General features: G+C 60.8%; 58 protein-coding genes (2 of these 58 running past the window's edge). 30 read left to right on the top strand and 28 right to left on the bottom strand.

Annotated elements, in window-relative coordinates:
- From nusB to M2497_RS28130, 6 genes are all read left to right on the top strand, one after another.
- A protein-coding gene (gene nusB / locus M2497_RS28155) for a transcription antitermination factor NusB (RefSeq protein WP_010206836.1) crosses the window boundary here: on the top strand, window positions 1–271 show its 3' portion. Its footprint begins 230 nt before the window's first position; 271 of the gene's 501 nt are visible here — the last part of the coding sequence; its start codon lies beyond the left edge, outside the window; its stop codon occupies window positions 269–271.
- Window positions 272–289: 18 nt separating this feature from the next.
- Entirely contained in the window at window positions 290–1,255 is a 966-nt protein-coding gene (gene thiL / locus M2497_RS28150) for a thiamine-phosphate kinase (protein WP_248484888.1), read from the top strand.
- 66 nt (window positions 1,256–1,321) lie between these two features.
- The gene (locus M2497_RS28145; protein ID WP_248484886.1) at window positions 1,322–2,041 is read left to right on the top strand and encodes a transporter substrate-binding domain-containing protein; all 720 of its coding nucleotides are present in this window, start codon (window positions 1,322–1,324) and stop codon (window positions 2,039–2,041) included.
- 129 nt (window positions 2,042–2,170) lie between these two features.
- The gene (ribA, locus tag M2497_RS28140; protein ID WP_016978544.1) at window positions 2,171–2,788 is read left to right on the top strand and encodes a GTP cyclohydrolase II; all 618 of its coding nucleotides are present in this window, start codon (window positions 2,171–2,173) and stop codon (window positions 2,786–2,788) included.
- Entirely contained in the window at window positions 2,785–3,204 is a 420-nt protein-coding gene (locus M2497_RS28135; RefSeq protein ID WP_071493707.1) for a nuclear FMR1 interacting 1 family protein, read from the top strand. Before ribA ends, M2497_RS28135 begins: the two co-directional genes overlap by 4 nt.
- Window positions 3,201–3,983 carry a cobalamin-binding protein gene (locus M2497_RS28130; RefSeq protein ID WP_248484883.1) on the top strand — a complete coding sequence of 261 codons (783 nt, stop codon included), beginning with the start codon at window positions 3,201–3,203 and terminating at the stop codon, window positions 3,981–3,983. Before M2497_RS28135 ends, M2497_RS28130 begins: the two co-directional genes overlap by 4 nt.
- Here M2497_RS28130 and M2497_RS28125 read toward each other — a convergent pair.
- The 6 genes from M2497_RS28125 to M2497_RS28100 all read right to left on the bottom strand — a co-directional run bounded on the left by M2497_RS28125 (window position 3,980) and on the right by M2497_RS28100 (window position 10,264).
- Window positions 3,980–5,869 carry a TonB-dependent receptor gene (locus M2497_RS28125; RefSeq protein WP_248484881.1) on the bottom strand — a complete coding sequence of 630 codons (1,890 nt, stop codon included), beginning with the start codon at window positions 5,867–5,869 and terminating at the stop codon, window positions 3,980–3,982. The two genes, M2497_RS28130 and M2497_RS28125, sit on opposite strands and share 4 nt — an antisense overlap.
- Window positions 5,870–6,009: 140 nt before the next feature.
- A complete protein-coding gene (gene dxs / locus M2497_RS28120; RefSeq protein ID WP_248484879.1) occupies window positions 6,010–7,908 on the bottom strand; it encodes a 1-deoxy-D-xylulose-5-phosphate synthase in 1,899 nt (632 codons plus the stop codon).
- 110 nt (window positions 7,909–8,018) lie between these two features.
- Window positions 8,019–8,906, bottom strand: a complete 888-nt coding sequence (ispA, locus tag M2497_RS28115; protein ID WP_248484877.1) for a (2E,6E)-farnesyl diphosphate synthase — start codon at window positions 8,904–8,906, stop codon at window positions 8,019–8,021.
- The gene (locus tag M2497_RS28110) at window positions 8,903–9,145 is read right to left on the bottom strand and encodes an exodeoxyribonuclease VII small subunit (RefSeq protein WP_248484875.1); all 243 of its coding nucleotides are present in this window, start codon (window positions 9,143–9,145) and stop codon (window positions 8,903–8,905) included. Before M2497_RS28110 ends, ispA begins: the two co-directional genes overlap by 4 nt.
- Before the next feature lie 158 nt (window positions 9,146–9,303).
- Window positions 9,304–9,681: a MerR family transcriptional regulator gene (locus M2497_RS28105; RefSeq protein ID WP_058424596.1), complete on the bottom strand. Its 378-nt coding sequence runs from the start codon at window positions 9,679–9,681 to the stop codon at window positions 9,304–9,306.
- Window positions 9,620–10,264: an NAD(P)H-dependent oxidoreductase gene (locus tag M2497_RS28100; RefSeq protein WP_248484873.1), complete on the bottom strand. Its 645-nt coding sequence runs from the start codon at window positions 10,262–10,264 to the stop codon at window positions 9,620–9,622. The genes M2497_RS28105 and M2497_RS28100 overlap by 62 nt, the downstream gene beginning before the upstream one ends.
- A gap of 186 nt (window positions 10,265–10,450) precedes the next feature.
- On the opposite strand from M2497_RS28100, the gene M2497_RS28095 reads away from it, so the two are divergent.
- Window positions 10,451–11,482: a PDDEXK nuclease domain-containing protein gene (locus M2497_RS28095; protein ID WP_248484870.1), complete on the top strand. Its 1,032-nt coding sequence runs from the start codon at window positions 10,451–10,453 to the stop codon at window positions 11,480–11,482.
- Between the two features lie 111 nt (window positions 11,483–11,593).
- Here the strand turns inward: M2497_RS28095 and M2497_RS28090 are convergent, their stop codons facing one another.
- The 12 genes from M2497_RS28090 to M2497_RS28035 form a co-directional block, all read right to left on the bottom strand.
- On the bottom strand, window positions 11,594–11,932 hold the full coding sequence (locus tag M2497_RS28090; protein WP_248484868.1) for a hypothetical protein: 339 nt from the start codon (window positions 11,930–11,932) through the stop codon (window positions 11,594–11,596).
- A gap of 29 nt (window positions 11,933–11,961) precedes the next feature.
- The gene (locus tag M2497_RS28085) at window positions 11,962–12,528 is read right to left on the bottom strand and encodes a hypothetical protein (RefSeq protein WP_248484866.1); all 567 of its coding nucleotides are present in this window, start codon (window positions 12,526–12,528) and stop codon (window positions 11,962–11,964) included.
- A 149-nt stretch (window positions 12,529–12,677) separates the two neighbouring features.
- The gene (ycaC, locus tag M2497_RS28080) at window positions 12,678–13,310 is read right to left on the bottom strand and encodes an isochorismate family cysteine hydrolase YcaC (RefSeq protein WP_179030165.1); all 633 of its coding nucleotides are present in this window, start codon (window positions 13,308–13,310) and stop codon (window positions 12,678–12,680) included.
- A gap of 500 nt (window positions 13,311–13,810) precedes the next feature.
- Window positions 13,811–14,587 carry a S24 family peptidase gene (locus M2497_RS28075; RefSeq protein WP_248484863.1) on the bottom strand — a complete coding sequence of 259 codons (777 nt, stop codon included), beginning with the start codon at window positions 14,585–14,587 and terminating at the stop codon, window positions 13,811–13,813.
- Window positions 14,588–14,801: 214 nt separating this feature from the next.
- Entirely contained in the window at window positions 14,802–15,329 is a 528-nt protein-coding gene (ppa, locus tag M2497_RS28070; RefSeq protein ID WP_003219382.1) for an inorganic diphosphatase, read from the bottom strand.
- 109 nt (window positions 15,330–15,438) lie between these two features.
- Entirely contained in the window at window positions 15,439–16,254 is an 816-nt protein-coding gene (locus M2497_RS28065; protein ID WP_248484861.1) for a M90 family metallopeptidase, read from the bottom strand.
- Between the two features lie 6 nt (window positions 16,255–16,260).
- Window positions 16,261–16,917, bottom strand: coding sequence for a DedA family protein (locus M2497_RS28060; RefSeq protein WP_028618093.1), 657 nt, complete (start codon window positions 16,915–16,917; stop codon window positions 16,261–16,263).
- Window positions 16,918–17,226: 309 nt separating this feature from the next.
- The gene (locus M2497_RS28055; protein WP_017735604.1) at window positions 17,227–17,685 is read right to left on the bottom strand and encodes a GNAT family N-acetyltransferase; all 459 of its coding nucleotides are present in this window, start codon (window positions 17,683–17,685) and stop codon (window positions 17,227–17,229) included.
- Between the two features lie 92 nt (window positions 17,686–17,777).
- Window positions 17,778–18,611: an ethanolamine ammonia-lyase subunit EutC gene (gene eutC / locus M2497_RS28050; RefSeq protein ID WP_248484859.1), complete on the bottom strand. Its 834-nt coding sequence runs from the start codon at window positions 18,609–18,611 to the stop codon at window positions 17,778–17,780.
- Window positions 18,608–20,002: an ethanolamine ammonia-lyase subunit EutB gene (locus M2497_RS28045; protein WP_248484856.1), complete on the bottom strand. Its 1,395-nt coding sequence runs from the start codon at window positions 20,000–20,002 to the stop codon at window positions 18,608–18,610. The genes eutC and M2497_RS28045 overlap by 4 nt, the downstream gene beginning before the upstream one ends.
- A gap of 52 nt (window positions 20,003–20,054) precedes the next feature.
- Window positions 20,055–21,488: an ethanolamine permease gene (gene eat, locus M2497_RS28040; protein ID WP_248484854.1), complete on the bottom strand. Its 1,434-nt coding sequence runs from the start codon at window positions 21,486–21,488 to the stop codon at window positions 20,055–20,057.
- 149 nt (window positions 21,489–21,637) lie between these two features.
- The gene (locus M2497_RS28035; protein WP_058424608.1) at window positions 21,638–23,158 is read right to left on the bottom strand and encodes an aldehyde dehydrogenase family protein; all 1,521 of its coding nucleotides are present in this window, start codon (window positions 23,156–23,158) and stop codon (window positions 21,638–21,640) included.
- A 272-nt stretch (window positions 23,159–23,430) separates the two neighbouring features.
- Between M2497_RS28035 and M2497_RS28030 the strand changes: the two genes are divergently transcribed.
- The 7 genes from M2497_RS28030 to M2497_RS28000 all read left to right on the top strand — a co-directional run bounded on the left by M2497_RS28030 (window position 23,431) and on the right by M2497_RS28000 (window position 31,965).
- Window positions 23,431–25,320, top strand: a complete 1,890-nt coding sequence (locus tag M2497_RS28030; protein ID WP_248484851.1) for a sigma-54-dependent Fis family transcriptional regulator — start codon at window positions 23,431–23,433, stop codon at window positions 25,318–25,320.
- 177 nt (window positions 25,321–25,497) lie between these two features.
- Complete coding sequence (locus M2497_RS28025; protein WP_248484849.1) at window positions 25,498–26,742, top strand: hypothetical protein; 1,245 nt, start codon at window positions 25,498–25,500, stop codon at window positions 26,740–26,742.
- A gap of 583 nt (window positions 26,743–27,325) precedes the next feature.
- Window positions 27,326–29,182 carry a hypothetical protein gene (locus tag M2497_RS28020; RefSeq protein WP_248484847.1) on the top strand — a complete coding sequence of 619 codons (1,857 nt, stop codon included), beginning with the start codon at window positions 27,326–27,328 and terminating at the stop codon, window positions 29,180–29,182.
- Entirely contained in the window at window positions 29,183–29,578 is a 396-nt protein-coding gene (locus M2497_RS28015) for a hypothetical protein (RefSeq protein ID WP_248484845.1), read from the top strand.
- Between the two features lie 134 nt (window positions 29,579–29,712).
- Window positions 29,713–31,062 (top strand): UDP-N-acetylmuramate:L-alanyl-gamma-D-glutamyl-meso-diaminopimelate ligase, encoded by a 1,350-nt coding sequence (gene mpl, locus M2497_RS28010; protein WP_248484842.1) that lies wholly within the window; start codon window positions 29,713–29,715, stop codon window positions 31,060–31,062.
- Entirely contained in the window at window positions 31,059–31,688 is a 630-nt protein-coding gene (gene ubiX / locus M2497_RS28005) for a flavin prenyltransferase UbiX (protein WP_028618086.1), read from the top strand. Before mpl ends, ubiX begins: the two co-directional genes overlap by 4 nt.
- Entirely contained in the window at window positions 31,681–31,965 is a 285-nt protein-coding gene (locus tag M2497_RS28000) for a YceK/YidQ family lipoprotein (protein WP_248484840.1), read from the top strand. Before ubiX ends, M2497_RS28000 begins: the two co-directional genes overlap by 8 nt.
- A gap of 113 nt (window positions 31,966–32,078) precedes the next feature.
- Here M2497_RS28000 and M2497_RS27995 read toward each other — a convergent pair whose 3' ends face one another.
- The 3 genes from M2497_RS27995 to M2497_RS27985 form a co-directional block, all read right to left on the bottom strand.
- Window positions 32,079–32,720 carry an oxidoreductase gene (locus tag M2497_RS27995; RefSeq protein ID WP_058427782.1) on the bottom strand — a complete coding sequence of 214 codons (642 nt, stop codon included), beginning with the start codon at window positions 32,718–32,720 and terminating at the stop codon, window positions 32,079–32,081.
- A gap of 29 nt (window positions 32,721–32,749) precedes the next feature.
- Entirely contained in the window at window positions 32,750–34,468 is a 1,719-nt protein-coding gene (locus tag M2497_RS27990) for a C13 family peptidase (RefSeq protein WP_248484839.1), read from the bottom strand.
- A 105-nt stretch (window positions 34,469–34,573) separates the two neighbouring features.
- Window positions 34,574–35,029, bottom strand: a complete 456-nt coding sequence (locus tag M2497_RS27985) for a MaoC family dehydratase (protein WP_003194496.1) — start codon at window positions 35,027–35,029, stop codon at window positions 34,574–34,576.
- Window positions 35,030–35,210: 181 nt separating this feature from the next.
- On the opposite strand from M2497_RS27985, the gene M2497_RS27980 reads away from it, so the two are divergent.
- The 3 genes from M2497_RS27980 to M2497_RS27970 are packed head-to-tail and all read left to right on the top strand — an operon-like array spanning window position 35,211 to window position 36,889.
- Window positions 35,211–35,564: a CidA/LrgA family protein gene (locus M2497_RS27980; protein ID WP_058427780.1), complete on the top strand. Its 354-nt coding sequence runs from the start codon at window positions 35,211–35,213 to the stop codon at window positions 35,562–35,564.
- Entirely contained in the window at window positions 35,561–36,277 is a 717-nt protein-coding gene (locus tag M2497_RS27975; RefSeq protein ID WP_071493679.1) for an LrgB family protein, read from the top strand. Before M2497_RS27980 ends, M2497_RS27975 begins: the two co-directional genes overlap by 4 nt.
- A gap of 21 nt (window positions 36,278–36,298) precedes the next feature.
- Window positions 36,299–36,889 (top strand): LON peptidase substrate-binding domain-containing protein, encoded by a 591-nt coding sequence (locus M2497_RS27970; protein ID WP_058427778.1) that lies wholly within the window; start codon window positions 36,299–36,301, stop codon window positions 36,887–36,889.
- Here the strand turns inward: M2497_RS27970 and M2497_RS27965 are convergent.
- Both M2497_RS27965 and M2497_RS27960 read right to left on the bottom strand, forming a co-directional pair.
- Complete coding sequence (locus tag M2497_RS27965) at window positions 36,886–38,202, bottom strand: bifunctional DedA family/phosphatase PAP2 family protein (RefSeq protein WP_248484836.1); 1,317 nt, start codon at window positions 38,200–38,202, stop codon at window positions 36,886–36,888. The genes M2497_RS27970 and M2497_RS27965 overlap by 4 nt on opposite strands.
- Before the next feature lie 16 nt (window positions 38,203–38,218).
- Window positions 38,219–38,902, bottom strand: coding sequence for a DNA-3-methyladenine glycosylase (locus M2497_RS27960; protein ID WP_248488266.1), 684 nt, complete (start codon window positions 38,900–38,902; stop codon window positions 38,219–38,221).
- A 174-nt stretch (window positions 38,903–39,076) separates the two neighbouring features.
- Between M2497_RS27960 and M2497_RS27955 the strand changes: the two genes are divergently transcribed.
- The 13 genes from M2497_RS27955 to M2497_RS27895 all read left to right on the top strand — a co-directional run bounded on the left by M2497_RS27955 (window position 39,077) and on the right by M2497_RS27895 (window position 51,543).
- Complete coding sequence (locus M2497_RS27955; RefSeq protein ID WP_248484834.1) at window positions 39,077–40,342, top strand: glutamate-5-semialdehyde dehydrogenase; 1,266 nt, start codon at window positions 39,077–39,079, stop codon at window positions 40,340–40,342.
- Window positions 40,342–40,986 (top strand): nicotinate-nucleotide adenylyltransferase, encoded by a 645-nt coding sequence (nadD, locus tag M2497_RS27950; RefSeq protein ID WP_122427405.1) that lies wholly within the window; start codon window positions 40,342–40,344, stop codon window positions 40,984–40,986. The genes M2497_RS27955 and nadD overlap by 1 nt, the downstream gene beginning before the upstream one ends.
- A 69-nt stretch (window positions 40,987–41,055) precedes the next feature.
- On the top strand, window positions 41,056–41,550 hold the full coding sequence (rsfS, locus tag M2497_RS27945; protein ID WP_003176298.1) for a ribosome silencing factor: 495 nt from the start codon (window positions 41,056–41,058) through the stop codon (window positions 41,548–41,550).
- 9 nt (window positions 41,551–41,559) lie between these two features.
- Window positions 41,560–42,027, top strand: coding sequence for a 23S rRNA (pseudouridine(1915)-N(3))-methyltransferase RlmH (gene rlmH / locus M2497_RS27940; protein ID WP_003176297.1), 468 nt, complete (start codon window positions 41,560–41,562; stop codon window positions 42,025–42,027).
- Between the two features lie 15 nt (window positions 42,028–42,042).
- On the top strand, window positions 42,043–43,941 hold the full coding sequence (gene mrdA, locus M2497_RS27935; protein WP_248484832.1) for a penicillin-binding protein 2: 1,899 nt from the start codon (window positions 42,043–42,045) through the stop codon (window positions 43,939–43,941).
- A gap of 31 nt (window positions 43,942–43,972) precedes the next feature.
- Window positions 43,973–45,076: a rod shape-determining protein RodA gene (gene rodA, locus M2497_RS27930; protein WP_042570827.1), complete on the top strand. Its 1,104-nt coding sequence runs from the start codon at window positions 43,973–43,975 to the stop codon at window positions 45,074–45,076.
- Between the two features lie 17 nt (window positions 45,077–45,093).
- Complete coding sequence (mltB, locus tag M2497_RS27925; protein WP_248484830.1) at window positions 45,094–46,104, top strand: lytic murein transglycosylase B; 1,011 nt, start codon at window positions 45,094–45,096, stop codon at window positions 46,102–46,104.
- Entirely contained in the window at window positions 46,104–47,102 is a 999-nt protein-coding gene (locus M2497_RS27920; protein ID WP_058427772.1) for a septal ring lytic transglycosylase RlpA family protein, read from the top strand. The genes mltB and M2497_RS27920 overlap by 1 nt, the downstream gene beginning before the upstream one ends.
- Before the next feature lie 180 nt (window positions 47,103–47,282).
- The gene (locus tag M2497_RS27915; RefSeq protein WP_058427771.1) at window positions 47,283–48,440 is read left to right on the top strand and encodes a D-alanyl-D-alanine carboxypeptidase family protein; all 1,158 of its coding nucleotides are present in this window, start codon (window positions 47,283–47,285) and stop codon (window positions 48,438–48,440) included.
- 84 nt (window positions 48,441–48,524) lie between these two features.
- Window positions 48,525–48,800, top strand: coding sequence for a DUF493 domain-containing protein (locus tag M2497_RS27910; RefSeq protein ID WP_015886061.1), 276 nt, complete (start codon window positions 48,525–48,527; stop codon window positions 48,798–48,800).
- Window positions 48,800–49,447, top strand: coding sequence for a lipoyl(octanoyl) transferase LipB (gene lipB / locus M2497_RS27905; protein WP_058427770.1), 648 nt, complete (start codon window positions 48,800–48,802; stop codon window positions 49,445–49,447). The genes M2497_RS27910 and lipB overlap by 1 nt, the downstream gene beginning before the upstream one ends.
- A gap of 26 nt (window positions 49,448–49,473) precedes the next feature.
- Window positions 49,474–50,475 carry a lipoyl synthase gene (gene lipA, locus M2497_RS27900; protein WP_166794335.1) on the top strand — a complete coding sequence of 334 codons (1,002 nt, stop codon included), beginning with the start codon at window positions 49,474–49,476 and terminating at the stop codon, window positions 50,473–50,475.
- Between the two features lie 147 nt (window positions 50,476–50,622).
- Window positions 50,623–51,543: an LD-carboxypeptidase gene (locus M2497_RS27895; RefSeq protein WP_248484828.1), complete on the top strand. Its 921-nt coding sequence runs from the start codon at window positions 50,623–50,625 to the stop codon at window positions 51,541–51,543.
- A gap of 112 nt (window positions 51,544–51,655) precedes the next feature.
- Here M2497_RS27895 and M2497_RS27890 read toward each other — a convergent pair whose 3' ends face one another.
- The 5 genes from M2497_RS27890 to leuS all read right to left on the bottom strand — a co-directional run.
- Window positions 51,656–52,981: a lytic murein transglycosylase gene (locus M2497_RS27890; RefSeq protein WP_248484826.1), complete on the bottom strand. Its 1,326-nt coding sequence runs from the start codon at window positions 52,979–52,981 to the stop codon at window positions 51,656–51,658.
- A gap of 61 nt (window positions 52,982–53,042) precedes the next feature.
- Window positions 53,043–53,207, bottom strand: coding sequence for an alternative ribosome rescue factor ArfA (gene arfA / locus M2497_RS27885; protein ID WP_003176285.1), 165 nt, complete (start codon window positions 53,205–53,207; stop codon window positions 53,043–53,045).
- An 83-nt stretch (window positions 53,208–53,290) separates the two neighbouring features.
- Complete coding sequence (gene holA, locus M2497_RS27880) at window positions 53,291–54,328, bottom strand: DNA polymerase III subunit delta (RefSeq protein WP_248484824.1); 1,038 nt, start codon at window positions 54,326–54,328, stop codon at window positions 53,291–53,293.
- Between the two features lie 39 nt (window positions 54,329–54,367).
- Complete coding sequence (gene lptE, locus M2497_RS27875; RefSeq protein ID WP_071493669.1) at window positions 54,368–54,973, bottom strand: LPS assembly lipoprotein LptE; 606 nt, start codon at window positions 54,971–54,973, stop codon at window positions 54,368–54,370.
- Window positions 54,974–55,061: 88 nt separating this feature from the next.
- Window positions 55,062–55,748: the end of a leucine--tRNA ligase gene (gene leuS / locus M2497_RS27870; RefSeq protein WP_248484822.1), read on the bottom strand. It continues 1,920 nt past the right edge of the window; the window shows 687 of its 2,607 coding nt (coding positions 1,921–2,607); its start codon lies beyond the right edge, outside the window — the gene reads right to left on this strand; the stop codon is at window positions 55,062–55,064.

Below are 55,748 nucleotides of genomic sequence, written 5' to 3'. Positions count from 1 at the left end.
GCACGCGCACCTGACCGAGATCGACACCGCCCTGGCGCCTTGCCTGGACCTGACCATCGAAGAGCTGGACCCGGTTGAGCTGTGCGTGATGCGCCTGTCGGCCTGGGAGCTGCTGTATCGCGTCGACGTGCCGTACCGCGTGGTGATCAACGAAGGTATCGAACTGGCGAAAGTCTACGGTTCGACCGACGGCCACAAGTTCGTCAACGGCGTGCTCGACAAGCTGGCCCCGCGCCTGCGTGAAGCCGAAGTGAAGGCGTACAAGCGCTGAATCGCGCTTGAAATCTGAATGGGCGAGTTTGAGCTGATCCGCGACTACTTCGCCGCCGCGCCCTGTGCGCAGGGCGGCGAAGGTATAGCCCTGGGGATCGGCGATGACTGCGCCTTGCTGGCGCTCCCCGCTGGGGAGCAGTTGGCAATCTCTACGGATACCTTGGTCGCCGGGGTGCATTTTGCCGACCCCTGTGACCCGTTCCTGCTTGGCCAACGCTCGTTGGCCGTGGCGGTGAGCGACCTGGCGGCCATGGGCGCCAACCCCCTCGCATTTACCCTTGCCTTGACCACACCAACCGTCGATGCCGATTGGCTGCAACGCTATGCCCAGGGTTTGAACCTCATGGCGCAACGCTGCGGCGTGGGCCTGGTGGGCGGCGATACCACCCGTGGCCCTCTGAGCCTGACCCTGACGGTGTTTGGTCGTGTACCGGCCGGGCAAGCCTTGACCCGCAGCGGTGCGCAGCCGGGTGACCTGCTGTGTGTCGGCGGCGAATTGGGCAATGCCGCCGGTGCCTTGCCACTGGTATTGGGCCAGCGCAGCGCCGACGCAGCCATCGCCGAGCCGTTGTTGGCTCATTACTGGTCGCCGCAGCCGCAGTTGGCCCTGGGGCTGGTGCTGCGTGGCAAGGCGACGTCTGCGATGGATATTTCCGACGGACTCCTGGCCGATTGCGGGCATATCGCGATGGCGTCAAAGGTCAGCCTGTTGATCGAACGCGAGCGGTTGCCATTGTCCCAGGCGCTGCTGGCGTTTGTTGGCGATGATGCAGCACGCGTGGCGGCCCTGAGTGGGGGGGATGACTACGTGCTGGCGTTCACCCTGCCATCCGCCGAACTGGCGCCGTTGCTGGCCGATGGTTGGCCGATCCATGTGATCGGCCGGGTCGAGGCAGGGCTGGGCGTAACGTTGCTCGATGGCAGCGGGCAGGACATCACGCCGGCCATCCGTGGTTATCAGCATTTTCGCGAGGCGCCCTGAATCGGCGACCTGCGCTACCCTCTATAGCGTTATCAAGGATGCAAGGCCCTGTAGGAGGTCGTCACCATGGATGTGCGCCGCTGGCTGCTGATAATGCTGTGTGCCTTTACGGGCGTGGTCCAGGCGCAGGACGTGCCTGGCAAGATCATGCTGGCCAGTGAGGAGTGGAACGACTACACCAACAAAGACGGCACGGGCCTGGCCTGGGACGTGTTGCGTCAGGTCTTCGAGCCCGCCGGCATCAAATTGCAGACCCGCTCCGTGCCCTACACCCGCTCGGTCGGCCTGGCCCAACGCGGCGAGGTGGATGGCTGGGTCGGCTCCTACCGCGATGAAGCCAAAGGCGTGTTGTACCCCCACTGGAACTTCGATTCCGACCACATCTACGCCCTCGGGCTGGCCAGCACGCCGGCGCCGACGGCGGCTACGCTGGGCAATTACCGCCTGGCCTGGGTGCGTGGCTACAAGTACGAGGAATACTTGCCCAATGTGCACCGTTTCAACCAGGTCGAGCGTCGCGACGGCATTTTGCCGATGCTGCAACACGGCCGTGCGGACTTCTATATAGATGCGTTGACCGAGGCCAAGTACGTGCTCAATCAGGCCGATGACCCGTCGAAGTTCACGCTGACGCCGATTGCCGAACTGCCGTTGTACATCGGGTTTGCCGATAACGAGCGGGGCCGGGGCTTGATGGCGGTCTTTGACCAGCGCATGGCGGCCCTGGTGAAAAGCGGTGAGTTAAAGCCGATATTCGAGCGCTGGAAACAACCCTATCCGTTCTGACCTGCATAGAACCAGGATGAAGGCCAATCGAACCCATTGATCTTTATCAGCGATAATTCAGCTTAAGCGTCTGTAGGAACCTGCTGTTACAATAGCCGCCTCTGTAAAAACTGAAATCAGGAGCACACGGTGCCCGTCGTTTTCGTCGCCGCTTCCAAGCTGCCTACCCCTTTTGCCACGTTCACCATGAACGGCTTCCTCGAAGAAGCCACCGGGCGCGAGCATGTCGTGCTCAGCCTGGGCGATATCGCCGATGGCGCGCCGGTGCTCGGCCGGGTGCACTCCGAATGCCTGACCGGTGATGCGTTGTTCAGCCAGCGTTGCGACTGCGGTTCGCAACTGGAAGCCGCCATGCGCGCGATCGCCCGTGAGGGCCGTGGCGTGCTGCTGTACCTGCGCCAGGAAGGTCGTGGCATTGGCCTGATGAACAAGATCCGCGCCTACGAGTTGCAAGATGGTGGCGCCGATACCGTCGAGGCCAACGAGCGCCTGGGCTTTGCCGCCGACCAGCGTGACTACGCGATCTGCCTGCCGATGCTTGAGCACCTGGGCGTCAAATCCCTGCGCCTGATGACCAACAACCCGCGCAAGGTCAAAGCCTTGACCGAGATGGGCATCACCGTGGCCGAGCGTGTGCCACTGCACACCGGGCACAACCCGCATAACAAACTCTACCTGGCCACCAAGGCCAGCAAGCTCGACCACATGATGGGCAACGAGCACCAGGGCGAGGTCGACCGCGCGTGACCCGAGGCCAGGTGAAACGGCGACTGTCCTTCAATTGGTGGCAGTACCTGGCCCTGGCGCTGCTCCCCCTGTTTGTGCTCAACCTGGTGTTCGGCCAGGCCGAATCCTTGCTCCCGGTGCTGGCCATGCCGTTCTTCATTGCCGGTGTGGCCTCGATGTTCCTCAGCCTGCGCTACTTCAACGGCTATAAACACGCGTTGATCGCCACCTCCAAAGCCCTCGATACCCCCGAAGAACCCGCTGCCTGGATCACCCTGGCGGCCCGTCGGCGCACGGCGTTGCTGGTTGCGGCCGTACCGGCCTGGATCGGCGCGTTGTCGGTCTTCGTCGGGTTGGAAGCGGTGCCGCTGTTCCTGTTGGCGCTGTCCACCGTGGTGCTGTTCTACCTCTACCGCATTCCCCGCCAACTGGGATGATTCGTCACTGGCTGGCAGTGTTGCTGGTATTCAGTGCCCAGGCGCTGGCGGCCGAGCGTGTGGTGAGCCTGGCGCCGTCCCTCTCTGAAATTGTGGTCGAACTGGGCGCAGCCGATGTGCTGGTCGGCGTGCTCGACGGCGGCGAACGCCCGGCAGCGTTGGTGCAAGTGACATCAGTGGGGCAATACGGTCAGTTGGACATGGAGCGCCTGCTCAGCCTCAAGCCCGACCTGATCCTGCTGTGGCCCGGCAGTGTCGGCCCGGCCCAGCGTGAGCAGTTACAGCGCCTGAATATCCCGGTGTACGTCGCCGAACCCCATAGCCTTGAACAGCTCACCACCCAGGTCCAGGCCATTGCCGAGCAATTGGGTCGCGCTGACGCGGGTCGACAGTTGGCCGCGCAGTTGCGCCAACGCCTGGCCGAGCTGCGTCAGCGCTATCAGCGCGCCGAGCCATTGCGCGTGTTTTACCAGGTATGGAATCAGCCGCTGTACACCGTGGGTGGCGGGCAGATCATCAGCGATGCGTTAAGGGTGTGCGGCGCGCGCAATGTGTTTGATGATCTCAAGCTGCCGGCGCCGCAGGTGAGCATCGAGTCGGTGTTGCAGCGTGATCCGGAGATGATTCTGGTGGGCGACCAGGCGCAGAAGGACGCCTGGAAGGTCTGGCCGACGATGGCTGAGCGGGTACGGCTGGTGCCGGATAAAGGCCTGGAGCGGCCCAGCGGGCAGATGCTGGAAGCCGTGGCCCGACTGTGTGAAGTGATCGCGCCCGGCTAGAGGTCCGGCGTCCAGGTCACGCCAAGCATCAGCGCCCGGCCTTCTTCCCGGTAGCCATATTGCTGGCCCTGGTACTGATACAGCGCCCGGCTGTAGGCTTTGTCCAGCAGGTTGTCGAGCTTCATGTTCAGTGTGACTTCATGGTTCAGCGTCCAACTGGCGCGCAGCCCGAGCAATCCATAGCCACCCAACGGTTGCTGGTTCTTCGCATCGTCGTAGCTGCTGCTGACCGCTTGCCAGCTGGCGCCGACGCCGAATTGGTCGAATTGGCGATCCAGGTCCAGGCTCACGGTGCGCCTGGCGCGACGCGCCAACGTACGTCCGGAATCACGGTCTCGTGGATCAATTATTGCCAGCCCCAGGTTGCCTTGCCAGCCGAACAGCTCTTGCTTGAGCGCGGCTTCGAAGCCGTTGATGCGCGCTGAGCTGACGTTTTGCGGGCCGTCGCTGTCGAACACGATCGCATCCTGGATGTCGGTGCGGTACAGCGAAGCTTCCAGACGGCTGGTGTCGCTGAGTTGGCTGCGCCATTGCACTTCGTAGCTTTTCGAGGTTTCGGGCTTCAGGTTCGGGTTGCTGTTCTTGAAGCCGTACTCGTCCGGGTAATACAGGTCATTGAATGTCGGGGCACGGAAGCCCTCGCTGTAGCTCAATAGCAGGTCGTTGTCCGGGTTGACCGGCAAGGTCAGGGTGCCGCTCCAGCTGTTCTGCCCGCCAAACTGCTGGTTCTGGTCACGCCGCAGGCCCAGTTCGGTGGAAAACCCTACGCCATGGAAGCGATGCTGCACAAAGGCCGCACGGTTCCAGCGGCTGTTTTCAGTGAGGGTGGTGGAGCCGTGGAAGCGGTCTTCGTACCAGTCACCGCCGAGAATCAGGCTGTTCTGCTCATTCAGCGTCAGGTCGTTCTGCCAGTTGACCGAGTCGCGGTAAGTGTTGAACACGCTGAAGTCATCACTGAGGGTGTCGCGCTTGGTGTCGCGGTTCTCGCTATGGCCCAGTTCCAGGCGCGATTGCCAGCGCTCGTTGAGCGTGGCGTCGACATAGCCGCTGGCGCTGCTCACGGTGTAATCGGTGTAGGGTTTTTGCCCCGCTGTTTGCCCGGTGGCGACGTCGTAGCGGCCGAAGCTGTTGTCGTATTCCGACTTGCCCCGGTTATCCAACAGGTTGAACCCCACCTCCAGCGCATCGCTGAACGAATGGCTGAGGTTCAGGCTGAGGGACTGGTTGCGGTAGGCATCATGGTCGCCATCGCTGGGGAACGAGGTGTGCGTCGAGTTGATACCGGCGGTTTCATCCAGGCTCGCGCCAAGGTTGAAACGCGTGTACTCATCGCCGCCGGAGAGGCCGAGGCTGCGCTCCCAGGTCTTATTACTGCCAAACCCGAGCTTCAGACGTGGTTGCAGGCCCTGCCCGGCATTGCGCCGGGTGAACACCTGGATCACCCCGCCAATCGCATCGCTGCCGTAGATCACCGAACGTGAGCCGCGCAGTACTTCGACCCGCTCGATCTGGTCGACGTTCAGATATTGCAGGCCGCTGTCGCCGGAGGTGGTATTGGCAATGCGCTGGCCGTCCACCAACACCAGGCTTTGTGCGGATTTGGTGCCACGTATATAGACCCCGGGCAAGCTGCCACGGCCACCGGTGGGCGCTATTTGCATGCCGGGCACACGGCTTAGCAGGTCGGTGAGGCTGGTGGGTTGCAGGCGGTCGATGTCGTCGCGGGTGAACACGGTGTTGGCGGCGCTGCTGTCGTTGCGCGCCTGGACCTGGCGGTTGGCGCTGATGACCACGTTGGGAAGTTTCAGCGCATCGTCGCGGGTGTCGGCGAGTAGTTCCGGGGAGGTCAACAGTAACAGGGACAGGGTGAGGCGAAGGCGTTTCATGGGCTGTCCATAGCATTTGAAGGTGACGCAAATCAAATGTGGGAGGGGGCTTGCCCCCGATGGCGTCGTGTCAGTCAGCATAATTTTGACTGAGCCACCGCTATCAGGGGCAAGCCCCCTCCCACCTTTTGATCCGGTTTCTACAGACCGAGCAACGCCATGCGCTCGCGCACCGATGCCTCAATGCCGGCCTCGTCCAACCCACACTCCGCCAGCATCTGCGCCGGTTTGGCATGTTCGACGTACGCATCCGGCAAGCCCAGGTGCAGCACCGACTTGAGGATATTCTCCCGCGCCAGGAACTCGCTGACCGCCGCACCGGCGCCGCCCATGATGGCGTTTTCTTCAACGGTCACCAGCAGCTCATGGTTGCCGGCAATCTCGCGCACCAGGGCTTCATCCAGGGGTTTGACGAAGCGCATGTCGACCACAGTGGCGTCGATCTTCTCGGCGACTTTCAGTGCTTCGGCCAATTGCACGCCGAACACCAGGAAGGCGGCCTTGCTGCCTTGGCGACGCATGATGCCTTTGCCGATCTCGATAGGCTCAAGGTCCTTTTCGATCACCGCATTCGGGCCATTGCCGCGCGGGTAGCGCACGGCGGCCGGGCCGTTGTACAGGTGGCCAGTGCTGAGCATCTTGCGCAGTTCGTTTTCATCACTCGGCGTCATCACCAGCATGCCGGGGATGCAACGCAGGTAGGACAGGTCGAAGCTGCCGGCGTGGGTCGGACCGTCTTCGCCCACCAGGCCGGCGCGGTCGATGGCGAACAGCACGTCGAGGTTCTGCACCGCCACGTCATGCACCAACTGGTCGTAGCCGCGCTGCAGGAAGGTGGAGTAAATCGCCACCACCGGCTTGGCGCCTTCACAGGCCATGCCGGCCGCGAAAGTCACGGCGTGCTGCTCGGCAATCGCCACGTCGAAGTAGCGCAGCGGGAACCGCTCGCTGAACGCCACCAGGTCGGAGCCTTCCTTCATCGCCGGGGTAATGCCCACCAAGCGCGGATCGGCGGCGGCCATGTCGCACAGCCATTCGCCGAACACACCGGAGTACTTCGGCCCGCTGGCCTTTTTCGGCGCGGCGGCGGGAGCGTCCAGGGGTTCCAGCTTGGTGATGGCGTGATAGCCGATCGGGTCGACTTCCGCCGGGGCGAAGCCTTTGCCTTTCTTGGTGACGATATGCAGGAACTGCGGGCCCTTGAGGTCGCGCATGTTGCGCAGCGTGGCGATCAGGGTCGGCAGATCGTGGCCGTCGATGGGGCCGATGTAGTTCCAGCCCAGTTCTTCGAACAGCGTGCCGGGCACCAGCATGCCCTTGGCATATTCTTCGGTGCGCCGGGCAATTTCCCACGCGCCGGGCAGACGCGAGAGCACCTTCTTGCTGCCTTCACGCATGCTGGCGTAGGTGCGGCTGGAGAGGATCTTGGCCAGGTAGTTCGACAGGCCGCCGACGTTACGCGAGATCGACATGTCATTGTCGTTGAGGATCACCAGCATGTTGGCGTCCACTTCAGGCGCATGGTTCAGCGCTTCGAAGGCCATGCCGGCGGTCAGCGCGCCATCACCGATCACGGCAATTGCCTTGCGGTCGCTGCCTTGCAGGCGGGCGGCAATCGCCATGCCCAGCGCTGCACTGATGGAGGTGCTGGAGTGGCCGACGCCAAAGGTGTCGTACTCGCTCTCGGCGCGGCGCGGAAAAGCGGCAATGCCGTCCTTCTGGCGCAGGGTGCCCATTTGCTCGCGGCGGCCCGTGAGGATTTTATGCGGATACGCCTGATGGCCCACGTCCCACACCAGCCGGTCGTCCGGGGTGTCGAACACGTAATGCAGGGCGATGGTCAGCTCGATGACGCCCAGGCCAGCACCAAAATGCCCACCGGTCTGGCCGACCGTGTAGAGCAATTCCAGGCGCAACTCATCGGCCAGGGTTTCCAGCTCGGCTTCACCGAGTCGACGCAGGCCGGCCGGCGTGACAGCACGGTCGAGCAGGGGCGTGGACGGGCGCTTGCGGGGAATCTCTTGAAACGTCGTGGGCATCAGGCGAATCGTTATAGGTATAGAAGAGGCGGCAGTTTACCTCAAGCATCGCAAACTGCCCACGCAGAGCGCCGAACTTGGCCGATATGCGGCCCTAAAGGCCGCCGTTATCAGTGCCGGCGTTCGACGATATACCGCGCCAAGTCACGCAGTGGCTCGGCCGCCGCGTCGAAAGGTCGCAGGGCATCCAGGGCCTGGTCGCGCAGTTCCAGGGCATAGGCCTTGGCGGCTTCCAGCCCGAGCAGCGCAGGATAAGTCGGTTTGTCCCGAGCGATATCGGCGCCTTGGCGTTTGCCCAGGGTGGCGGTGTCACTTTCGACGTCGAGAATGTCGTCCTGCACTTGGAAGGCCAGGCCGATGGCCCGCGCGTAGGTCTTCAGCGCGGCCAACTGAGCGGCGTCGGCCCGCCCGCTGGCAAGTGCTCCCAGGTGTACGGCGGCTTCGATCAGGGCACCGGTCTTGTGGCGGTGCATGTATTCCAGCGCCTGTTGATCAAGCTTCTGGCCGACCGAGCCGAGGTCGATGGCCTGGCCGCCGACCATGCCGGCCGGGCCTGCCGCCACGGCCAGGGCGGTGACCATGCGCAAACGGATCTCGGCATTCACGCTGCTCAATGCCGGGTCCAGCAGTGCGCTGAACGCCAGGCTTTGCAGGCCGTCACCGGCGAGGATCGCGCAGGCTTCATCGAAGGCTTTGTGGGTGGTGGGCTGACCGCGACGCAGATCGTCGTCGTCCATCGCCGGCAAATCGTCATGCACCAGGGAGTAGGCGTGGATCAACTCCACCGCACAGGCCGCGCCGTTGGCCTGTTCGGCGCTTGCGCCCAAGGCTTCGCAGGCGGCATAGGCCAGCAACGGACGCACGCGCTTGCCGCCATTCATCACGCTGTAGCGCATGGCTTCATAAAGACGCTTGAGTTCGGGGCTTGGCGCAACAAACAAGGGTTCCAACGCCGCATTCACCCGGGCTTGGCTACTGGCCTGATACGCGTCGATCATTCGGGCTGTTCCGCATCGAAAGGTTCTTCGGCCAACTCCCCGTCACGTTCCAGCAACACCTGCACCTTCTGCTCCGCCTGCGCCAGGGCGCTCTGGCAGTCACGGGTCAGGCCGATGCCTTGCTCAAACGCCGTCAGCGAGTCTTCCAGCGACAACTCGCCGTTCTCCAGCCGCTCGACCAGGGATTGCAGGTCGGCGAGGGATTGTTCGAAATCGAGTGCAACTTTTTTGCGGGCCATGGCGGCTATTCCGGTAGACGGTAAACCGGCGGGACACTAGCAGACATGGGGATTCTGGGCAAATGAGCGGGGAAGGGTGTTCAGGTGGTGAGCCGAATAAGCGCCCTATTCGGCTCATCAAATGAGCCGAATACCCATTTTATTCGGCTCACCGCCGGTCAGGATCTTTGCGTCATTGACGAGCACTGTTCTTGTGATGTTTTCAACTGTGCTTCAAATGTCTGCAATCCCACGTGCATTTCCTGTAGCGCGGCAATTTTCAGGGCCAGTTCCTGCTTCTTGTCTGCGATTGCCTGGTCCGCCCGCTCCCAAGGCAATGCATCGCCTATGTGGCCTGCAAGAATCTCCTGCAACTCCTTGAGCTTGAACCCCAATTGCTGCGCGCACTTGATAAACATCAACAGCTCAACGTTTTGCGCCGAATAGACCCGGTATTGGCCCTGACGCTGTGCCGCAGGCAACAGCCCAATCGCCTCATAGTGACGAATCGCCTTGATGGTCGTGCCCGACAACTGTGCGGCTTTGCCGATGTACATGAAAACTCCTTTTTTCCGTTAAAGCGCCGGCCTGTTTCAGCCATTTATCCCGCTGCGCCGCAGTGGAGCCCAGCACCGGCCCGAACAGCAGCGTCTTTGCAGTCTTGACACCACAAAGCCCCAGCGTGGTCTTGCGCATCTGGTGAATGCCCGGCATGCGATAGAACCAACGGTAATACCATGGCGGCGTGTCCAGGGTCACCAGTAAATGTGCCGTTCGGCCGTGGAGCAGTTTGTCAGGAAAAGCCTTGCCGGCTCGGTATTTAAAGGCAAAATCGGGTAGGAAGATTCGGTCGATAAAGCCCTTTATCAACGCCGGGATGCCACCCCACCAGATCGGGAAAACAAATGTCAGGTGAGTGGCCCAGAGGATGTCGGATTGCGCGCTGAGCAGGTCGGGCTCCAGCGGCTGAATCTGGGTGTAACCGTGATGAAGGACGGGTTCGAAAGCCAGGTCGCCCAAGCGTACGACACGTACTTCATGGCCGGCGGTTTTTGCCGCTTGGATGTAGGTATCGGCCAGGGCTGAACAGAAGCTGGTGGCGGAAGGATGGCCAAGGATCACCAGGGTACGCGGGGTCATGGGGAGGTCCTGAACAAGGCGTTCCAGGGTAAGGGCTGCTGTATAGGGGAGAGTCAAGTCAGTAGTCCGCAATGGCCAGCAGGACGTTTCTGTGGTTATTGAAGGGGCCTTCCTGGAACGACCTTCTCCCCTTGTGACCGTCAATGCGCCTGACTAGCCTGCCTCAAAACTCCAGAGTGATATGGCATGAGCGAACCCTGTATCGGCTTGACCGCACCACCAGCGGGCTACAGTGACTGGCTGACCGACCTGAAAGGCCGTATTCATGCGGCGCAACAGCGCGCAACACTGGCAGTGAATCGGGAATTGGTGTTGCTCTATTGGCATATCGGCCGCGACATTTTGACCCGCCAGGCGGAGCAGGGTTGGGGCAGCAAAGTCATAGATCGACTTGCCCAGGATTTGCGTGCGGCCTTTCCCCAAATGAAGGGCTTTTCGCCGCGTAATCTCAAGTACATGCGTGCTTTTGCCGAGGCGTGGCCAGATGCTGAATTTGTGCAAGAGGTGCTTGCACAATTGCCCTGGTATCACCATTTGGCATTACTGGACAAACTCCCCGGCCCCGAACCCCGCCGCTGGTACATAGCCCAGGCGATAGAGAACAACTGGTCGCGTAACTCGCTGGTGATGCACATCGAAAACCGCTTGTTGGAGCGCAGTGGCAAGGCGGTCAGCAACTTCGAGACCCATCTGCCCAAACCGCAATCCGATCTGGCGCGTGAGTCGCTGAAAGACCCTTACCGTTTTGACTTCCTCAGCCTGGCCCTGGACGCGCAGGAGCGCGACATAGAAAACGCCTTGATCAAGCACGTCACCGACTTTTTGTTGGAGCTGGGCGCCGGTTTCGCCTTTGTCGACCAGCAAGTACTGCTGGATGTCGGAGGCGATGAGTTCTTTGTCGATCTGCTGTTCTATCACGTGAAGCTACGCTGCTACGTGGTCATCGAACTGAAAGCCGGCAAGTTCAAACCCGAGCACTTGGGGAAGCTGAGCTTTTATCTGGCTGCGGTCGATGCCCAGCTTAAACATCCGCAAGATGGGCCCACCATCGGCCTGCTGTTGTGCAAGAGCAAGAACGAAGTCGTCGCCGAATATGCGCTGCGCGAAAACAATCGACCGATTGGTGTAGCGGAATATCAACTGGTTGCGTCGTTGCCCGCAGAGCTGCGAACCAGCCTGCCAAGCATCGAGCAGATCGAGCGGGAGCTGGCGGGTTAAAACCGACTGATAGCCTCAAAACCCCGGCGGTATATACCCCGGCACAAATGGCACATTCAGGCACTTGCCATGCAGGATTCGGCCATCCTCAATCCTGAACAGCACGATCTTCTACGTCTTATCCACCGTAGCTTCCAGCTTGCAATCCGAACTGTGCCCGACCTGCTGGTAATACTCCGTGTACACCATCCCGTTCCCGGTGTGATTCATTGAGGTCCCGGCGGCTTCAGTGGTCGTCCATGAAGAGGATTTGTGCCAGGTCATCACCACCTGCGTGTCGCCATTGGGCGCATTCTGCTTCTTCATCGAGTCGGGCTTGCCGAATAAATCCAACGCCTCTTGCACGTCCCGGCCTTCCCTGCGTGATTGTGCAATCAGGTGGCACCCGTTGATAAACAGCACGGAGGGCAACAAAAGCCCAGCCAGCAACAGCCTTGTCCATGTAGGCATCGTGAATCCTTCTTGTAGGTGAGTGTTGCTCAGCGCTTGTTGCCCAGCATGTCGTCGAGGTCATTGATCATCTGGCTCTTCTCCTGAGTCGGCCCCAACTGCTCGAACATGGCCTTGGTGGTCTGGATCATCTGCAGGTGGGTCATCTTGCCCATGGGGATGGTGTCCTTGCTCTTGCCCGGTTCGCAGACATACGCGAGCGTGCGGTCGAGCCAGAACTCCTTTGGCGTCTGCCACGTGTTGGAGACCTTCAAGTGCGTGAGGGTGTAGGAAAATGGCGCAACCGACTGCCCGTTAAGAAAGCGCAGCTTGCGCGTGGAGCACTGCACTTCGATGTTGTACACGTCGATCATGGGCTTGCCCGGTTCTTCATACACCACCGTGACGGCCACTAGCTTCGCACCCTTGTTGTGGTTCGAGGGCACCACGGAGGTACGGTCGGCCACATACATCACATTTTTATGGGCGCGGCCGCTGCCGTAGATGATCGACCAGTCGCCGATCGGTGTTTCTTCATCGGCCAATACCGACGTTGTGCTGATCAGCAAGACGGGCAGCAGTGCCAGGCAGCGCCCGATTTTGGTTAAGGTATTCAATAGCGTCCTTCCTTGAGACTCGAAATAAGCGAAGGACTTTAGTGGTGAGGCGGTGCCGTCTCAATTAGGGCGAGTGTGCTAATGGCGCATTGCTAGTTAACCAAAAAAGCCTGCGTTTCAAGGCAGGCTTAGTGTGTGCAGCGGTTGAATTAGTCCTTACGCGCCGTCAGCGCCGCATAACCATTCATCAAGTTGCGATAGTTGGGAATACGCTGGGACAACAGATTCCCCAGGCCTTCGATATCGTTGCGCCAGTCGCGGTGCAGCTCACAGGCCACCGAGAACCAGTTCATCATCTGTGCCCCGGCTTGCGTCATCCGGCTCCACGCCGCCTGCTGCACCGTGGTGTTGAACGTGCCCGACGCATCGGTCACCACAAACACATCAAACCCTTCCGCCAGCGCCGACAAGGTCGGGAACGCTACGCACACATCGGTGACCACGCCGGCAATGATGATCTGCTTGCGACCGGTGGCCTTGATCGCCTTGACGAAGTCTTCGTTGTCCCAGGCATTGATCTGGCCAGGGCGGGCGATGTACGGCGCGTCCGGGAACATCTCTTTCAGTTCCGGCACCAGCGGGCCATTGGGGCCTTGTTCGAAGCTGGTGGTGAGGATGGTCGGCAGGTTGAAGAACTTGGCCAGGTCCGCGAGGGCGAGCACGTTGTTCTTGAACTCGTTGGGCGAGAAGTCCTGCACCAGGGAAATCAGGCCGGTCTGGTGGTCGACCAGCAGGACTACGGCGTCGTCTTTGTTCAAGCGGTTGTAGGTTGCAGTGCTCATGGTTGAATCCTTTTTTTGTTCAGGTTGGTTGGGCGTTGTGTTCAACATGGGCACAGATTAATGGGTGGGCAGTAGGGGATAAATTGGGTGGAACCGGTAATACCGTCAACTCATAGGAGACAATGGTAGCTGCGTCGAGGGTGCTTGGGGAGCCACTGGGTACGCCGCAGAGGGCGGTGATGTATTTGATGGAGATGGAAAAGAGGGTGGCGAATCGGACTGTAAGCCGCCCGCTTTTGGTCATTCAATTGTCCAACAGCTTGTTGGACAATTCACTAGGGGGATTTACGGACATTAAAAAGCCGGCTTGTGGCCGGCTTCTCGGGGACTGCTTCAGCTTGTTTTTGACAAGCCTCACCAGCCTTCAAATCGCTCAGCCCACATCTCGTCTGGCTGAATAGTAGGGGCATCCGCGGGAACTCCTCCGCTTCGCCAGGCAAGGTGGATAGCGCAAAACCACCCCCCTGCCAAATGTGGGCCGCATGATACCCACATTCACCTCAGTTGCCCACCTCCGGATCCGATTTAGAGCCTTCCCAGCCCAATAAATGCTCATCCAGCGGCACGGGCGGGCGGCGGTTATTCAGGGTGGACCACCAGAACACCCAACCCACAATCTGGAAGTTCTGCTCGAAGCGCTGCTCGTAGGTGAGGTATTCGTCTGGGTGCTCGCCGGCATTGTGGCTGCGCATGCGCAAACCGCCCCCAGGTCGGTTGTAGAGGTATTTGATGCGCAGCATGCCGTCGTGTTCTACCGCGTAGATTTCGCCGTCGATGATTTGGGTGCGGCCTCGGTCGATGGCGAGGGTGGCGCCTTGTTGGATGATGTCGATCATGCTGTTGTCGACCATGTAGGCGCCCAGGGCGCGGTCGGGTTTTACGTTGAGGGCCTGGAGGGTGTGAAGGGTGATGCGGATGCATTCGGTAGAGGTGAATGAGGGGTGGAGGTCGATCTCCACGTCGGTTTTTTCCGGGAGGCAGGCGGGGCCTGTGAGGTATTTGCCGCTGGCTTCGCGGGTGGTGGGCAGTCCTTTTCGTGAGCTCGGGCCTTCCAGCAGGAAGTTGGCCGGTGGGTGTTTGGGGCCTTCGCCGGTGCGCAGCCAACGGCTGGAGATGCACAGCAGTTCTGCGATCTCGTTGAGTCGGCCCATGGGTACACCGCGCTTGAACCAGTTGTTCACGTGCTGGGGCGTGACACCGCGGTTCTTGGCGAAGTCGGAGGCGGAAAGATGAACTTCCCGTAGTAGCGCTTTTAAACGATCACCTGATGTATTCATAAACGCAGAGTTTACTGGCCGGAATTACAGATCAAATAAACCATGCGTTGAGTTGCGCTTGTAGGGTTTTGCTTAGTTGTAGCCTGATACTTCGGATTTCGTTTTAAGTTAAACGTTGTTTATAAAGTATTGAACTTGCTGTTTAATTTTTCCCACAAAAAAAGCCCCGAATGATCGGGGCTTTTTCAATTGCCGAGGCAATGAGGAGCGGGTATCAGCCTTTGTAGGCGGCAACCGACTTCAGGATCTCGGCGCGGGCGGCGTCTGCGTTGCCCCAACCGTCGATCTTCACCCATTTGCCTTTTTCGAGATCTTTGTAGTTCTCGAAGAAGTGCTTGATCTGCTCCAGCAACAGGGGCGGCAGGTCGGTGTATTCCTTCACGTCCACGTAGAGCTGGGACAGCTTGTCGTGTGGAACCGCGATCACTTTGGCGTCGCCGCCGCCGTCGTCGGTCATGTTCAGGATGCCGACCGGGCGAGCACGGATAACCGAGCCTGGGGTCACCGGGTAAGGGGTTACCACCAGCACGTCGAGGGGGTCACCATCGTCAGCCAGGGTGTTGGGGATGAAACCGTAGTTGGCCGGGTAGAACATCGGGGTGGCCATGAAACGGTCAACGAACAGGCAGTCGCTGTCTTTGTCGATTTCGTATTTGATCGGCGCGTGGTTGGCCGGAATCTCGATGGCGACGTAGATGTCGTTCGGCAGGTCTTTGCCAGCCGGAATCTTGCTGTAGCTCATTGGGCGTTGCCCCCGTTAATTGGCCATGAAACATGGCCGGATTGGCCTAAAAGTGGCGGCGATTATAGGCACATTCTGACGCCGATGCCATGCGCCAGACGTCGTACGGTCATTCGCCCTGTGGCTGATAGCGCGGGTCGCTGGCTTGCAGTTGGGTGAGGCGGGCCAGGGGATCCTGGCGATAAAAGCGGCTGAGTTGGGCGTACACCTGTGGATAACGGCTGACCAGTAAATCCGGGGCGCTGAAAAAATATTCACTGGTGACGGCAAAGAATTCAGCAGGGTTTTCGGCGGCGTAGGGGTCGATCTCGGTCTCGGCGTCCGGGTTGGCATCGAGTTGGCGATTGAGGTCGTCGTAGGCGCTCTGCATCACGCTGGCCCATTCCTGCACGCGCATGTCGTGGTGCAGCGGTGGCAGGCCGTTGGCGTCGCCGTTGAGCATGTCGAGCTTGTGGGCCAGTTCGTGGATGACCAGGTTGTAGCCTTCCCACTGACCGCTGGCCAGCACGCCGGGCCAGGCCAGGATCACTGGGCCTTGTTGCCAGGCTTCGCCGCTGTGCTCGCCGTCCCATTCGTGTTCGACGCCGCTGCTGTCGCGGTGGCGCTGGGGGCTGAGGAAGTCGTCGGGGTACAGCACGATTTCGTGGAAACCCTGGTACCAGTCGAGGTCGCCCAGGTTCATCAGCGGCAGTTGCGCCTGGGCGGCGAGCAGCAGGCGTTGTTCCTGGTGCAGTTCGACGCCGGGCAGGGCGGTCAGGTGTTTTTCGGCGAGGAACAGTACGCAGGCTTCGCGCAGCCACTGGTCCTGCTCGGCGGTGAGGCCGTCGAGGAAGGTCAGGTGGTGGCGCACCCGTTGCCAGGTGTCATCGGCAATCGGGTGCTTGGCCAGCAAGCGCTGGCGACGCCAGGCGCTGAGGGACCACATCGCAGGTTACTGCGGCTTGGCTTCGGAGGAGGTGCGGCCAAACCGGCTGCGGAACACACCAATGATCATCGGCACCAGCGACAGCAGGATGATGAACACCACCAGCAGCGACAGGTTTTTCTTGATGAACGGCACGTTGCCGAAGAAGTAACCCAGGGTCACCAGGCCGCCGACCCAGAGGATGGTGCCAAACACGCTGAAACCGAAGAAGCGCGGGTAGGGCATTTTTGCGATGCCGGCAACGAACGGCGCGAAGGTGCGCAGGATTGGCAGGAAGCGCGCCAATGTCACGGTTTTGCCACCGTGCTTGTCGTAGAAATCGTGGGTCTTTTGCAGGTAGTCGCGGCGGAAGATCTTCGAATTCGGGTTGCTGAACAAGCGCTCCCCGGCCGTTCGCCCGATCACATAGTTGGTGCTGTCGCCGAGGATCGCCGCCAGCATCAGCAGGCCCGCCAGCAGCACCGGGTCCATGCCGCCGCCCGCAGCGACTGCGCCAGCGATGAACAGCAACGAGTCACCCGGCAGGAATGGCATGACCACCAGGCCGGTTTCGCAAAAGATGACCAGGAACAGAATGGCGTAGATCCACGGACCGTAATTGGTTACCAGCAGGTCGAGGTAGACGTCGAGATGCAGGATAAGGTCGAGCGGGTTGAAATCCATGGATGGCACCTGTGTGGATGGCCCGGCTCAGCAGGCCTGTGCGGAAGCTCGGGTAATAAGGCTACAAGTGTATGCCGCATTTCTTACAACCCTGAAAGGTCCGCATTATACGGATTGAGAGGTGAAAAGCGTGTTGGTTTTGTAGCGAAGGATGTCGTGGTACTCGGGCTTGCAAGCGCTGCAGGGCTAAATGTGGGAGGGGGCTTGCCCCCGATGAGGCAATGCCAGTTACAAATTGGCTGACTGGCACACTGCTATCGGGGGCAAGCCCCCTCCCACAGTAGATTTGAGGTGTTTGGTCTACCGCGATCAATCTTCGCTGATCGGCAATACGTAGTTCTTGAACTCCGTGTCTTCGCGAAACCCAATGGACTCATAGGTCTTCTGCGCCACTTCGTTGTCGCTGCTAGTCGACACCCGCAGTCGCACCGCGTGTGTCTCCTTGGCCATCTTCTTCGCTGTGCGCATCAGGTTGTCCGCCACCAGTTGCCGGCGTGCATCTTCAGCCACATAGATGTCATTGAGAATCCACACCCGCTTGAGCGACAGCGACGAAAAGCTCGGATACAGCTGGCAAAACCCCAGCAGCTTCTTGTCATCATCATCCGCCAGGGCCAGGTAGATCACCGACTCCTTGCGGCGCAGGCGCTTTTCCAGAAAGGCCCGCGACGAATCCGGGAACGGCAAAGCCCCGTAGAACTCACGGTATTTGACGAACAGCGGGGTCAACAGGTCCAGGTGTTCCAGGGTCGCTTGAGTAATCCGCATGCCAGGCCTCAACTTCCAAATGGGGGATGACCACACAAGCGGCCGTGACTCGATGCTGCCTAATGGCGTGAAAAAGCGCAATCGTGCCGCGATCAGTCATCCGGTGAACTGAGCAGGAAATTGCCTTTCATCAGGTCCGGATCATCCGATTCGATGGTCTGCACCTGCGCCTCGTCCTTGAGATTGACCCCCGACAGCTGCCGGCGACACGCCTCTCGCATCAAGTAAAGCAGGCGGTGGGCCGCCATGCCGTAGCTCAGGCCTTCCAGGCGCACATTGGAGATGCAGTTGCGATAGGCGTCGGTGAGGCCGACCTTGGGGTTGTAGGTGAAATACAGGCCCAGGCTGTCCGGCGAACTGAGGCCCGGCCGTTCGCCGATCAGGATGACGGTCATCTTGGCCCCGAGCAACTGGCCCACTTCATCCGCCACCGCTACGCGGCCCTGTTCCACCAGGATGACCGGCGACAAGGACCAACCGTCTGCGCTGCTCTGTTCCTCCAGGCGCGTCAGAAACGGCAAGGTGTGTTTATGCACCGCCAGTGCCGACAGGCCATCTGCTACCACCACCGCCAAGTCCACGCCGCCGGGATTGGCCGATGCATGATCGCGCAGCAGCTGGGCCGACTCATCGCCCAGGCGCCGTCCCAGGTCCGGGCGTTGCAGGTACAGGTGACGGTCAGTGGCGGCGCTGTGCAGCAACAGGCTGTCACGCCCGCGTTCAGCCAACTGACTGCGCAGGCCCGCATGGTCGAAGGGCAGATGCACCGCATCCCGTGCCTGGGCGTGGGCAAACTGGAAATCCAGCTGCGCGCTAGTGGGGATGCTGGTGCCGGTGCGGCCCAGAGCTATACGGGCTGGCGTCAGGCGGCGCAGTTCCAGCCACGGGTTGTCAGGCAGGTCGAGTTGCACAGGCGGCTCCTTCATCCCAATTGCGCCAAGGCTTGGCAAAACGCCGGTGGCAGGCTGTTGCCGAAGTGCACCTTGCCGTCGGCTTGCGTAAAGATGCCCATTTTCGCCAGCCACTGCTCAAACTCCGGCGCCGGTTTCAAACCCAGGGTCTGGCGGGCGTACAAGGCGTCGTGAAACGAAGTGGTCTGGTAGTTGAGCATGATGTCGTCGGAGCCGGGGATGCCCATGATGAAGTTGATCCCGGCCACGCCCAGCAGGGTCAGCAGGGTGTCCATGTCGTCCTGGTCGGCTTCGGCGTGGTTGGTGTAGCAGATGTCACAGCCCATCGGCACGCCGAGCAGCTTGCCGCAGAAGTGGTCTTCGAGGCCGGCGCGGATGATCTGCTTGCCGTTGTACAGGTATTCGGGGCCGATAAAACCTACAACGGTATTCACCAAAAACGGTTTGAAATGTCGGGCCACGGCGTAGGCCCGGGTTTCGCAGGTTTGCTGGTCGACGCCAAAGTGCGCGTTGGCCGACAAGGCGCTGCCCTGGCCGGTTTCGAAGTACATCAGGTTCTGGCCCAAGGTGCCGCGATTGAGGCTCAGGCCCGCTTCGTAACCTTCCTGCAGCACGCTCAGGCTGATACCGAAGCTGGCGTTGGCGGCCTCGGTGCCGGCAATCGACTGGAACACCAGGTCCAGCGGCACGCCACGGTTGATCGCCTCGATGGAGGTGGTGACGTGGGTCAGCACGCAGGCCTGGGTGGGGATTTCATAGCGTTGGATGATCGCGTCGAGCATCTCCAGCATGGCGCAGATCGAGGCGATGCTGTCGGTGGCTGGGTTGATGCCGATCATGGCGTCGCCGTTGCCGTACAGCAGGCCATCGAGAATGCTCGCGGCGATGCCGGCCGGTTCGTCCGTAGGGTGGTTGGGCTGCAGCCGCGTGGATAAGCGCCCGCGCAGGCCCATGGTGCCGCGAAACTGCGTGACCACGCGGATCTTCTGCGCGACCAGTACCAGGTCCTGCACGCGCATGATCTTCGACACGGCAGCGGCCATTTCCGGTGTCAGCCCTGGCGCTAAGGCGCGTAGGGAATGTTCATCGGCTGCGTCGCTGAGCAGCCAGTCGCGCAGGCCGCCGACGGTCAGGTGGCTGACGGCGGTAAACGCCTGTTTATCGTGGGTGTCGATGATCAGCCGGGTGACTTCATCGCTTTCGTAGGGAATCAGCACTTCTTCGAGGAAGTGTTTCAGCGGGATATTCGCCAACGCCATCTGCGCGGCCACCCGCTCACCGTCGTTCTGTGCGGCGACGCCAGCGAGAAAGTCCCCGGAGCGTGCGGGGCTGGCCTTGGCCATCACGTCCTTGAGGCTGTCGAAGCGGTAGGTCTGTGCACCCACCGCGTGGGAAAAACTTGCCATACAGTGTCTCCTTGGCGACGCAGGCACGTGCCTGCGTCGAGGTTTACGGCTATCAGTGCAAGGCGGCCTCTGCGGCCTGGATCGCCGCGAATTCCTCTTCGGGCGTGCCCGCTACCAAGTGATGCCGGCTGTAGAAAGCAAAGTAAGCAATTAATACTCCATAGATGATCGCTGCGCCAATCACCACCCGTGGATCCACCAGAAAGCCCGCCACCACGGCCACGCAGGCCAGCACCAAGGCAATGCCGGAGGTGAGAATGCCGCCCGGCGTGCGGTATGGACGGTCCATTTTGGGGCGACGGATGCGCAGGGTGATGTGTGCGGCCATCATCAGCACGTAGGAAATGGTCGCGCCAAACACTGCCACCAGAATCAGCAGGTCACCCTGGCCGGTCAGCGACAGGCCAAAACCGATGATGCCGGGGATGACCAGGGCCAGTACCGGCGCCTTGCTTTTGTTGGTTTGCGACAGTTTGCGTGGCAGGTAGCCGGCGCGGGACAGCGCGAAGATTTGCCGCGAATAAGCGTAGATAATCGAGAAAAAGCTCGCGATCAGCCCAGCCAGGCCCACCAGATTGACGAAGCTGCCCATCCAGGTCGAACCACCATAGGACAACGCCAGCGCTTCAACCAACGGGTTGCCGGATTTGATCAACGCGTAGGTGCCGGCACCGCCCGGTGCGATCACCAGGATCAGCAAGGCAAAACTGGTCAGCACCACAATGGCGCCAATCAGGCCGCGTGGCAGGTCGCGTTTCGGGTTCTTGGTTTCTTCGGCGGCCAGCGGCACACCCTCGACGGCCAGGAAAAACCAGATGGCATAGGGGATTGCCGCCCACACACCCACATAGCCGAACGGCAGGAACGTACTGGCGCCCTTGGCCTCGGTCACCGGGATGTCCAGCAGGTTGGCGATGCTGAAGTGCGGCACCATCGACACCAGGAATACACCCAAGGCAATCGCGGCCACGGCGGTAATCACAAACATCAACTTCAAGGCTTCACCGACACCAAAGATGTGGATGCCGATAAAGATGATGTAGAACGCCAGGTAAATCATCCAGCCGCCAATGCCGAACAGCGACTCGCAATACGCGCCGATAAACACCGCGATGGCGGCGGGGGCGATGGCGTATTCGATCAGGATCGCGGTGCCGGTGAGGAACCCACCCCACGGCCCGAATGCACTGCGGGCGAAGCCGTAGCCACCACCGGCGGTGGGGATCATGGAAGACAGCTCGGCCAAAGAAAAGCACATGCACAGGTACATGGTGGCCATCAGTAATGTGGCCAGGAACATACCGCCCCAGCCACCCTGGGCCAGGCCGAAGTTCCAGCCGGCGTAGTCGCCGGAGATCACGTAGGCAACGCCAAGGCCTACCAGCAGCACCCAGCCGGCGGCGCCTTTTTTCAGTTCGCGTTGTTGGAAGTATTGGGAGTCGACTTTTTCGAAGTCGACAGAAGAACTTGTAGGTTCGCTAGACATGGGAAAAGTACCTTCCGTTGTTATTGTTTTAACTCGGCCTCTTCGTGCCGAATGCACTTCGCAAGTACTTATGAAGATTTAAATGTGGGAGCGAGCAAGCCCGCTCCCACATTTTTAATTGCATTTCAACTGTGAGAGCGGGTTGTCAGTTAGAAGAACCCAAGAGGATTAATGTCGTAACTCACCAGCAAGTTTTTAGTCTGCTGGTAGTGATCCAGCATCATCTTGTGGGTTTCACGCCCAACGCCGGACTTCTTGTAGCCACCGAACGCGGCATGGGCCGGGTACAGGTGGTAGCAGTTGGTCCACACACGACCCGCCTTGATCGCGCGGCCCATGCGGTAGGCGCGGTTGATATCGCGGGTCCACACGCCGGCGCCCAGGCCGAACTCGGTGTCGTTGGCAATCGCCAGGGCTTCAGCTTCGTCCTTGAAGGTGGTGATGCTCACCACCGGGCCGAAGATTTCTTCCTGGAACACGCGCATTTCGTTGGTGCCCTTGAGCAGGGTCGGCTGGATGTAATAGCCGCCGGCCATGTCGCCGGTCAGCTTCTCGACCTTGCCGCCGGTGAGCAGTTGTGCGCCTTCGCCCTTGGCGATTTCCAGATAGGACAGGATCTTGTCGAACTGCTGCTCGGACGCCTGGGCGCCGACCATGGTGTCGGTGTCCAGCGGGTCGCCGCGTTTGATCGACTCGATTTTCTTCATCACTACTTTCATGAAGTCGTCGTAGATCGACTCTTCCACCAGCGCGCGGGAAGGGCAGGTGCACACTTCGCCCTGGTTGAAGAACGCCAGCACCAGGCCTTCGGCGGCCTTTTCAATAAAGGACGGTTCGGCTTTCATGATGTCGGCGAAGAAGATGTTCGGCGACTTGCCGCCCAGCTCAACCGTGGACGGAATGATGTTCTCGGCCGCCGCATGCATGATGTGCGCGCCCACGGGCGTGGAGCCGGTGAAGGCAATCTTGGCGATGCGTTTGCTGGTGGCCAGGGCTTCGCCAGCTTCTTTGCCGAAACCTTGAACCACGTTCAACACGCCAGGTGGCAACAGGTCACCGATCACCTCCAGCAGCACGGTGATGCCCAGCGGGGTTTGCTCGGCGGGTTTGAGCACCACGCAGTTACCGGCGGCCAGGGCCGGCGCGAGTTTCCACGCAGCCATCAGGATCGGGAAGTTCCACGGGATGATCTGGCCGACCACGCCCAGCGGTTCATGGAAGTGATAGGACGCGGTGTGTTCGTTGATTTCGGCGCTGGTGCCTTCCTGGGCGCGGATGCAGCCGGCGAAGTAACGGAAGTGGTCGGCGGCCAGCGGGATGTCGGCGTTGAGGGTTTCACGCACGGCCTTGCCGTTGTCCCAGGTTTCGGTGATGGCCAGCAGTTCGAGGTTCTGTTCGATGCGGTCGGCGATTTTCAACAGGACCAGCGAACGGTCCTGGGCCGAGGTCTTGCCCCAGGCGTCGGCGGCGGCGTGGGCGGCGTCCAGGGCTTTGTCGATGTCTTTGGCCGTAGAGCGCGGGAATTCGGCGATTGGCTTGCCGTTGACCGGCGAAGTGTTGGTGAAATAGTTGCCATCGACCGGCGCAACGAACTCGCCACCGATGTAGTTGCCGTACTTGGCCTTGAACGAAACGATGGCGCCTTCAGTACCGGGGTGTGCGTAACGCATGGTGGGTATCTCCTGGCTTTTATGTTTATTGGGAGCGCAGCGCAGCGAGCGCTTGATAAGCGTAGAGCAAAGGTTGGGCCACTGCTGTGTGAGCCAGCTAAATCAAGGGGTTGGGCATTGTTGCAAGGCGTTGCTGTGGCAGGGTCGATACAGCCCGAGTGACAGTTTGTGCCATAAACGGTACAGCCTGTGACCGGCGGGTCGGCCCGGGATTGCATTGCCTGGATGGCTGGGGGATGCTGGGGGTTCTCACGCAGGGAGAATAATAAGAAATGCACAACGATCATTTCAGTCGCCATGCCCAGCAAGTGCTCACCGTGGCGCATGGCCGCGACCCGTCCAGCGATCCCTCCATCGCCCGCTCCTGGCTGCGCTGCCTGGAGGACTACCACCTCGACCCTGCGCAAACCATCGCCCCCACCGTGCTTGAACACGGCCGTTTGCTGGAAAGCCGCGAGCGGCTGCAACAGGTGCTGCACATCGCCGGCAGTGAGATGAACAGCCTGCACCAGCAGCTGTCCGGCGCCGGGCATGCGGTGCTGTTGACCGATGCGCGAGGCGTGATCCTCAACTGTGTCACCGCGCCATCAGAGCGCAAGATCTTCGAACGCGCCGGGCTGTGGCTCGGTGCCGATTGGAGTGAAGCGTGCGAAGGCACCAATGGCATCGGCACCTGCCTGGTGGAGCGCCAATCCCTGACCATTCATCGTGACGAACACTTCCGTGGCCGGCATACCGGGCTGACCTGTTCGGCGAGCCCGGTGTTCGATCCCCATGGCGATCTGCTGGCTGTGCTGGATGTGTCATCCGCACGGGAAGCGGTATCGCGTCAGAGCCAGTTCCACACTATGGCGCTGGTCAATCTGTCGGCGAAGATGATCGAGAGTTGTTACTTCCTGCGTCATTTCGAAAACCATTGGCTGCTGCGTTTTCATCTGCAGGCGGAGTCGGTGGGGTTGTTCAGCGAAGGGTTGCTGGCGTTTGATGGGGAAGGGCGCATCTGTGCGGTCAACCAGAGTGCGTTGAACTTGTTGGGGCAACGGCGTGACGGGTTGTTGGGGCAGCCAGTAGAGGCATTTTTCGATTGCTCCCTGGATCAATTGCTCGGCCGCGCCAGTGCGAATGCCACGGCCAGTTGGCCCTTGCGCACGCGGGATGGCCGGCATCTGTTCGCCGCTTTGCGTGGGCAAGCGCGCAGCGCGTCAGCCCCCATCGCCCAGCCTGAGCCTTCACGGCTGCCCAGCATTTGCCTGGGCGATTCGGCGATGCAAAATGATTTTCGCAAAGCGCTGCGGGTATTTGAGCGTGATGTGCCACTGCTCATCAATGGCGAGACCGGCTCCGGTAAAGAAGCCTTCGCCAAAGCTGTGCACCACGCCAGTCAGCGCGCCGGTAAAGCGTTTGTAGCGCTCAATTGCGCGGCCATTCCGGAAAGCCTGATTGAAAGCGAGTTATTCGGCTATCGTGGGGGCAGTTTCACCGGTGCCCTCAAGGATGGCATGCGCGGCAAGCTCCAACAGGCCGACGGTGGCACACTCTTCCTTGACGAAATCGGTGATATGCCACTGGCTTTGCAGACCCGTCTTTTAAGGGTACTGGAGGATCGCCTAGTGGTCCCCATCGGCGGCGAGCCTCAAGCCGTGGATGTCCGGATTATCAGCGCGACGCACCGAAACTTGTGTGAGCGCGTGCGGGCTGGCAGCTTCCGCGAAGACCTGTATTACCGACTTAACGGCCTGGAAATTGGCTTGCCGGCGTTACGTGAACGCAGCGACAAGTCGCAATTGCTGGACTTCCTGCTGAGGGAGGAGGCCGGTGAGCAATCGGTCAGTGTGGAGCCCGCAGCGCGCGAGGCATTGCTGGCCTTCGCCTGGCCGGGCAATGTCCGTCAGTTGCGCACGGTATTGCGCACACTGGTGGCACTCAGCGATGACGGGTGGATAGGGTTGTTGGATCTGCCTGATATGGTGCAATACACCCCTGTTCAACACGCCAACGAGTCACTCCTCAATAATGCCGAGCGCCAGACGTTGCTGGCGGCATTGGAGCAACAGCACTGGCATATGACGTGCACGGCGCAAGCGCTGGGAATAAGTCGTAATACTCTTTATAGGAAGTTGCGCAAATATAAAATTCAACGGCGTGCGGTGGTATCTAGTTAATGTGAACGTGCTCTGAAGTTTTTATGGCGGTCTTTAGGCTCGGGTGGGGCGCTTTATCTAATAGGCAGTGATGGGTGCAGGCCGGAAGGAACTATTTTTTACCGGTGACCACGTAATGAACAGAAGCCATAAGGTTTCGCTATTGGATTTAATGTCTGTTCATGATGAGGTGGCTATATGCCGACAATCAAACCACCCGCGGTTAACGTATCTAAACGTCTGCCGGGGCCGTCTAAAGTGGTTCCGCATTACGCGCCTTCAGGCAGTTATTATAATAAGGAGGGGCGGCTGGTCAATAAGCAAGGTCAGTTGCTCAATGACAAAGGGCAGGCGATTAATAAACAAGGCCATCTGATTAATTCGAATAACCAGCGGATCAATGAACATGGGCAACGGGTTAATAATAACGGTCAAGCGGTCGATAACAAGGGCCGCCTGATCAATGAAAAGGGGCATTTGATCAATGCCCAAGGCAAGCTTGTCAATGAGAAAAATCAGCTCGTCGACCCCCAGGGCCGCTTGATCGATCACTCGGGTCGCTTGGTCAGCGCTGAGGGTCACTTGGTGGATAGGGATGGAAAGCGCGTCAATCGAGAAGGCTTTCTGATTGATCGCACTGGAAGGCTGCTCGATAAGAACGGCAAGGTAGCAAGGGATCAGTCCAGCGCCGTCAAGGGCAATAACGAGCCTCATGTGCAACTGCTTCCGCCCAAAATCAACCAAAAGATCCTCGATTGGAAGAACAAAGTCCCTGCGCCCGCTGCTACGCCTAAAATGACGATTGCGGAAGCCACGACCCGGATGATGAATGCCGAAAAAATGGTCAAGTCTGGTGTGATTCCATCGTCGCCATCTGTGGCGCATGTCGCGCGCGATGCGGCGATCAGTGCCGGGATAACAGGGATAGTGTCCGCGCCAATTAACATTGGGGCATATGCCGGGTCTACCGCCGCTTCTGAACAAATCAAGGCGTCGTATCTGCCTCAACCCATGATTCCGCCGACGCCCAGCGGTAAGTCTGTGGTCGAGCGTCCAGAGGCGCCAGTGACCACTGACCTCAATAAGCTCTATTCGAGAATGAATGAGGCTCAGGTGCTTGCGTTCACGGTGGCCAATCAGTCGATGGTGCTCAAGTTTGGGGATACCGAAACGGGTTTTTTGCCGGATCAAAACTGGTCGAAAGATCCGCTGGAGCGCATGAGCCAACTTGAGAACCTGTTGGACTTCGCTGAACAACATACGAAGGACGTTGCCGATCAATATGAAGTTTTCTTCAAACCTTATCTGGCTGCTGAACCCGCTGCCTGTGGGGTTGACGGACTGGAAAGTCGCATGAATACACTCGAAGAACGAATAGCCAGGGTGAGTAAGGCACAGGCTGGTATCTTGCTGAAAATGGAAAAGCGCGCGAGTAAAGAATGAGCGGGTATGCGCAAAATATCGTTGTTGGCTTTTGCAGTGAATGTTGATTTTACAACGTCGAAAGGGAAGGTTGAGTAGACGGTTATTGGTAGTAAGCCTGGCGCTGAATGGAGTCTCTGTGACAGGCTTTTATGAAAGATTGCCCCGTCGCGCGCAATAGCTTTCGAGAATGTCGCCATGATTTCCAACTATCTGGATTCATCACGTTCTATATCGCTTTATCCTCAAACCGATTCGCCGATAGATAACAAATTTAACGGTGCAACTCCTCCAGATAAATCCATAACTTTCCCCCCTCCTCACGATATCGACGCAGTGCCGAGTCCCCACAAACGGCTGATTATGGCGGGCTACTCACTAAAGAAGTCCCTTTGGCGGCTGACGCCCAAGCCAAATTACGCCAGGTAGTTGCCACTTGGAAAGCCGCTCAACCGAAAGCGAAAACTGATGAAGCCAGCGGTATGCCGAGCCTAATCGAATTCTTGCGGCTTACCCTTCCTGAACCTTTACGGTCTGGTAAGGGGGAACCTGAAAAATCCTTAAAGCCATTCTCGGTTCTCCAGAAGGCATGGCGTTGGCCAGGTTGCTCCAGGACAGCATCGACGCAGTATCCACGGCTACCAGCCTGCAGGAAGTACTGCTTAGCGCGCTATTGTTGGATGTGGATTCGGCAGGAGGCCTGGAGCGTAATAATCTGGCAGGGTACTCGTTGCGTCAGCCAGGTAATTGGGGCTTCAGCGCTGCGCAAATTGTCACGGGTTTTGAAGAGCGTCTGGCCACCCGGTTCGGCGAAGCCAATGCCAAAATCATCGCCTTTCAACTGTTGTCGGTGTCTGCCCCCGAGTTTCGGGTAAACGATCTGCCCTCGGCGCTGGTGTATGGTTCCCACCAATGGGCCTCCTTCAGTGCAGCGGTGGCTCGCCAAGAGGCGAGTCACCCGGGATCAACGCATGCGAAAACCTATGCGCAGATCATGGAACTCGATGAGAAAGCGCCTGTTTCGGAGCTTGAAAAGCGTCAGCAACAACTCGCTCAGATGACGGCCGTTATCGACTGGGGCATTGCCAACGGCATTATTGTTGAAAAAAGCGATGATGCGTACACCCCCGAGGAAGTCGAAAGCGCATTGAAGGCCATGCAAGCACAGTATAAAACCTTGGCTGATTCCGTTGATGCGCTGTCCACGTCGATGCCAACCCGGCGAGAGTTGGCGCTCGTTGAGCTGCGGCGCGTGTATGGCGTCGAAAATGAAGCTTTTTTTGAGCAGAAGCTGCTGGCGAATGTTCCGCCGGGGTCGCCCGGCCGAAAAGCCTATTCGCTGCTGGATACTTACATGTCAGGTGATCTGGATAAGCACTTCTGGATATCCAGCCACCCTGACTTCAATACCGAGAAAGTGAATTTGGGTTTTCCGAAGTTGCCAAACATCAAGCAGCAGTTTGATGAAAGCTTCGACAAATACATCCAAGGGCTCAAGGACGGTTTTGCCGCGCAGTTTAAGTATCAACTCTCATTGCTCCCGCTCGAAGATCGGCGGCTGATTGAATACGGCAAGGTCACGACATTCTCTCTCCAGACGCCCAGTGCCAATCAGGGCCCTGTCAGCGCCGATCATAAAATTCAAGCGTATATAGGCAGCGGCGCGGTACTTATCAGGGCTGAACGTGATGGGAAGGTTTGTCATTATCTGTATTCACCAGCGCAGGGCCGAATCATCAAGGATGCCGACCCTTCCAGGCCCGGCCTGCAGTTTCCAGGCTCTCGTTTGTACTTCTCCATGTCGCTGCCTGATTCGCCGGGCGGTAAAGCACCACCGGTCACTATCCTGTGGCAGGCAGTCGGTAGTACATCGCCGAAAAACGACCCGGTGGACTTTTCCGCCTATCGTATCTATACCTCCAAATCGTTGGAGGCCGGTATACCCGGAGAGCATCTCGCCCCGCCGACGACTTTTTTCTCGTCTAAAACCGATGAACTGTCAGTCGCTGTCGGTGCTTATTTCACGCGAGGTTTGGATGAGGCGAAAGCAACGGCCAATGGCAGCACAGAGCAAGAGCGGGAAAGCGCGCGCTCACAGGCCGTCAAGGCGTTCTTTTTAAGCCTGATTCCTTTCTACAGTGCGGTTGAAAGTTTTATTAAGGGCAGGCCCGCTGAAGGCTTTTTCAATTTAGTGCTGGATGTGTTTGGCTTTTTTATTCCGGGGTTAAAAGGCGGGGTCCAAGGCCTCTACAGGCCGTTGGGCGCTAATAGCGATGCGGTTCCCGTCGTTGCCGTGGAGCGCAACGGAAAATGGTATGCCTTCGACCCTGCGACCCAAACGCCATACGGTGCGCCATTGAAGGACTTTGTCCAGTCCTCTGCTTGCGCTTTTGTCGGTCAGGTCAAGCGCTGGGCAATGGAAGCGGTGACCGATGCTGGCATTGTGGCAGCTGTCATTTAGGTGCAAAAAGCTCTTCAAAACCACTATGAGCGTCCTGCTGCTCCTGACGGCGGTATTAACCCCGGCGACGTAGAGGTTGCAGACCTGGGCCCGGCAGTTGAACCCGTTGACCCTGCCCTTCGAGCTCGCGTCGACGCTGCAACGCAGGGCGCCAGTGAGTTGGGTAAGTTGTTTTTGCAATTGATGCCGGGTGTTGTGGTGGACATCCCGAAATGGTCCAGCGAACCGCTGCAGGCCGTCGATCAGTTGGAGGCTTTCGTGGAGTTGCTTGAGGAACTCACCATTGATCTTGCACAGGCTTATGAGGTTTTCTTCAAACCGTACAAACACGAAGACTCCGTGAGTCAAGGCAACGGGGACGTTGCGGATCGACTGAACACAATTGAGAAAAAATAGCTGCCATACGTGACGCGCTGACGCAGGTGTCGACACGGCATAGGCAAGCCGCCGCATAGCGTGGGCGGCTCACCTAAAGAGTGCGATTTCCCCGTCCCTGCGCTAACCTGCCTCGATGTTTTACGAGGTCGACTATGCACATTCATATTCTCGGTATTTGCGGCACATTCATGGGCTCGATGGCGGTTCTGGCCAAAGAACTGGGCCATCACGTCACCGGCTCCGACGCCAACGTCTATCCGCCCATGAGTACGCAACTCGAGGCCCAGGGTATCGAGCTGACCCAAGGCTACGACACGGCGCAATTCGACCCGGTCCCGGACCTCGTGGTGATCGGCAATGCCATGTCCCGTGGCAACCCGGCGGTCGAATACGTCCTTAATAAAGGTTTGCCTTATGTGTCTGGCCCGCAGTGGCTGGCCGACCATGTATTGCAAGGCCGTTGGGTATTGGCGGTCGCCGGCACCCACGGCAAGACCACCACCAGTAGCATGCTGGCCTGGGTGCTGGAGCACGCGGGCATGAGCCCGGGTTTCCTGATCGGCGGCGTGCCGCAGAACTTCTCGGTGTCGGCCCGCCTGGGCGACACGCCGTTCTTCGTGATCGAGGCGGATGAATACGACAGCGCCTTCTTCGACAAACGCTCCAAGTTCGTTCACTACCGCCCGCGCACCGCGATCTTGAACAACCTCGAGTTCGATCACGCCGACATCTTCCCTGACCTGGCGGCCATCGAGCGCCAGTTCCACCACTTGGTGCGGACCATTCCCAGCGAAGGCCTGGTGATCCACCCCACCACCGAGCCGGCCTTGCAGCGCGTGATCGAGATGGGTTGCTGGACCCCGGTACAAACCACCGGCGCGGGCGGGCAGTGGCAGGTCAAGTTACTCAGTGAAGATGGTTCGCGCTTTGAAGTGCTGTTCGAAGGTGAAGCCCAGGGCATCGTCGAGTGGGACATGACCGGCCAGCATAACGCTGCCAACGCCTTGGTGACCCTGGCGGCTGCGCGGCATGTAGGCGTGGTGCCGTCCATGGGCATTGCCGCATTGAGTGCGTTCAAGAGTGTGAAGCGGCGTATGGAAAAAGTCGCCGATGTGAATGGGATTACCATCTACGACGACTTTGCCCACCACCCTACGGCGATTGCCACCACCCTGGATGGCCTGCGCAAGCGCGTCGGCGATGCGCCGATCATTGCGATTGTCGAGCCGCGCTCCAACTCGATGAAGCTTGGTGCACACCGCGACGGCCTGCCGGAAAGCGTCAACGACGCCGACCAGGTGGTCTGGTACGCACCGGCCAACCTCGGCTGGGACCTGCCGGCAATTGCAGCCCTGTGCACGGTGCCGTCCATCGTCTGCGACTCCATCGAAGGCATCATTGAACACGTCAAGCATCAAGCGAAGCCGGGCACCCATGTGGTGGTCATGAGCAACGGCGGCTTTGGCGGCCTGCATGGCAAGCTGGCCGAGGCGCTGAAATGAGCGGGCCGGAGCGCGTCACCCTGGCGATGACCGGCGCATCTGGCGCGCCCTATGGCTTGCGCCTGTTGGACTGTCTGGTACGTGAAGACCGCGAGGTGCACTTCCTGATCTCCAAGGCCGCGCAGTTGGTGATGGCCACCGAGACCGACGTGGCGCTGCCACCCAAGGTGCAGACCATGCAGGCGTTCCTCACCGAGTACACCGGTGCGGCGGCGGGGCAGATCAAGGTCTACGGCAAAGAGGACTGGATGTCGCCGGTGGCGTCCGGCTCCGGCGCGCCAGCGGCGATGGTGGTGGTGCCGTGTTCCACGGGCACCTTGTCGGCGATTGCCACGGGGGCCTGCAACAACCTGATCGAACGGGCGGCGGACGTGACCTTGAAAGAGCGCCGCCAGTTGATTCTGGTGCCCCGTGAGGCGCCTTACTCCAGTATTCACCTGGAACACATGCTCAAGTTGTCGAACATGGGCGTGACCATTCTGCCGGCCTCGCCGGGTTTCTATCACCAGCCGCAGACCATCGATGACCTGGTCGACTTTGTGGTGGCGCGCATTCTCAACCTGTTGAACATTCCCCAGGACATGCTGCCACGTTGGGGCGAGCACCATTTGAGCAGCGATGAATAAGGCGCTGTTGGTCCTGCTGGCGCTGCAACTGACGGGCTGCGCCACCGCGCGTACGTTGGACGCGGCGCAACCGGGTGCGCCGGTGGTGTATGCCGGCACGCGGTTGGATTTGTATGCAATGAATGGCGGCTGCTGCGCCAAGGACAGGTTTGGTGCCGAGGCGCCGAGTTATCCTGGGGTGGATCTGCCGGCGAGTGCGGTGCTCGATACTTTGTTGTTGCCGCTGTCGGTGTTGACGGTACTTGGCGTTGGCTTCAACGCTACGGGTGGTCTTTAAATGACAAGTGGCTGTGCTGGCCTCATCGCGGGCAAGCCCGGCTCCCACAGGGAACGCATTCCAAATGTGGGAGCTGGCTTGCCTGCGATGACGCCCTTCTGTTCACCACAAAACTACTTGCCTAGCTTGCGCAACTCGTCCGACTCCACCACCCGCACCCCATCCTGTTCTTCCAGCGCCAGGCGCCACATGGCGCGGGCCAGTTCGCACACTTCAATGCCGCGGTATTTGCCCGGGATCAACCGCGACAGCGGCCCTGCCAGTTGCTCCGCCAGGCGCGGTTCCAAGCGTTCTCCCAGCAACAACGATGGCCGCACGATAGTCAGTTGTGGCCAGTCCTGCGCCCTCAAGGCTTGTTCCATTTCCCCCTTGACCCGGTTGTAGAACACCGAGGATTTCGGGTCGGCGCCGATTGCGCTGATCACGATCAGGTGCCGTGCGCCCATTTCCCGCGCGCGCTTGGCGAAGGCCACGACCATGTCCAGGTCAACCGCGCGAAAGGCGGCTTCGGAACCGGCTTGTTTGATGGTGGTGCCCAGGCAGCAGAAGGCGATATCCACCCGGCCGCTCAGTTGCGGCAAGAACACCGCTGGGTCGCCCACCGGGTTTTCCAAATGCGGGTGTTCGGCCAGCGGCTTGCGGCTGGGTGCGAGCACGCGGGTCACGGTGGGTTCGTTGAGCAGGCGGTCGAGCAGGTGTTCGCCGGTAAGGCCGGTGGCTCCGGCGAGCAAGATATGCTGAGGCGTCAGGTACATGGTGTTTCCCCCTTGTTACACGTTACAGCTTAGTTGCCTTTGGCTTCCTTGCTATTCATTGAGACGCTTTCCAGCGCCTTTCGTGCCTGCTGTTTGCGTAATAATTGCCAATGGGCGATCACACCCTTGGGGGCCCAGATCTGCGGTTCGGAGGCTTCGAAGTTGTCCGCCTGTTCGCGTTCGGCCACATGCAGTTGCGCCAGCTTGAAGGCTTGCTGCAAGTCGTCGGTCTGGTTGAGGGCTTGGGCGAAGAGGGCGTCGCCGAAGTAGGTGAAGTCGGCTTCCTCGGAGCAGCCGAAAGACACGCGGTCGGCCCGGGAGGCGGTCATGATCAGCGTGTGCTCATCCTTCAGGGCCGGGATGAATCCGCCGGAGTAGCAGGCCGAAATCACCACGATCTTGTCGCGGTTCTTCAGCGGCGCCAGCACGGCCGCCAGCTCATCAGCTGGCAGGTCGGCCAGCTCCATGCGCGGTTGGTCCAGCACCAGTTCGTGTTCGTGGGTGCCGTGGCTGGTCATGTAGATGAACACCAGGTCTTCCGGGCCGGTGCGCTCGGCCAGGGTTTGCACGGCGCGACGCAAGCTTTCGCGGGTGGCCAGGGGGCGGTCGGTGATGTGATCGCGGTGGTTGACCAGGCGAATCTGCCCGCGTGCGCCGAAGCGGGTGGCGAGCATGTTGCTGACGTAATCGGCTTCGCGCAGGAACACGCTTTGTTTACCGTCGCCAGCCACAGCCAGGGTGTACAGCTCCACGGCGGGGGTGGAGGCGGGCACGGCGGCGAGGGCAGCATCCAGCAGGCGGCCTTGGGCCAGCACGCCGATTTCCAATGGGTCGGGCAGCAGTTTGCCGTCGGCATCACGTACACGCATGCCATTGACCCAGGTGCCGGCCTGCACGGTGCCATCGGTGAGCACCAGGGTGCCTTTGCCTTGATAGCTGTCGCTGTCGAAACCGCCGATATAGAAGCTACCGTCGGTGAGGTTCAGGCGGCCTTCGCCGGTAAAGCGCCAATCAGCGAACTGGCCGACGTAGTGGCTGCCATCCACACCTATCAACTCGCCCTTGCCGCTGAGCGCGCCTTCCTTGAACTGGCCGATCCACACATCGCCGTCGGCGTTCTCGTAGCGGCCCTTGCCGTTGAGTTGGTTCTGCTTGAACTGGCCGACATAGATGTCGCCATCGGCGCTGTTGAAGGTGCCGTTGCCTTCCAATTGGCCATCGACGAAATGGCCGCTGAACTGGTTGCCGCTGTCGTCGTTGCGCTGGCCTTCGCCATTCGGTTTGCCGTGGGCGAACTGGCCCTGGTACTGGCTGCCGTCCGCCAGCTCCAGGCGACCGAGGCCGGAATACTGGTCGTTCTTGAATTCGCCGCGGTAGGTCATCTGCCCCTCTTTGAGGGTGCCTTCGCCGTTGCGTCGACCATTCTTGAAGCCGCCCACATAGTGGCTGCCCGCCGTGGTCAGGCTGCCCTGGCCATCGAACAGGCCTTGCTGGAACTGGCCTTTATAGACTTCGCCGTTGCTGCCATGCCATTCGCCCTGGCCGTGCCACTGGCCCTTGTCGAACTGGCCGGCGTACCAACTGCCATTGGGGTAGTCCACGCGGCCCTGGCCCTGCAGCAAGCCATCGACCACATCACCCCGGTAGCGGCCGCCATCGGGCAGGCGCGCATCGGGCGGCAACAGCGATTCGCCGTCTCCGCAAGCGGTGAGCAACAGGGCAAGGGCGAGGGGAGCGAGTGGGCGCATAGCGGGATCCGGATAATTGAGCGCCGAGTATGCCGCAGCTGCGAGTTTCATACATAAATTTACATACCCTGTGGTGAGGTTTATTTCCCCACCACAGGCACGGCCTTATACGAAGCAGAGTGACAACGACTCGGCAATGTAAGCCGGTTTTTCCTGGCCTTCGATTTCCAGGGTGGCGGTGGCCTTGAACAGCCACTGGCCTGGCTTCTTCTCGGTGACATCGGTCAGGGTCACGTTCAGGCGCACCTTGGAATTGACCTTCACCGGCTGGATGAAGCGCACGCTGTCGAGGCCATAGTTGACCGCCATCTTCAGGCCTTCGGGCATGATCAGAATGTCTTCCATCAGCTTGGGCATCAGCGACAGCGACAGGAAACCGTGGGCGATGGTGCTGCCGAACGGGGTTTGCGCGGCCTTGACCGGGTCGACGTGGATGAACTGATGATCGCCCGTTGCCTCGGCGAACAGGTTGATGCGTGCCTGGTCGATAGTGAGCCATTCGGAACGTCCCAGTTCCTTGCCGACATAGTCTTTGAGCTGCGCTACGGGTACATAGGGCATTGCGTCTCTCCTTGGTTCATCATTTTTGCCGCCCTGCAGGGCGTGTTTTTTATGGGTTACAGAGAACCAATGTAGATCATCATGGCCAATCGGCCCGGTCAACCCACCATGCTTTTGGCGAATGCCGATGCATAGGGCGGGCATGCTTATAATGCGGGCGAGTTTCGAGGGGGAAGAACGGATGCTGTTACGGGGCCTGACCTGGCTGGTGCTGTTTCAATTGATCGGCACCGCGATCAATCATTTGCTGGTGCCGGTGCTGCCGGGGCCGATCATCGGGCTGCTGCTGATGCTGGGTTTTCTGGTCTGGCGCGGCGAGGTCGGCGAGCCATTGAGCCTGGCCGCCAGCAGCCTGTTGCGTTACCTGCCGTTGCTGCTGGTGCCGCCGGCGGTGGGCGTGATGGTGTACGCCAAGGACATCGCTGCGGACTTCTGGGCCATCGTCGGCGCGCTGGTGTTATCGCTGGTGATTGCCATGGGCTTTGTCGGCGTACTGATGCAGCAGATGGTCAAGCGCAAGGAGAAGGACCAATGACCGTCGACTGGCAGGGCGCCTGGATGGCGGTGATCCATCACCCGTTGTTCGGCATTGGCATCACCCTGGGTGCCTATCAACTGGTACTGGCCGGTTTCGAGAAAACCCGCTGGATTTTCCTGCAACCGGTGCTGGTTTCCATGCTGCTGGTGATCGGCGTGCTGATCAGCTGTGGCCTGAGCTACGCCGAGTACCGCAAGAGCACCGAGATCATGGGCATCCTGTTGGGCCCGGCGACGGTGGCCCTGGCGGTGCCGCTCTATTTGAACCTGCGGCGTATTCGCCAATTGTTCTGGCCGATTTTTACTACGCTGGTGATAGGCGGGGTGTTGGCCACCGGCCTGTGTGTACTGTTGGGCTGGTGGTTTGGCGCCGAACATAGGATGTTGATGACCATGGCGCCCAAGTCGGTGACCTCACCGATCGCCATGCTGGTGGCCGAGCAGATCGGTGGTGTGGCGGCATTGGCGGCGGTGTTTGTACTGATCACCGGGGTGATCGGCGCGATGATCGGCCCGGCGTACCTGTCGCGCCTGGGCGTGCACAGCCCTGAGGCGCGAGGCATGGCCCTGGGCATGACCGCCCACGCGGTCGGCACCTCGGTGGCGTTGCAGGAAAGCGAAGAGTGCGGCGCCTTTGCGGCGCTGGCCATGAGTCTGATGGGCGTGGCCACGGCAGTGTTCCTGCCGCTGGCTGTGTCGGTGATCGTTTAAACCAGGGTTAAGGAAACCTTTATGAGTCTGGCGCTGTTCCCGCTCAATACCGTGCTGTTCCCAGGCTGCACCCTCGACCTGCAACTGTTCGAGGCGCGCTATCTGGATATGGTCGCCCGCTGCATGAAAAAGGGCGAAAGCTTCGGCGTGGTGTGCATCCTCGACGGCAAGGAAGTGGGCCTGGCCCCGGACGGTTACGCGCTGATCGGCTGTGAAGCGCTGATTCGCGACTTCAAGCAGCAGGACAATGGCCTGCTGGGGATTCGTGTCGAAGGTGGTCGCCGGTTCCGGGTGCGCGACGCCGGCGTGCAGAAAGACCAACTGCTGGTGGCCGATGTGCAGTGGCTCGAAGAACTGCCGGACCAACCGCTGGAAGAAGAGGACGCCGACCTGCTGGCATTGCTCCAGGCGTTGGCCGAGCACCCGATGGTGGCCTCGCTGGACATGGACGCCCACGCCGACGGTCAGCAAGCCTTGGGCAATCAGCTGGCGTATCTGCTGCCCTTCACCGAGGCCGACAAGATCGATCTGTTGCAACTCGATGACCCGCAGCAGCGCCTGGATGCGATCCAGATGCTGCTCGATGAGTTGCAGGGCGAGCTGTTCACTTAATAGGCGTAACGCAGCAGCGCGTGGGGCGTGCCGGTGAGGGCGATGAAGCTGAGCACCGCCACCAATGCTGGCAGCAACAGCCACCAGGCTTTTTGCGGCATCGCCGGTAGCGGGCTGCGGTACTGGCTGACCCCCAGGCTGAACGCACATACCGTCATCGCCAGCAGCGTGCCGGCCAGGATGTCCGAGGGCCAATGCGCGCCGAGGTAGACCCGCGACAACGCAATGAACGCGGCGGGAATGCAGCCCAGCAACATCCAGGTCAGGCGTAGCCGGATGGGTTGCCCGCGCCCGGCCAGGACCGCCAGGGCCAGGAAAAACGCAAACGCGCCGGATGCATGGCCGCTGGGCATGCTGAAACTGGTCAGTGGGTCTGTGAGGATTTCCGGGCGGCCACGGGCGAAAAACAGCTTGGTCCCGGTGTTGATCACTGCCGCACCGGCGAGGGTCGCGCCGACAAACAGCGCATGGCGCCATTGTCGAGCCACTAGCAGCAAGCCGGTAAACACGGCGCTGGCGACGAACATCTTCTTGAACTCGCCCAGTTGGGTGATGCGCACCATCACTTCGTCCAGCCAGGCGCTGCGGTGTTCCTGCACCAGGGCGCTCAGGCCCTGGTCAAAATCGTTGAGATGGGGGTAGCCGATAAACAAGGCGATCAACATCGTCAGGCTGGCGCAACCGATCCATAGGGTGGCACGCCGATGGCCGCGCAGGCTGCTGTTCAAGCTCAGGCCCACCACCACCGCGATACAGGCGGCTACCACCCCCGCTTCAGGCCAGAAACCCTCCGGCAATGGCAGGCGGAACGCGGCGCCGGTTGCCCAGCCTGGCAGCAGATACGCCACCGACCAGCCCGCCGCCGCCACGATGCTGACCATCGCAAAACGCGGGAAGGGCATGTCGCACATGCCTGCCACCATTGGCAGCATGGGCCGCAGCGGGCCGATGAAGCGCCCGACCAGCAGGCTGGCAATGCCGTACTTGTGGAAGTAGGTTTCGGCGCCGTTCATCCATTCAGGGTGATGACGCAAGCCAGGCAAGCGCCGGATGTTCTGGTGGAAATGTCGCCCCAGGTAGTAGGAAACCCCGTCGCCCAGCAAGCCGCCGAGGAAACCCAGCAACAGGGTTTCGCTCAGTGACAGCGCGCCGCTGCCGGCGAGGGCGGCAATGGCAAACAACAATACCGTGCCCGGCACGATCAGCCCGGCGATAGCCAGGCACTCCACACAGGCGACGATAAACACCGCGACCGCCAGCCATTCGGGGTTCAGGGTCAACCAGCCGGTAATGCTATCGAGCCATTGGCTCATACAATCCACTCCCTGCTCAAATCAAAAAATAATCGCGGCCTTCGACCTGGCCCCGGCGCAGCGGGTTCCGCGTGCAATAAGGCGCGTAGCCAGCATCGACGAAGCGGTACATCAGGTATTCATCGCGGCCGCTGGGGATTCCCAGGCGGGTGGTCTGGATGATCTGGGCCGGGGTCTGCCCCACATCCTCCACGTAGAGCCGTTCCTGATCGAAGCGCTTGGCATCCCATGCCGGCACTTTCAACCCCAGGGCCTTACACAGCAGGGTCTGGCCGGCGCACAGTTTTTGTGAGGTGCGGGGGCTGCCGTCGGGGTTCGGGTTGTTCAACAACATCTGCGCCAGGCTCGCCGGGCCGGATAATTCATCGACCCATGGATAGGCCGATTTGATCAACACGGCATTGCCTGGCCCATGGGCGCTGAAGTTCAGCGAATCGCCACCGCGGGCGTAGTACATGTAGATATGCCCGCCATCCAGAAACAAAGCCTTACGCTTTTCTGTGTAGCCCAATGAAGCGTGACTGCCTTTTTCCGCCACGTAATAGGCTTCGGTTTCGATAATTCGCGCCGAAAGCCAGGTTTCGCCGACGCGGTGGCGGATGACTTTCCCGAGCAGTTCCTGCGCAAGCATTTGCGCGTCACGGTCGAAGAAGCAGTCGGGCAGGGCGCTGGCGGGGAGTCGGGGTGATGAACTGGGCATGGCGGTCAGGGTAAATACGGCTAAATGTGACGGAATCATAACAACTCCCGCCTTAATTACCGCTGAACCCCAGGTTTTTACAGTTCATTTCGACCATCCGCCCCTCACCGCTGTCAGTCGGGCGGCGTCACAGCTATAATCTGCCGCTTTCCTCCCTGCCAAGACTCCCTGACCATGACTGAGTCCGTTCTTGACTACATGACCCGCCTGGGTCGCGCTGCCCGTCAGGCCTCGCGGTTGATCGCCCGTGCGAGCACTGCGCAGAAGAACCGTGCCCTGCTGGCCGCCGCCGATGCTCTGGATGCTTCGCGCTCCGAGCTCGGCGCCGCCAACGAACTGGACCTTGCCAATGGCCGCGCCAATGGCCTGGAGCCGGCGCTGCTGGACCGCCTGGCACTGACCCCGACACGTATCGACGACATGATCGAAGGCCTGCGTCAGGTGGCCAAGCTGCCTGACCTCATCGGTGAAATCCGCGACATGCGTTACCTGCCGTCCGGCATCCAGGTCGGCAAGATGCGCGTGCCCCTGGGCGTGATCGGCATCATTTATGAGTCGCGTCCGAACGTGACCATCGACGCCGCAAGCCTGTGCCTCAAGTCCGGCAATGCCACCATCCTGCGCGGCGGTTCCGAGGCGATCAATTCCAACCGTGCCATCGCGGCCTGCATCCAGCAGGGCCTGGCCGTGGCCGAGTTGCCCGCCGAAGTGGTGCAAGTGGTGGAAACCACCGACCGCGCCGCCGTGGGCGCGCTGATCACCATGCCGGAATTCGTCGACGTGATCGTCCCGCGCGGTGGCAAGAGCCTGATCGAACGCGTCAGCCGCGATGCCAAGGTGCCTGTGATCAAGCACCTGGACGGCGTGTGCCACGTGTACATCGACATCGCCGCCGACATCGACAAGGCGATCCGCATCGCCGACAACGCCAAGACCCACCGCTACGCCCCATGCAACACCATGGAAACCCTGCTGGTGCACGTCGGCATTGCCGAGCGCGTGCTACCGCCGCTGGCTGCCATCTACCGCGACAAGGGCGTTGAACTGCGCGGTTGCGAGCGCACCCGTGCGCTGCTGGGCGCGGACGTGATCGAGGCGACCGAGCTGGACTGGTACACCGAATACACCGCGCCGATCCTGTCGATCAAGATCGTCGATGACCTCGACGAAGCCATCGAGCACATCAACACCTACGGCTCCAAGCACACCGACGCCATCGTCTCCGAGCATTTCAGCGATGCGCGGCGCTTCCTCAACGAAGTGGATTCCGCTTCGGTGATGATCAACGCCTCGACGCGTTTTGCCGACGGCTTCGAATACGGCCTGGGCGCGGAGATCGGGATTTCCACCGACAAGCTTCACGCCCGTGGCCCGGTCGGGCTGGAAGGCCTGACCAGCGAGAAGTACGTGGTGTTCGGCGACGGTCATGTGCGCACTTGATGGGTAAACGCATCGGGCTGCTCGGCGGTACCTTCGACCCCGTGCACATCGGCCATTTGCGCAGTGCCCTGGAAGTCGCGGATGCCCTCGCGCTGGACGAGCTGCGCGTGATGCCCAACGCGCGGCCGCCTCATCGCGATACGCCGCAGGTGTCGCCGCAGCAACGCCTGGAGATGGTGCGCCTGGCGGTGGAAGGCATAGCGCCGCTGGTGGTGGACGACCGCGAGCTCAAGCGCGACAAACCGTCCTACACTGTTGACACCCTGGAGCTGATGCGTGCCGAGTTGGCCGCAGATGACCAGTTGTTTTTGCTTCTGGGCTGGGACGCTTTTTGCGGCCTGCCCTCTTGGCATCGCTGGGAGGAACTCCTCCAGCATTGCCACATCCTGGTTCTGCAACGCCCGGATGCCGACAGCGAACCGCCGGATGCCTTGCGCAACCTGCTGGCCGCGCGGTCGGTAAGTGACCCCTTGGCCCTGACCGGGCCGAACGGGAATATTGCATTCGTCTGGCAGACCCCGCTTGCGGTGTCCGCCACCCAGATCCGTCAACTGCTGGCCAGCGGGAAGTCGGTACGTTTCCTGGTGCCTGACGCGGTCCTGGCCTACATCGATGCGCACGGGCTTTACCGTGCGTCGAACTGAAAAGGCGCGCTTGAACGTACGAAAATTCGTGCAGCAAGCGCCCGAACATACGAGCAAAACGAGTTTTATATGACGAACAAAGACGTAAGCAAAGTTAAGCGCAAAGGCACCTTCAAAAGCGCGCCGCTGCCGGTTGAAGCCCACGTAGGCCCGGAACTGGCTGGCGAAGAGCTGGTAAAGGTCGCGGTGGCTGCCCTGGAGGACGTTAAAGCCCAGGACATCCAGGTGCTGGACGTGCGCGACAAGCAAAGCATCACCGACTTCATGATTATCGCCACCGGTACCTCGAACCGTCAGATCGGCGCGATGCTCGATAAAGTCCGTGAAGCCGTCAAAGCCCAGGGCGTGAAGCCGCTGGGTGAAGAAGGCAAGGGCGACAGCGACTGGGTGTTGCTGGACATGGACGACGTGATCGTTCACATGATGACTTCCAACGCCCGCCAGTTCTACGACCTGGAGCGTCTGTGGAAAGGCGCCGAGCAGAGCCGTGCCGCCGATGGCAAGCACCACAGCCCGGAAGTGGGCCACGCGCACTTCGACAAGCTCAACAAAGACCAGGAATAAGGAACGGCTGTGCGCCTGCGTCTGATTGCTGTCGGTTCACGTATGCCCAAGTGGGTGGAAGAAGGCTGGCACGAGTATGCCAAGCGTCTGCCCGCTGAGCTGTCGCTGGAACTGGTAGAGATACCGCTCAATACCCGTGGCAAGAATGCCGATGTGGCGCGCTTTATCCGTCAGGAAGGCGAAGCCATGTTGGCCAAGGTCGGCCCCAACGAGCGCATCGTCACCCTCGAAGTGCACGGCAAGCCCTGGAGCACCGAGCAACTGGCGGTGGAACTGGATCGCTGGCGCCTGGACTCGCGTACGGTCAACTTCATGGTCGGTGGCCCCGAAGGGCTGGCGCCGGAAGTCTGCGCGCGGGCGGACCAGCGTTGGTCGCTGTCGGCGTTGACGCTGCCGCACCCGTTGGTAAGGATCCTGATCGGTGAACAGCTGTATCGCGCCTGGACAGTCCTGTCCGGGCACCCTTACCACAAATAATCTGCGCCCCTCCCGATGACCCAACCGATCCGCATCAAGGACCACGAGAAAGACGCACGTCTCGTACGCGCACGCGTGGTGTTTGGCGCAATCATGGTGGTGGCGTTGTTGGGCGTGCTGATCGCCCGCCTGTATTTCCTGCAGGTGATCCAGTACGACTATCACTCCACGCTGTCGGAAAACAACCGGGTGCATGTGCAGCCGATCCCGCCGACCCGTGGGCTGATTTTCGACCGTAATGGCGTGGTGGTGGCGGACAACCGGCCCAGCTTCAGCCTGAGCATGACCCGCGAGCGTTCCGGCGACTGGCAGCAGATCCTCGATGTGATTGTCGAGGTACTGCAACTGACGCCGGAAGACCGGGTGATCTTCGAGAAACGCATGAAACAGGGGCGCCGGCCTTTCGAGCCGGTGCCGATCCTGTTCGAGCTGACCGAAGAGCAGATCGCGCGGATTGCGGTGAACCAGTTTCGTCTGCCGGGTGTGGAAGTGGTGGCGCAGTTGGTGCGGCATTACCCGCAAGGGCCGCACTTTGCCCACTCCGTTGGCTACATGGGGCGGATCAACGAGAAAGAGCTGAAAACCCTCGATCCGGTGAATTACAGCGGCACCCACCATATCGGCAAGACCGGCATCGAGCGTTTCTACGAGCCCGAGTTGCACGGTCAGGTGGGTTACGAGGAAGTCGAGACCAACGCCCGTGGCCGCGTGCTGCGGGTGCTCAAGCGTACCGACCCGGTGCCGGGCAAGGACATCGTGCTGAGCCTGGACATCAAGCTGCAGGAAGCGGCGGAGATGGCCCTGGGCGGGCGGCGCGGCGCGGTGGTTGCCCTGGACCCGGCTACTGGCGAAGTCCTGGCGATGGTCAGCCAGCCGAGTTTCGACCCCAATCTGTTTGTGACCGGGATCAGCTTCAAGGCCTACGCCGAGTTGCGTGATTCCATCGATCGGCCGCTGTTCAACCGCGTGTTGCGCGGCCTGTATCCGCCGGGCTCGACCATCAAGCCGGCGGTGGCGATTGCCGGACTGGACGCAGGTGTGGTCACGGCCTCCAGCCGCGTGTTCGACCCGGGCTACTACATGCTGCCCAACTACGATCACAAATACCGTAACTGGAACCGCACCGGTGACGGCTATGTCGACCTGGACACCGCGATCATGCGCTCCAACGACACTTATTTTTACGACCTGGCCCACAAGCTCGGTATCGATCGCCTGTCCGCTTACATGGGCAAGTTCGGCCTTGGCCAGAAGGTCTCGCTGGACATGTTCGAAGAGTCCCCCGGCCTGATGCCGTCGCGGGAGTGGAAGCGCGCGACCCGCCGCCAGGCGTGGTTCCCAGGCGAAACCCTGATCCTCGGTATCGGCCAGGGCTACATGCAGGCCACGCCGTTGCAACTGGCGCAGGCCACCGCGTTGGTCGCCAACAAAGGCATCTGGAACCGTCCACACCTGGCCAAGACCATCGAGGGCGAGAAGCCTCTGGATGAAAACCCGATCCCGGACATCGTACTGCGCGACCCGTCCGACTGGACCAAGGTCAACCACGGCATGCAGCAAGTGATGCACGGCGCACGCGGCACCGCGCGCAAGGCGGCCATCGGCGCGCAGTACCGCATTGCCGGCAAGAGCGGTACCGCCCAGGTGGTGGCGATCAAGCAGGGCGAAAAATATGACCGCTCCAAGGTCCAGGAGCGCCACCGCGACCACGCCTTGTTTGTCGGCTTTGCCCCGGCGGACGACCCGAAGATCGTGGTGGCGGTGATGGTCGAGAACGGCGAGTCCGGCTCCGGCGTCGCGGCGCCCGTGGTGCGCCAAGTAATGGACGCCTGGCTGTTGGCCGACGACGGCAGGCTCAAGCCCGAATACGGCGGGCCCCCTTCAAGCACCGAGGTTACGGCCCGTGAAGAGTAATTTTGACCGCATCCTCTCCAGTGAGGATGTGATGCGTCGCCGTGCGACGTTGCTGCAACGCATGCACATTGACGGCCCGTTGCTGATCCTGCTGCTGACCCTGGCGGCCGGTAGCCTGTTCGTCCTGTACTCGGCCAGCGGCAAGAACTGGGACCTGCTGATCAAGCAGGCGTCTTCGTTTGGCCTGGGCTTGTTGTCGATGGTGGTGATCGCCCAACTGGAGCCGCGTTTCATGGCGCGCTGGGTGCCGTTGGGCTACGTCGCCGGGGTGTTGCTGCTGGTGGTGGTGGACGTGATGGGCCACAACGCCATGGGCGCGACACGCTGGATCAACATTCCGGGGGTGATTCGCTTCCAGCCGTCGGAATTCATGAAGATCCTGATGCCGGCGACCATCGCCTGGTACCTGTCCAAGCGCACCTTGCCGCCGCAGCTCAAGCACGTGGGGATCAGCCTGATCCTGATTGGCGTGCCGTTCATCCTGATCGTGCGCCAGCCGGACCTGGGCACCTCGCTGCTGATCCTGGCCGGTGGTGCGTTCGTGCTGTTCATGGGCGGCTTGCGCTGGCGCTGGATCCTCAGCGTGCTCGCTGCCGCGGTGCCGGTGGCCGTGGCCATGTGGTTCTTCTTTATGCACGACTACCAGAAGCAGCGAATTCTCACGTTCCTCGACCCGGAAAGCGATCCGCTGGGCACCGGCTGGAACATCATCCAGTCGAAGGCCGCCATCGGTTCCGGCGGCGTATTTGGTAAGGGCTGGTTACTGGGTACCCAGTCGCACCTGGACTTTTTGCCCGAGAGCCACACCGACTTCATTATTGCGGTGATGGGCGAAGAGTTCGGCCTGGTAGGCATTTGCGCGCTGTTGCTGATCTATCTGCTGTTGATTGGTCGCGGCCTGGTGATCACCGCGCAGGCGCAGACGCTGTTCGGCAAATTGCTCGCCGGCGCCCTGACCATGACTTTTTTTGTTTACGTTTTCGTCAACATCGGTATGGTCAGTGGCCTGTTGCCGGTGGTTGGGGTGCCGTTGCCATTCATTAGCTACGGCGGAACTTCGCTGGTGACATTGCTGTCAGCGTTTGGGGTTTTGATGTCGATTCATACGCATCGCAAATGGATCGCACAGGTTTGAATAAGGTGAAGATGTCAATGCAAGTAATGCGCGGCTGGGCGACTCGGCACGCGTCCTGGATGGGCCTGATTGGGCTGCTGGGCGCAACGCAAGAGGCGCAGGCCGGTGACTACGATGGTTCACCCCAGGTCGCCGAGTTTGTCGGTGAGATGACCCGCGACTATGGTTTCGCCGGTGAACAGCTGATGGGTGTGTTCCGCGAAGCCCAGAAAAAGCAGGCGATCCTCGACGCCATTTCGCGCCCCGCTGAGCGTGTGAAGCAGTGGAAGGAATATCGCCCGATGTTCCTCACCGACGCCCGCGTGGCCCGTGGTGTGGACTTCTGGCGCCAGCATGAGGCAGTGCTGGCCCGCGCCGAGCAAGAGTACGGCGTACCGGCCCAGGTCATCGTTGCGATCATCGGCATTGAAACCTTCTACGGGCGCAATACCGGCAGCTACCGGGTGATCGACGCCTTGTCGACCCTGGGCTTCGATTACCCGCCCCGCGCCGAGTTCTTCCGCAAGGAACTGCGCGAATTCCTGCTGTTGGCCCGTGAAGAGCAGGTCGATCCGCTGACCCTCAAGGGCTCCTACGCCGGTGCGATGGGCTTGCCGCAGTTCATGCCAAGCAGCTTCCGCGCCTATGCGGTGGATTTTGACGGCGACGGGCATATCAATATCTGGAGCAACCCCGACGACGCCATCGGCAGCGTGGCCAGCTACTTCAAGCGCCATGGCTGGGTCGCCGGTGAGCCGGTGGTGATACGTGCGGATGTCACGGGCGATCGCGCCGACGAAGGCCTGACGCAGGGCATCGAGCCGGCCAAGACGGTCGGGGAGTTGCGGGCGCTGGGCTGGTCGAGTCAGAATGCGCTGCCTGACGAGATGCCGGTCACGGCATTCCGCCTTGAGGGCGAAAACGGCCCGGAATACTGGATGGGCCTGAAGAATTTCTACGCAATCACGCGTTATAACCGCAGTGTGATGTACGCCATGGCCGTGCATCAGCTGTCAGACATGCTGGTCCAAGCACGGGGCACTAAGTAATGCGGGCATCGCCGTTCAATCAACCGCTCAAGCTGGTGGCGTTCGTCGCGTTGTCCCTGCTGGTCGTCAGTTGCTCCACCAGCCGCGGTCCGGCGCAGAAGTCCGGGGGCACCGCAGTTCGTTCCCAGCCGGGCCTGGACATCAACCGTGCGCACAAAGACGGCGCGCCGTGGTGGGATGTCGATGTGTCGAAGATCCCGGACGCCACGCCCACCCTGCACACCGGTGCCTACAAGGCCAACCCGTACACCGTGCTGGGCAAGACCTATTTCCCGCTGCAGGAATCCAAGACCTACGTGCAATCGGGCACGGCGTCCTGGTACGGCACCAAGTTCCACGGCCAGAACACCGCCAATGGCGAAGTGTATGACCTGTATGGCATGAGTGCCGCGCACAAGACGTTGCCGCTGCCGAGTTATGTGCGGGTGACCAACCTGGACAATAACCGCACGGTGATCCTGCGCGTCAACGACCGTGGGCCGTTTTACTCGGACCGCATCATCGACCTGTCCTACGCCGCCGCGAAGAAACTCGGCTACGCCGAAACCGGCACCGCACGGGTCAAGGTCGAAGGCATCGACCCGGCGCAGTACTGGGCCCAGCGCGGCAAGCCGGCGCCATTGATGCTCAACGAGCCGCAGACACCACAACCGCAAATCACCGCATCGGCGGGCAAGGTCGAGCAGTGGACACCGCCGCCACAACAGCACGCCCCGGACACCGTGGCAGTGCCGCAGGCTGCCCAGGGTGCTTCGCTGGCCGGTGGCCAATACTTGCAGGTGGGCGCTTTCGCCAACCCGGATGCGGCAGAACTGTTAAGGTCCAAGCTCAGCAGCATGGTCAACGCGCCGGTGTTCATCAGCTCCATCGTGCGTAACCAGCAGACGTTGCACCGTGTGCGCATGGGCCCGATCGGCTCGCCGAGCGAAGTGGCGCAAGTGCAGAACAGCGTGCGCCTGGCCAATCTGGGTCAGCCTAGCGTGGTCACCGCTGAATAAAACAGAATTGATGGTTCTGGCCCGTGCGCGGGCTTGAACCCTGGTTGTTGGCTCGTTGAACAATAAAAACCCAGGGGCAAGGGGTGAGCGGGCAACCGAACACGTGACAGTCTGGTAGCGGGCTGTCTGAATAAGTTTTGCCCGCGAGGGCAAGTTTCCATAAGCAATTTCGAGAGACGGATGAACATCACCACCTTAGCCAAACGCACGTGCCTGCTTCTTTCGCTGATCATCACCCCGGCCGCCTGGGCGGTTGAAATGGTGCCGGCTTCCCCGCAACTGGCTGCCAAGGCCTGGGTCCTCATGGATGCCGCCAGCGGCAACGTGCTGGTCGAGAACAACGGTGACCAGCGCCTGCCACCGGCCAGCCTGACCAAACTGATGACCGCCTACATCGCGACCCTGGAAATCCGTCGCGGCCAGATCGGCGAGAACGACCCGGTCACCGTCAGCGAAAACGCCTGGCGTACCGGCGGTTCGCGGATGTTCATCAAGGTGGGTTCGCAGGTGACTGTGAGCGACCTGTTGCACGGCATCATCATCCAGTCCGGTAACGATGCCAGCGTCGCGCTGGCCGAGCACATCGCCGGCAGCGAAGATGCATTCGCCGACATGATGAACAAAACCGTGGCCGACCTGGGCATGACCAACAGCCACTTCATGAACCCGACCGGCCTGCCGAACCCGGAGCACTACTCGTCGGCTCACGACATGGCGATCCTGGCGCGCGCGATCATTCGTGTCGACCCGGTGCACTACGCGATCTACTCCCAGAAGGAATTCTTCTGGAACAACATCAAGCAGCCTAACCGCAACCTGCTGCTGTGGCGCGACAAGACCGTCGATGGTCTGAAAACCGGCCACACCGAAGAAGCCGGTTACTGCATGGTGTCGTCCGCTGTCCGTGACGGCCAGCGCCTGATTGCCGTGGTCTTCGGCACCAACAGCGAACAGGCCCGTGCGGCCGAGACGCAAAAGCTGCTGACCTACGGTTTCCGTTTCTTCGAAACCCAGACCTTCTACCAGAAGGGTGCTGAACTGGCGACCGCGCCGGTGTGGAAAGGCGCGACCTCCCAAGTCAAGGCTGGCCTGGCTGAAGACCTGACCCTGACCATGCCTAAAGGCCAGCTGAAGAAGCTCGCTGCCAGCATGACCATGAACCCGCAACTGGTTGCGCCCATCGCCAAGGGCGACGTGATCGGTAAAGTCGAAGTGAAGCTGGATGACAAGGTGGTGCACAGCGCCGACCTGATCGCCCTGGACGCCGTCGACGAAGGTGGTATCTTCCGCCGCGTGTGGGATAGCATCCGTCTATTCTTCTACAGCCTGTTCAACTGATTGTGTGCACCTGCAAAGCCCCGTGTTGATCCGACACGGGGCTTTGCCCGTCGCCACGGCTTACGCTTACGAGGCCGTTACGCCATGACCGATAAAGAAGTAAAGGCGCCAAAGATCGAATTCCCGGTGGTGGACTATCCCATCAAGGTGATCAGCGATACCGGTGTCGGCCGTAAAGACCTGATCCTCGAGATCGTGCGTAAACACGCAACGATCAACGATCAGCGCGTGGATGAACGCTCCAGTTCAACCGGCAAATACACCACGATCCAGTTGCACATCGTTGCGACGGATCAGGACCAGCTCTACAACATCAACAGTGAACTGCGGGCCACCGGCTTCGTGCACATGGTGCTGTGATGTCACAGGTCCTGGGCTTTCGCGAGCTCGGCCGGATGGACTACGAGCCCGTCTGGCACGCCATGCAGCGCTTCACCAACGAGCGCGGCACCTCGGCCCCCGATGAGATCTGGCTGGTGGAACACCCGCCGGTGTTTACCCAGGGCCAGGCCGGCAAGGCCGAGCATCTGCTGCTGCCGGGGGAAATTCCGGTGGTGCAGGTCGACCGAGGTGGCCAAGTGACTTACCATGGGCCGGGTCAACTGGTGGCCTACTTGCTGCTGGATGTGCGCAAGCTTGGGTTCGGCGTGCGCGACCTGGTCAGCCGCATGGAGGCTTGCCTGATCGAGCTGCTGGCCAGTTACGGCGTGAGCGCTGCAGCCAAGCCGGATGCGCCGGGTGTGTACGTTGATGGCGCGAAAATCGCCTCCCTGGGGCTGCGTATTCGTCATGGCTGTTCCTTTCATGGCCTGGCCCTGAACGTGGACATGGACCTGGCACCGTTCCGGCGGATCAACCCGTGTGGCTATGCCGGGTTGGCAATGACGCAACTGAGTGACCACGCCACACCGATTAAATTTGCCGAGGTAAGTGCCCGGCTGCGTGCGCAGCTCGTCAAACACCTCGACTATGCTGAGCAGACGACCCTGACGGGCGGAATCGACTGATTATGACTACTGATGCAGTGCAAACCATGATCCCGACGGTGGACGTTACCGAACGCCCAGCCCCGGCCCCGCGTGCCAAGGTGGAAGCCGGCGTCAAGCTGCGCGGCGCCGAGAAGGTTGCACGCATCCCGGTGAAGATCATTCCGACCACCGAACTGCCGAAGAAACCCGACTGGATCCGCGTGCGCATCCCGGTTTCGCCGGAAGTCGACCGTATCAAGGCGCTGCTGCGCAAGCACAAGCTGCACAGCGTGTGCGAAGAGGCGTCCTGCCCGAACCTGGGCGAGTGCTTCTCCGGCGGCACCGCCACCTTCATGATCATGGGTGACATCTGCACCCGTCGCTGCCCGTTCTGCGACGTCGGCCACGGCCGTCCGAAGCCACTGGACGTCAACGAGCCGGAGAGCCTGGCCATCGCCATCGCCGACCTGCGCCTCAAGTACGTGGTGATCACCTCGGTAGACCGCGACGACCTGCGTGACGGGGGTGCCCAGCACTTTGCCGACTGCATCCGCGAAATCCGCAAGCTGTCGCCGAACGTGATGCTCGAAACCCTGGTCCCGGACTACCGTGGCCGTATGGACGTGGCGCTGGAAATCACCGCCGCCGAGCCGCCTGATGTGTTCAACCACAACCTCGAAACCGTGCCACGCCTGTACAAGGCTGCGCGTCCAGGTTCGGATTACCAGTGGTCGCTGACCCTGCTGCAGAAATTCAAGCAGATGATGCCGCACATCCCGACCAAGTCCGGCCTGATGCTGGGCCTGGGCGAGACCGACGAAGAAGTCATCGAAGTCATGAAGCGCATGCGCGAACACGACATCGACATGCTGACCCTGGGCCAATACCTGCAACCGTCCCGCAGCCACTTGCCGGTGCAGCGTTTCGTGCACCCGGACACCTTCGCCTGGTTCGCCGAGGAAGGCTACAAGATGGGCTTCAAGAACGTGGCGTCGGGCCCGCTGGTGCGCTCCTCGTACCATGCGGACGAGCAGGCCAAGCTGGTCAAGGCTAGCCTGGTTTCCTGATAGAGCTGTGAGCGGTACCGCAGGTTAATGTGGGAGGGGGCTTGCCCCCGATAGCGGACTGTCAGTCAGCACTTCTGATGCTGATACACCGCCATCGGGGACAAGCCCCCTCCCACAGTTGTTTCGCGTTAGCCAAGGAGAGTCGTGATGACCGCTGCCGTACCTGCCCTTCGCTCCGAAGGCACCATCGCCCTGATCGCCCCCGCCGGCCCCGCCACCCTCGACGTCGAAAAAGCCGGTCAATGGATGCGCACCCGCGGCTACGACCTGCGCATTTTCCCGGGTGTCTACGAACGCGACGGCTACCTCGCCGGCAGCGATAAAACCCGCCTCAACGACCTGCACAAAGCTTTCGCCGACCCTGAAATCGACGCCATCTTCTGCCTGCGTGGTGGCTACGGCACGCCGCGTCTGCTCGATAGCCTGGACTTCGAACTGCTGCGCGCCAATGCCAAACCCTTCGTGGGTTACAGCGACATCACTGCGTTGCACCTGGCAATCAGCCGTTACGCCGGCTTCGTGACCTTCCACGGGCCGATGCTCAACGCCGACCTGTTGGGTGACAAGCAACCACCTACCGAGTCTTCATTGTTCGGCCTGCTGCGCGGCCAGCTGGGCGCTGGCAGCGAGTTGATGCACCCGGTGGCCTACCCGCTGACCACAATCGAGCCTGGCATCGCCTGTGGGCGCTTGCTGGGCGGCAACCTGTCGATGATCGCGGCAGTCATGGGCACACCCTTTGAGATCGACGCAGAAGGCATCATCCTGTTGATCGAGGACGTCAACGAGCCGATCTACCGCATCGACCGCCTGCTGACGCACCTGCGCCTGGCAGGCAAGCTGGCGCAGGTCGCCGGTGTACTGGTAGGGGACGTGGCGGGTGTGGATAAGGTTGCGTTGGAGCGCTTGCTCAAGCAGACCTTCGAGCCGCTGTGCATCCCCGTGTTGTCCGGTTGGCGCAGTGGGCATTGCGACCCGAACCTGACGTTGCCGATGGGCGCGTTGGTGCGGTTGGATGCGGGGGAGCAGCGGGTGGTGTTGGAGCAGGATGTAGTGTTCAAAGCCTGAGTTTTTGCGACCTGTCAGGCCGTCATCGGGGGCAAGCCCCCTCCCACAATGGAATGCTGTCGAAATGTGGGAGGGGGCTTGCCCCCGATAGCAATAGCCGCCATATGCCGATCTAGCGGCTCTGCAACGACTCCAGCAGTTTCACCGTCGGATACCCATCCGCCGGCCAGCCCAAGGCCTGCTGCGCCGCACGAATCGCCTTACGCGTATTGGCGCCGATAATCCCGTCAGGGTTGCCCGCGTCATAGCCATTGGCACTCAAGGCCGTCTGCAAGTCGATGCGCTGCGAGCGGCTCAATGGCAATTCATCTTTCGGCCAATCGCCACGAATCACGCCGCCGCCACCGAAACGTTCCGACAGCAGGCCGACCGCCAAAGCGTAGGACGACGAGTTGTTGTACTTGAGGATCGCACGGAAGTTATCCAGCACCAGGAACGCCGGGCCGCGATAACCGGCCGGTAACAGCAGGGCAGCGGAGAGTTGGTCGACGTTGGGTGGCAGGCTGGCACCCGGTGGCAGTTGGATGCCCAGTTTCAGCCATTCTGCGACCGTCTTGCGGATGCCGCCATCGGCCAGGGCGTAGTCGAAGTTCGCCGGCAATTGTTTCACCTCAAAACCCCACGGCTGGCCTTTCTGCCAGCCGGAGCTTTGCAGGTAGTGCGCGGTGGAGGCGAGGGCATCTGCCGGGCTGTTCCAGATATCGCGGCGACCGTCGCCATCGAAGTCGACGGCGTGGGTGTTGTAGGTGGTCGGGATAAATTGGGTCTGGCCCATGGCGCCGGCCCAGGAGCCTTTCATCTGGTCGGCCTGGATATCGCCGTGCTGGATGATCTGCAGCGCCGCCAGCAGTTGCGCCTGGGCAAATGCCGGGCGGCGGCCTTCGTAGGCCAGGGTCGCCAGGGAGCGGATCACCGAGTTGTTGCCTTGGAACTGGCCGAAGTTGCTCTCCATGCCCCACACCGACACCAGCGCCTGGCGGTCGACGCCATAACGCTGTTCGATGCTTTGCAGGATGTCGGCGTACTTGACCAGCAACGCCTGGCCGTTGCGCACGCGCACGGGCGACAGGGCACCGTCGAGGTATTCCCACACCGGGCGGGAAAATTCCGGCTGGCTGCGGTCGGCGCGGATCACCGCCATGTCGGGGGTAACGTTGGCAAATGCGTTGTCGAATACGGCGGCGGTGATGCCGGCCTGCAGGGCTTGCACGCGGAAGGCCGCCTGCCATTCGGCGAAGGTCTGGGTCGGCTGGATATCAAGATTGTCCACGGCCAGCGGGGCCACGACGGCGGGCGCAACCACAGGGGCGGTCTGGAGCTTGGGCAGCGGTTGAGCGTCGGCGGCGGTGGGTTTCTCCGCGCAGGCGACGAGCAGAATGAGGCTGGAGGCAGCGATCAGTTGGCGAAAGTGCCAACGACGGGAAAGACTAGAGGGCATGCACAGGTCCAGGGATTGCAAATCAGGTGCAGACCTTATCATGCCAGAGGGCTGCTTGCCTTCAGGCAGCCAGAAAGTAAGAAGCCTCCCAGCTATTAGACTGGAAGGCTTCGCGGCGGTAGCTGCCTTTGCCCTTGCCGGCGCGTTCCTGACGGCTGCGGAACAGTGGCTGGGCGATGATGGATTTGGCCTTGTTGGGGCCATGCTTGGATGGCTTTTTGCTCATGGTCGTTACTCTCGTTGGGTGGTGGAAGCGGTGCAAATCATCTGCCGATGTTGCGCCGCTGTAAAGCCCTTCGAGAGGTAGGACTATTCTGCCGGCAATGTCAGGCGCTGGCCGGCCATCAGCAACGATAAACGGCTCAGGCTCATCCACGGCGAACCAGCGGCTTGGCCCTTGATCTGCGCGTCGATGCGCTGCGCTTCCAGCAGCAATTGTGCCCAGCGTTGCGCCGAGTGCCGTTGCAGCGCTTTGCTCATCAAGGGTTTGCGCTTGTCCCACACCGGTGGCTTGGCCTGGCTGAAGCATTTGTCCAGCGGCGTACCCTGGCTATATTGCAGGGCAATATTGGCCAGCACCCGCAGTTCACGGGCCAGGGCCCAGAGAATCACCGGCGGCTCCACGCCTTCGCCGCGCAGTCCTTCGAGCATACGCAAGGCGTGAGCGGGTTCACCGTTGAGGATCGCATCCACCAGCCCGAACACATCAAAGCGCGCGCTATCGGCCACGGCGCCCTGGACGGTCTCGACGGTAATCTGCCCGTCTTCGGCCATCAGCTTGAGCTTTTCGATCTCCTGGGCGGCGGCCAGCAAGTTGCCTTCAACCCGGGCGGCGATCAACTCGACCGCGTCCTGGGTCGCCGACAGCCCCGATTGGGACAGGCGTTGGCGAATCCATTGCGGCAACTGACCGCTGTCCACCGGCCAGATCTGGATGAACTGGGTCTGTGCGCCTTCTACCAGGGCCTTGCCCCACTTGGTTTTCTGCGCGCTGCCATCAAGCTTGGGCAGGCTGATCAACAACACCGTGTCTTCGGCGGGGCGCGAGCAGTATTCCATCAGGGCGGCCGCGCCCTTGTCGCCAGGCTTGCCTGAAGGCAGGCGCAGTTCCAGCAGGCGCTTCTCGGCAAACAGCGACATGCTCGCGCCGGCCTGCAGCAGCGTGCCCCAGTCGAAGCTGGCGTCGGCGCTGAAGACCTGGCGTTCGTCGAAACCTTGCTGGCGTGCCGCCGTGCGAATGGCGTCGGCGGCTTCCTGACACAGCAGCGGATCATCACCGCTGACAATGTAGACAGGCGCAAGGCCACCTTGCAGGTGTTTGGCGAGTTGGGCGGGGGCGAGTTTCATAGGCAGGGTAAACGGGGCGCTTGGGACGCCCCGTCCGGCTTACTCGACAGGGACTTCAACAGGCGACTGTTTCGGCGTGTTGTCTTCGTACTCTTTGGCAGCTTTCAGCGCGTCGGCGTCGGCCTTGGCCTTGTTGTCAGCCTGTTGCTGCAGGGTCTCCAGTTGTTCCGGAGTCAGCATCGAAAGGCGCAGCACCATGCGCTGTACCAGTTCGCGACGCATTTCCTTGCGCACTTGCTGGATTTCGGAGTCCGAACCCACCAGGTTGTTGCCATCGTGGCTGACCACTTTCTGCACCTGGATCTTGTCACCCATCAGCGGCAGATGATCGCGGCCCTGGATTTCGAAGTTGAGCGCAGTGTTCAGTTCGATGTCGGACGCACGCCCGGCGCTGGCGTAGCTCAGGTTACGCTGGGTTTCTCTTTCGTCGACCAGGAACAGTTTGTACGTCGCGCCGGTATAGACGTGCACGCCGCTGTTTTCCAGCACCTGACGCAACTGCGTCACCGTATCGCCGTAGGCGTTGCGGGCGCTCACGTCGAGTTCCTTGATCGTCAGGTCATTGGTGCCGGTACCGCGCAGCTGGAAGCCGCAAGCGCTCAGCAGCACGGCAAGGCCCATCACCAGCAAATTGCGTTTGATCATTTTGTTGCTCCCCTTGAAACCATGTGGGCCTTATCGAGGCCCTGAAGGCTTTGTTCGGCGCAGGGCCCAAACCCTGCGCCCGATCCGATTAGCTCGCGACGATATTGACCAGTTTGCCAGGCACCACGATCACTTTGCGGATCGTCAGGCCTTCGGTAAAGCGCAGCACGTTTTCGTTGATGCGGGCAGCCGCCTCAACGTCTTCGCGGCTGGCGGTGGCCGGCATGTCGATCTGACCACGCAGTTTACCGTTGACCTGGATCACCAGTTGCAGCGTGTCCTGTACCAGGGCGCTGTCATCCTGCACCGGCCAGCGCGCATCGATGACGGCGTCGCTGTGGCCCAGACGGTTCCACAGGTCGTGGCTGATGTGCGGCGTGATCGGCGCCAGCAGCAGGGTGACCGTTTCCAGGCCCTCCTGTACCAGTGCGCGATCCTGCTCAGTGACTTGTGGGGCTTTTTCCAGCACGTTCATCAGCGTCATCACCTGGGCGATGGCGGTGTTGAACTTGTGGTTCTGGCCCACGTCCTGGCTGGCTTGCTTGATGGCCAGGTGGGTGCTGCGGCGAATGAGTTTTTGCTCGTCGCTCAAGGCGGCCACGTCCAGCTTGCCCGGCAGGCCCTGGCTGATGTGAGCGTGCGCCAGGCGCCAGACGCGCTTGAGGAAGCGGTGCGAGCCTTCGACGCCGGAGTCGGACCATTCGGCGCTCATGTCAGGCGGCGAGGCGAACATCATGAACAGGCGGCAGGTGTCGGCACCGAACTGGTCGATCAT

The organism is Pseudomonas sp. CYM-20-01 (assembly GCF_023169845.1).
Lineage (GTDB): Bacteria > Pseudomonadota > Gammaproteobacteria > Pseudomonadales > Pseudomonadaceae > Aquipseudomonas > Aquipseudomonas azotoformans.
Note: the sequence above shows the minus strand (reverse complement) of the source record. Positions and strands in the feature narration are given on the sequence as shown.

Coding starts and splice junctions, on each gene's coding strand:
- M2497_RS28060 (WP_028618093.1), bottom strand. CDS start 16,917: ATGGATTTCAACCCGCTCGACCTTATCCTGCATCTCGACGTCTACCTC.
- M2497_RS28095 (WP_248484870.1), top strand. CDS start 10,451: ATGAGCGAACCCTGTATCGGCTTGACCGCACCACCAGCGGGCTACAGT.
- M2497_RS28105 (WP_058424596.1), bottom strand. CDS start 9,681: ATGTACATCGGCAAAGCCGCACAGTTGTCGGGCACGACCATCAAGGCG.
- holA (WP_248484824.1), bottom strand. CDS start 54,328: ATGAAACTCGCCCCCGCCCAACTCGCCAAACACCTGCAAGGTGGCCTT.
- M2497_RS27895 (WP_248484828.1), top strand. CDS start 50,623: ATGACCGCTGCCGTACCTGCCCTTCGCTCCGAAGGCACCATCGCCCTG.
- M2497_RS28145 (WP_248484886.1), top strand. CDS start 1,322: ATGGATGTGCGCCGCTGGCTGCTGATAATGCTGTGTGCCTTTACGGGC.
- M2497_RS28130 (WP_248484883.1), top strand. CDS start 3,201: ATGATTCGTCACTGGCTGGCAGTGTTGCTGGTATTCAGTGCCCAGGCG.
- M2497_RS28000 (WP_248484840.1), top strand. CDS start 31,681: ATGAATAAGGCGCTGTTGGTCCTGCTGGCGCTGCAACTGACGGGCTGC.
- eutC (WP_248484859.1), bottom strand. CDS start 18,611: ATGAAGGAGCCGCCTGTGCAACTCGACCTGCCTGACAACCCGTGGCTG.
- mpl (WP_248484842.1), top strand. CDS start 29,713: ATGCACATTCATATTCTCGGTATTTGCGGCACATTCATGGGCTCGATG.
- M2497_RS28125 (WP_248484881.1), bottom strand. CDS start 5,869: ATGAAACGCCTTCGCCTCACCCTGTCCCTGTTACTGTTGACCTCCCCG.
- M2497_RS27975 (WP_071493679.1), top strand. CDS start 35,561: ATGACCGTCGACTGGCAGGGCGCCTGGATGGCGGTGATCCATCACCCG.
- M2497_RS28110 (WP_248484875.1), bottom strand. CDS start 9,145: ATGGCCCGCAAAAAAGTTGCACTCGATTTCGAACAATCCCTCGCCGAC.
- M2497_RS28075 (WP_248484863.1), bottom strand. CDS start 14,587: ATGAATACATCAGGTGATCGTTTAAAAGCGCTACTACGGGAAGTTCAT.
- M2497_RS27985 (WP_003194496.1), bottom strand. CDS start 35,029: ATGCCCTATGTACCCGTAGCGCAGCTCAAAGACTATGTCGGCAAGGAA.
- lipA (WP_166794335.1), top strand. CDS start 49,474: ATGATCCCGACGGTGGACGTTACCGAACGCCCAGCCCCGGCCCCGCGT.
- lptE (WP_071493669.1), bottom strand. CDS start 54,973: ATGATCAAACGCAATTTGCTGGTGATGGGCCTTGCCGTGCTGCTGAGC.
- M2497_RS27995 (WP_058427782.1), bottom strand. CDS start 32,720: ATGTACCTGACGCCTCAGCATATCTTGCTCGCCGGAGCCACCGGCCTT.
- M2497_RS28065 (WP_248484861.1), bottom strand. CDS start 16,254: ATGTGGTCCCTCAGCGCCTGGCGTCGCCAGCGCTTGCTGGCCAAGCAC.
- M2497_RS28090 (WP_248484868.1), bottom strand. CDS start 11,932: ATGCCTACATGGACAAGGCTGTTGCTGGCTGGGCTTTTGTTGCCCTCC.
- dxs (WP_248484879.1), bottom strand. CDS start 7,908: ATGCCCACGACGTTTCAAGAGATTCCCCGCAAGCGCCCGTCCACGCCC.
- mltB (WP_248484830.1), top strand. CDS start 45,094: ATGCAAGTAATGCGCGGCTGGGCGACTCGGCACGCGTCCTGGATGGGC.
- ubiX (WP_028618086.1), top strand. CDS start 31,059: ATGAGCGGGCCGGAGCGCGTCACCCTGGCGATGACCGGCGCATCTGGC.
- thiL (WP_248484888.1), top strand. CDS start 290: ATGGGCGAGTTTGAGCTGATCCGCGACTACTTCGCCGCCGCGCCCTGT.
- arfA (WP_003176285.1), bottom strand. CDS start 53,207: ATGAGCAAAAAGCCATCCAAGCATGGCCCCAACAAGGCCAAATCCATC.
- M2497_RS27890 (WP_248484826.1), bottom strand. CDS start 52,981: ATGCCCTCTAGTCTTTCCCGTCGTTGGCACTTTCGCCAACTGATCGCT.
- ycaC (WP_179030165.1), bottom strand. CDS start 13,310: ATGAGCACTGCAACCTACAACCGCTTGAACAAAGACGACGCCGTAGTC.
- M2497_RS27965 (WP_248484836.1), bottom strand. CDS start 38,202: ATGAGCCAATGGCTCGATAGCATTACCGGCTGGTTGACCCTGAACCCC.
- M2497_RS27980 (WP_058427780.1), top strand. CDS start 35,211: ATGCTGTTACGGGGCCTGACCTGGCTGGTGCTGTTTCAATTGATCGGC.
- M2497_RS27920 (WP_058427772.1), top strand. CDS start 46,104: ATGCGGGCATCGCCGTTCAATCAACCGCTCAAGCTGGTGGCGTTCGTC.
- M2497_RS28025 (WP_248484849.1), top strand. CDS start 25,498: ATGCCGACAATCAAACCACCCGCGGTTAACGTATCTAAACGTCTGCCG.
- M2497_RS28035 (WP_058424608.1), bottom strand. CDS start 23,158: ATGCGTTACGCACACCCCGGTACTGAAGGCGCCATCGTTTCGTTCAAG.
- lipB (WP_058427770.1), top strand. CDS start 48,800: ATGTCACAGGTCCTGGGCTTTCGCGAGCTCGGCCGGATGGACTACGAG.
- eat (WP_248484854.1), bottom strand. CDS start 21,488: ATGTCTAGCGAACCTACAAGTTCTTCTGTCGACTTCGAAAAAGTCGAC.
- M2497_RS27970 (WP_058427778.1), top strand. CDS start 36,299: ATGAGTCTGGCGCTGTTCCCGCTCAATACCGTGCTGTTCCCAGGCTGC.
- M2497_RS27990 (WP_248484839.1), bottom strand. CDS start 34,468: ATGCGCCCACTCGCTCCCCTCGCCCTTGCCCTGTTGCTCACCGCTTGC.
- M2497_RS28030 (WP_248484851.1), top strand. CDS start 23,431: ATGCACAACGATCATTTCAGTCGCCATGCCCAGCAAGTGCTCACCGTG.
- ppa (WP_003219382.1), bottom strand. CDS start 15,329: ATGAGCTACAGCAAGATTCCGGCTGGCAAAGACCTGCCGAACGACATC.
- rsfS (WP_003176298.1), top strand. CDS start 41,056: ATGACGAACAAAGACGTAAGCAAAGTTAAGCGCAAAGGCACCTTCAAA.
- M2497_RS27915 (WP_058427771.1), top strand. CDS start 47,283: ATGAACATCACCACCTTAGCCAAACGCACGTGCCTGCTTCTTTCGCTG.
- M2497_RS27910 (WP_015886061.1), top strand. CDS start 48,525: ATGACCGATAAAGAAGTAAAGGCGCCAAAGATCGAATTCCCGGTGGTG.
- M2497_RS28100 (WP_248484873.1), bottom strand. CDS start 10,264: ATGACCCCGCGTACCCTGGTGATCCTTGGCCATCCTTCCGCCACCAGC.
- ispA (WP_248484877.1), bottom strand. CDS start 8,906: ATGATCGACGCGTATCAGGCCAGTAGCCAAGCCCGGGTGAATGCGGCG.
- M2497_RS27960 (WP_248488266.1), bottom strand. CDS start 38,902: ATGCCCAGTTCATCACCCCGACTCCCCGCCAGCGCCCTGCCCGACTGC.
- mrdA (WP_248484832.1), top strand. CDS start 42,043: ATGACCCAACCGATCCGCATCAAGGACCACGAGAAAGACGCACGTCTC.
- M2497_RS28055 (WP_017735604.1), bottom strand. CDS start 17,685: ATGCGGATTACTCAAGCGACCCTGGAACACCTGGACCTGTTGACCCCG.
- rodA (WP_042570827.1), top strand. CDS start 43,973: ATGCGTCGCCGTGCGACGTTGCTGCAACGCATGCACATTGACGGCCCG.
- M2497_RS27955 (WP_248484834.1), top strand. CDS start 39,077: ATGACTGAGTCCGTTCTTGACTACATGACCCGCCTGGGTCGCGCTGCC.
- nadD (WP_122427405.1), top strand. CDS start 40,342: ATGGGTAAACGCATCGGGCTGCTCGGCGGTACCTTCGACCCCGTGCAC.
- M2497_RS28045 (WP_248484856.1), bottom strand. CDS start 20,002: ATGGCAAGTTTTTCCCACGCGGTGGGTGCACAGACCTACCGCTTCGAC.